This window comes from Actinomadura bangladeshensis, assembly GCF_004348335.1.
Classification (GTDB): Bacteria; Actinomycetota; Actinomycetes; order Streptosporangiales; family Streptosporangiaceae; genus Spirillospora; species Spirillospora bangladeshensis.
Genome location: NZ_SMJW01000018.1, coordinates 1 through 54,376 on the forward strand (window position 1 = coordinate 1; position 54,376 = coordinate 54,376).

General features: G+C 75.0%; 52 protein-coding genes. 29 read left to right on the forward strand and 23 right to left on the reverse strand.

The window, feature by feature from the left end; translation table 11 throughout:
- From E1284_RS05865 to E1284_RS05875, 3 genes are all read right to left on the reverse strand, one after another.
- On the reverse strand, positions 1–442 hold a 442-nt coding region (locus E1284_RS05865; protein WP_165965136.1), incomplete at its 3' end, for an RNA-guided endonuclease InsQ/TnpB family protein.
- A 181-nt stretch (positions 443–623) separates the two neighbouring features.
- Positions 624–1,736 carry a carbohydrate kinase family protein gene (locus E1284_RS05870; RefSeq protein WP_243714278.1) on the reverse strand — a complete coding sequence of 371 codons (1,113 nt, stop codon included), beginning with the start codon at positions 1,734–1,736 and terminating at the stop codon, positions 624–626.
- Positions 1,737–1,799: 63 nt separating this feature from the next.
- The gene (locus E1284_RS05875) at positions 1,800–3,143 is read right to left on the reverse strand and encodes a hypothetical protein (protein ID WP_131937890.1); all 1,344 of its coding nucleotides are present in this window, start codon (positions 3,141–3,143) and stop codon (positions 1,800–1,802) included.
- Positions 3,144–3,270: 127 nt separating this feature from the next.
- Between E1284_RS05875 and E1284_RS05880 the strand changes: the two genes are divergently transcribed.
- The 6 genes from E1284_RS05880 to E1284_RS05905 all read left to right on the forward strand — a co-directional run bounded on the left by E1284_RS05880 (position 3,271) and on the right by E1284_RS05905 (position 7,433).
- Positions 3,271–4,002, forward strand: coding sequence for a GntR family transcriptional regulator (locus E1284_RS05880; protein WP_243714279.1), 732 nt, complete (start codon positions 3,271–3,273; stop codon positions 4,000–4,002).
- Positions 4,003–4,038: 36 nt separating this feature from the next.
- On the forward strand, positions 4,039–5,493 hold the full coding sequence (locus E1284_RS05885; protein ID WP_131937892.1) for a PTS ascorbate transporter subunit IIC: 1,455 nt from the start codon (positions 4,039–4,041) through the stop codon (positions 5,491–5,493).
- A 28-nt stretch (positions 5,494–5,521) separates the two neighbouring features.
- Positions 5,522–5,824: a PTS sugar transporter subunit IIB gene (locus E1284_RS05890; protein ID WP_131937894.1), complete on the forward strand. Its 303-nt coding sequence runs from the start codon at positions 5,522–5,524 to the stop codon at positions 5,822–5,824.
- A 50-nt stretch (positions 5,825–5,874) separates the two neighbouring features.
- Complete coding sequence (locus E1284_RS05895; RefSeq protein ID WP_165965137.1) at positions 5,875–6,306, forward strand: PTS sugar transporter subunit IIA; 432 nt, start codon at positions 5,875–5,877, stop codon at positions 6,304–6,306.
- Complete coding sequence (locus E1284_RS05900) at positions 6,299–7,078, forward strand: sugar isomerase domain-containing protein (protein ID WP_131937896.1); 780 nt, start codon at positions 6,299–6,301, stop codon at positions 7,076–7,078. The genes E1284_RS05895 and E1284_RS05900 overlap by 8 nt, the downstream gene beginning before the upstream one ends.
- 97 nt (positions 7,079–7,175) lie before the next feature.
- Positions 7,176–7,433 (forward strand): EF-hand domain-containing protein, encoded by a 258-nt coding sequence (locus E1284_RS05905; RefSeq protein ID WP_131937897.1) that lies wholly within the window; start codon positions 7,176–7,178, stop codon positions 7,431–7,433.
- 59 nt (positions 7,434–7,492) lie between these two features.
- Here E1284_RS05905 and pgi read toward each other — a convergent pair whose 3' ends face one another.
- Positions 7,493–9,139 (reverse strand): glucose-6-phosphate isomerase, encoded by a 1,647-nt coding sequence (gene pgi / locus E1284_RS05910; RefSeq protein ID WP_131937899.1) that lies wholly within the window; start codon positions 9,137–9,139, stop codon positions 7,493–7,495.
- Positions 9,140–9,346: 207 nt separating this feature from the next.
- Between pgi and E1284_RS05915 the strand changes: the two genes are divergently transcribed.
- The 3 genes from E1284_RS05915 to E1284_RS05925 all read left to right on the forward strand — a co-directional run bounded on the left by E1284_RS05915 (position 9,347) and on the right by E1284_RS05925 (position 13,015).
- Positions 9,347–10,141: an acyl-CoA thioesterase gene (locus E1284_RS05915; RefSeq protein ID WP_165965139.1), complete on the forward strand. Its 795-nt coding sequence runs from the start codon at positions 9,347–9,349 to the stop codon at positions 10,139–10,141.
- Positions 10,142–10,531: 390 nt separating this feature from the next.
- On the forward strand, positions 10,532–11,551 hold the full coding sequence (locus tag E1284_RS05920; protein ID WP_131937903.1) for a lactonase family protein: 1,020 nt from the start codon (positions 10,532–10,534) through the stop codon (positions 11,549–11,551).
- An 84-nt stretch (positions 11,552–11,635) separates the two neighbouring features.
- Positions 11,636–13,015: an NADP-dependent succinic semialdehyde dehydrogenase gene (locus E1284_RS05925; RefSeq protein WP_131937905.1), complete on the forward strand. Its 1,380-nt coding sequence runs from the start codon at positions 11,636–11,638 to the stop codon at positions 13,013–13,015.
- Positions 13,016–13,022: 7 nt separating this feature from the next.
- Here the strand turns inward: E1284_RS05925 and E1284_RS05930 are convergent, their stop codons facing one another.
- Both E1284_RS05930 and paaZ read right to left on the reverse strand, forming a co-directional pair.
- Positions 13,023–14,000 carry an ornithine cyclodeaminase family protein gene (locus tag E1284_RS05930; RefSeq protein ID WP_131937907.1) on the reverse strand — a complete coding sequence of 326 codons (978 nt, stop codon included), beginning with the start codon at positions 13,998–14,000 and terminating at the stop codon, positions 13,023–13,025.
- 218 nt (positions 14,001–14,218) lie between these two features.
- A complete protein-coding gene (gene paaZ / locus E1284_RS05935; RefSeq protein WP_207923586.1) occupies positions 14,219–16,276 on the reverse strand; it encodes a phenylacetic acid degradation bifunctional protein PaaZ in 2,058 nt (685 codons plus the stop codon).
- Positions 16,277–16,429: 153 nt separating this feature from the next.
- Here paaZ and E1284_RS05940 point away from each other — a divergent pair, with 153 nt between their 5' ends.
- The 4 genes from E1284_RS05940 (at position 16,430) to E1284_RS42380 (ending at position 19,996) form a co-directional block, all read left to right on the forward strand.
- The gene (locus E1284_RS05940) at positions 16,430–17,989 is read left to right on the forward strand and encodes an AMP-binding protein (protein WP_131937909.1); all 1,560 of its coding nucleotides are present in this window, start codon (positions 16,430–16,432) and stop codon (positions 17,987–17,989) included.
- A 122-nt stretch (positions 17,990–18,111) separates the two neighbouring features.
- Positions 18,112–19,137 carry an L-glyceraldehyde 3-phosphate reductase gene (gene mgrA, locus E1284_RS05945; protein ID WP_131937911.1) on the forward strand — a complete coding sequence of 342 codons (1,026 nt, stop codon included), beginning with the start codon at positions 18,112–18,114 and terminating at the stop codon, positions 19,135–19,137.
- Between the two features lie 42 nt (positions 19,138–19,179).
- Positions 19,180–19,632: a YbhB/YbcL family Raf kinase inhibitor-like protein gene (locus tag E1284_RS05950; protein ID WP_131937913.1), complete on the forward strand. Its 453-nt coding sequence runs from the start codon at positions 19,180–19,182 to the stop codon at positions 19,630–19,632.
- Positions 19,633–19,636: 4 nt separating this feature from the next.
- Positions 19,637–19,996: a DUF6343 family protein gene (locus E1284_RS42380; protein WP_207923587.1), complete on the forward strand. Its 360-nt coding sequence runs from the start codon at positions 19,637–19,639 to the stop codon at positions 19,994–19,996.
- A gap of 38 nt (positions 19,997–20,034) precedes the next feature.
- On the opposite strand, the gene E1284_RS05960 is transcribed toward E1284_RS42380, so the two are convergent.
- The gene (locus E1284_RS05960; protein ID WP_131937915.1) at positions 20,035–20,949 is read right to left on the reverse strand and encodes a helix-turn-helix transcriptional regulator; all 915 of its coding nucleotides are present in this window, start codon (positions 20,947–20,949) and stop codon (positions 20,035–20,037) included.
- A 109-nt stretch (positions 20,950–21,058) separates the two neighbouring features.
- Between E1284_RS05960 and E1284_RS05965 the strand changes: the two genes are divergently transcribed.
- Positions 21,059–22,504, forward strand: coding sequence for an MFS transporter (locus E1284_RS05965; protein ID WP_131937917.1), 1,446 nt, complete (start codon positions 21,059–21,061; stop codon positions 22,502–22,504).
- Here the strand turns inward: E1284_RS05965 and E1284_RS05970 are convergent.
- Together E1284_RS05970 and E1284_RS05975 are read right to left on the reverse strand one after the other, a co-directional pair.
- Entirely contained in the window at positions 22,498–23,373 is an 876-nt protein-coding gene (locus E1284_RS05970; protein WP_131937919.1) for a glycosyltransferase family 2 protein, read from the reverse strand. The two genes, E1284_RS05965 and E1284_RS05970, sit on opposite strands and share 7 nt — an antisense overlap.
- Before the next feature lie 8 nt (positions 23,374–23,381).
- Entirely contained in the window at positions 23,382–24,269 is an 888-nt protein-coding gene (locus E1284_RS05975) for a glycosyltransferase family 2 protein (RefSeq protein WP_131937977.1), read from the reverse strand.
- Positions 24,270–24,493: 224 nt separating this feature from the next.
- Between E1284_RS05975 and E1284_RS05980 the strand changes: the two genes are divergently transcribed.
- From E1284_RS05980 to E1284_RS06025, 10 genes are read left to right on the forward strand one after another with little or no spacing between them, the layout of a single operon-like run.
- Complete coding sequence (locus tag E1284_RS05980; RefSeq protein WP_131937921.1) at positions 24,494–26,131, forward strand: carbamoyltransferase family protein; 1,638 nt, start codon at positions 24,494–24,496, stop codon at positions 26,129–26,131.
- Positions 26,131–27,630, forward strand: a complete 1,500-nt coding sequence (locus E1284_RS05985) for an HAD-IIIA family hydrolase (RefSeq protein WP_207923588.1) — start codon at positions 26,131–26,133, stop codon at positions 27,628–27,630. Before E1284_RS05980 ends, E1284_RS05985 begins: the two co-directional genes overlap by 1 nt.
- 8 nt (positions 27,631–27,638) lie before the next feature.
- On the forward strand, positions 27,639–28,637 hold the full coding sequence (locus E1284_RS05990) for a glycosyltransferase family 9 protein (RefSeq protein WP_131937925.1): 999 nt from the start codon (positions 27,639–27,641) through the stop codon (positions 28,635–28,637).
- Positions 28,634–29,629: a glycosyltransferase family 4 protein gene (locus E1284_RS05995; RefSeq protein WP_131937927.1), complete on the forward strand. Its 996-nt coding sequence runs from the start codon at positions 28,634–28,636 to the stop codon at positions 29,627–29,629. Before E1284_RS05990 ends, E1284_RS05995 begins: the two co-directional genes overlap by 4 nt.
- A complete protein-coding gene (locus tag E1284_RS06000; protein WP_131937929.1) occupies positions 29,626–30,840 on the forward strand; it encodes a glycosyltransferase in 1,215 nt (404 codons plus the stop codon). The genes E1284_RS05995 and E1284_RS06000 overlap by 4 nt, the downstream gene beginning before the upstream one ends.
- Positions 30,837–31,436: a D-sedoheptulose-7-phosphate isomerase gene (locus tag E1284_RS06005; RefSeq protein WP_131937931.1), complete on the forward strand. Its 600-nt coding sequence runs from the start codon at positions 30,837–30,839 to the stop codon at positions 31,434–31,436. Before E1284_RS06000 ends, E1284_RS06005 begins: the two co-directional genes overlap by 4 nt.
- Entirely contained in the window at positions 31,433–32,830 is a 1,398-nt protein-coding gene (locus E1284_RS06010) for a PfkB family carbohydrate kinase (protein WP_131937933.1), read from the forward strand. Before E1284_RS06005 ends, E1284_RS06010 begins: the two co-directional genes overlap by 4 nt.
- Entirely contained in the window at positions 32,827–33,504 is a 678-nt protein-coding gene (locus E1284_RS06015) for an SDR family oxidoreductase (RefSeq protein WP_131937935.1), read from the forward strand. Before E1284_RS06010 ends, E1284_RS06015 begins: the two co-directional genes overlap by 4 nt.
- Positions 33,495–34,451 (forward strand): glycosyltransferase family 9 protein, encoded by a 957-nt coding sequence (locus tag E1284_RS06020; protein ID WP_243714280.1) that lies wholly within the window; start codon positions 33,495–33,497, stop codon positions 34,449–34,451. Before E1284_RS06015 ends, E1284_RS06020 begins: the two co-directional genes overlap by 10 nt.
- A 9-nt stretch (positions 34,452–34,460) precedes the next feature.
- On the forward strand, positions 34,461–35,417 hold the full coding sequence (locus tag E1284_RS06025; RefSeq protein WP_207923590.1) for a UDP-glucuronic acid decarboxylase family protein: 957 nt from the start codon (positions 34,461–34,463) through the stop codon (positions 35,415–35,417).
- A gap of 100 nt (positions 35,418–35,517) precedes the next feature.
- On the opposite strand, the gene E1284_RS06030 is transcribed toward E1284_RS06025, so the two are convergent.
- From E1284_RS06030 to E1284_RS06050, 5 genes are all read right to left on the reverse strand, one after another.
- On the reverse strand, positions 35,518–35,919 hold the full coding sequence (locus E1284_RS06030) for a DUF2267 domain-containing protein (RefSeq protein WP_131937938.1): 402 nt from the start codon (positions 35,917–35,919) through the stop codon (positions 35,518–35,520).
- A gap of 55 nt (positions 35,920–35,974) precedes the next feature.
- A complete protein-coding gene (locus E1284_RS06035; protein ID WP_131937939.1) occupies positions 35,975–36,892 on the reverse strand; it encodes a polysaccharide pyruvyl transferase family protein in 918 nt (305 codons plus the stop codon).
- Positions 36,893–37,169: 277 nt separating this feature from the next.
- Entirely contained in the window at positions 37,170–37,535 is a 366-nt protein-coding gene (locus tag E1284_RS06040; RefSeq protein WP_131937941.1) for a fluoride efflux transporter FluC, read from the reverse strand.
- A complete protein-coding gene (locus E1284_RS06045) occupies positions 37,532–38,008 on the reverse strand; it encodes a fluoride efflux transporter FluC (RefSeq protein WP_131937943.1) in 477 nt (158 codons plus the stop codon). Before E1284_RS06045 ends, E1284_RS06040 begins: the two co-directional genes overlap by 4 nt.
- Before the next feature lie 154 nt (positions 38,009–38,162).
- Positions 38,163–38,636, reverse strand: coding sequence for an SRPBCC family protein (locus tag E1284_RS06050; RefSeq protein WP_131937945.1), 474 nt, complete (start codon positions 38,634–38,636; stop codon positions 38,163–38,165).
- Positions 38,637–38,796: 160 nt separating this feature from the next.
- Here E1284_RS06050 and E1284_RS06055 point away from each other — a divergent pair, with 160 nt between their 5' ends.
- Positions 38,797–39,582, forward strand: coding sequence for a SigB/SigF/SigG family RNA polymerase sigma factor (locus E1284_RS06055; RefSeq protein WP_131937947.1), 786 nt, complete (start codon positions 38,797–38,799; stop codon positions 39,580–39,582).
- Positions 39,579–40,253, forward strand: coding sequence for a haloacid dehalogenase type II (locus E1284_RS06060; protein ID WP_131937949.1), 675 nt, complete (start codon positions 39,579–39,581; stop codon positions 40,251–40,253). The genes E1284_RS06055 and E1284_RS06060 overlap by 4 nt, the downstream gene beginning before the upstream one ends.
- 41 nt (positions 40,254–40,294) lie before the next feature.
- On the opposite strand, the gene E1284_RS06065 is transcribed toward E1284_RS06060, so the two are convergent.
- The 6 genes from E1284_RS06065 to E1284_RS06090 all read right to left on the reverse strand — a co-directional run bounded on the left by E1284_RS06065 (position 40,295) and on the right by E1284_RS06090 (position 46,838).
- On the reverse strand, positions 40,295–41,143 hold the full coding sequence (locus tag E1284_RS06065) for a S1 family peptidase (protein WP_131937951.1): 849 nt from the start codon (positions 41,141–41,143) through the stop codon (positions 40,295–40,297).
- Positions 41,144–41,257: 114 nt separating this feature from the next.
- Positions 41,258–42,775: a glycerol kinase GlpK gene (gene glpK, locus E1284_RS06070; RefSeq protein WP_131937953.1), complete on the reverse strand. Its 1,518-nt coding sequence runs from the start codon at positions 42,773–42,775 to the stop codon at positions 41,258–41,260.
- A 36-nt stretch (positions 42,776–42,811) separates the two neighbouring features.
- Complete coding sequence (locus E1284_RS06075; protein ID WP_131937955.1) at positions 42,812–43,657, reverse strand: MIP/aquaporin family protein; 846 nt, start codon at positions 43,655–43,657, stop codon at positions 42,812–42,814.
- 163 nt (positions 43,658–43,820) lie between these two features.
- Complete coding sequence (locus tag E1284_RS06080) at positions 43,821–45,518, reverse strand: thiamine pyrophosphate-binding protein (protein WP_131937957.1); 1,698 nt, start codon at positions 45,516–45,518, stop codon at positions 43,821–43,823.
- Entirely contained in the window at positions 45,515–46,288 is a 774-nt protein-coding gene (locus tag E1284_RS06085; RefSeq protein ID WP_131937959.1) for a cyclase family protein, read from the reverse strand. The genes E1284_RS06080 and E1284_RS06085 overlap by 4 nt, the downstream gene beginning before the upstream one ends.
- A gap of 106 nt (positions 46,289–46,394) precedes the next feature.
- Positions 46,395–46,838 carry a nuclear transport factor 2 family protein gene (locus E1284_RS06090; protein WP_243714281.1) on the reverse strand — a complete coding sequence of 148 codons (444 nt, stop codon included), beginning with the start codon at positions 46,836–46,838 and terminating at the stop codon, positions 46,395–46,397.
- A gap of 160 nt (positions 46,839–46,998) precedes the next feature.
- Between E1284_RS06090 and E1284_RS06095 the strand changes: the two genes are divergently transcribed.
- Positions 46,999–47,847: a siderophore-interacting protein gene (locus tag E1284_RS06095; protein ID WP_131937963.1), complete on the forward strand. Its 849-nt coding sequence runs from the start codon at positions 46,999–47,001 to the stop codon at positions 47,845–47,847.
- Positions 47,848–47,871: 24 nt separating this feature from the next.
- Here the strand turns inward: E1284_RS06095 and E1284_RS06100 are convergent, their stop codons facing one another.
- On the reverse strand, positions 47,872–49,236 hold the full coding sequence (locus tag E1284_RS06100; RefSeq protein WP_165965140.1) for an ABC1 kinase family protein: 1,365 nt from the start codon (positions 49,234–49,236) through the stop codon (positions 47,872–47,874).
- Positions 49,237–49,327: 91 nt separating this feature from the next.
- Positions 49,328–49,966 (reverse strand): QsdR family transcriptional regulator, encoded by a 639-nt coding sequence (locus E1284_RS06105; protein WP_165965141.1) that lies wholly within the window; start codon positions 49,964–49,966, stop codon positions 49,328–49,330.
- A gap of 91 nt (positions 49,967–50,057) precedes the next feature.
- On the opposite strand from E1284_RS06105, the gene E1284_RS06110 reads away from it, so the two are divergent.
- Positions 50,058–50,894 carry a cyanophycinase gene (locus E1284_RS06110; protein ID WP_131937965.1) on the forward strand — a complete coding sequence of 279 codons (837 nt, stop codon included), beginning with the start codon at positions 50,058–50,060 and terminating at the stop codon, positions 50,892–50,894.
- A gap of 2 nt (positions 50,895–50,896) precedes the next feature.
- A complete protein-coding gene (gene cphA / locus E1284_RS06115) occupies positions 50,897–53,536 on the forward strand; it encodes a cyanophycin synthetase (RefSeq protein ID WP_131937967.1) in 2,640 nt (879 codons plus the stop codon).
- Here the strand turns inward: cphA and E1284_RS06120 are convergent.
- Positions 53,533–54,376, reverse strand: an 844-nt coding sequence (locus E1284_RS06120; RefSeq protein ID WP_341770374.1) for a phosphatase PAP2 family protein, incomplete at its 5' end; no start/stop codon positions are given. The two genes, cphA and E1284_RS06120, sit on opposite strands and share 4 nt — an antisense overlap.

Consider the following 54,376-nt stretch of genomic DNA (forward strand, 5'->3'; position numbering starts at 1 on the left):
TCACGTCCGGCGGGACGGGACGGGACCAGCGGAACCGCACCCACCCCACCTTGGGGAGGCGCACCGCACCCGTGCGGCGCGACAACCGCCGCACCTCCCACGCCCGGCCCCGCACCCCCACGATCCGGAAGCCCTCATGCACCCCCGCCTTACGCCACGTAGGGCGCCGATGCGTACCCGCGAAGAAGTTCGCCATCGCCTGCGCGTAATCCCTGAGCGCCTGCTGCTGCACCGTCTGCGAACCCGCCGCCAGCCACCCGAACTCCGCGCGAGCCTCGGTCAACTGCCGCGCCTGCACGACATACCCCGGCGCCGGGCCCCGCCGCGGCGTCCACCAGGAGTGCTGCTCCACCGCCAGATTCCACACGAACCGCGCATGCCCGCAATGCTCCAGCAGCCCCGCCTCCTGGGCAGGGGTCGGACACAACCGGTACCGGGACACGCCCGCACCCTACCGACCGCCACCGACAAAACCCAGAGAGTCATCATGCTCCGGCACTCCGCATTTCCTCCCCGCCCTCAAGGCGGCGACCATGCCCTCCACGAGCGCCCGGTAACGATGCGTGCTCTCATCCGGCCGATGGCAATGTGAAGGACTTTGCATTAGCAAGAGGGCCGTCTAATCATTCGGTGCGCAGGGTGGGCTCGGCCCGGACGGGCGAGTCGTCGGCGGCGTCCGGGATGAACGGGATCACGAACGCGTACTCGGCCAGCACCGCCTCGGGCACCTCTCCCGACTCGCCGAACGCGGCGATCTCGCCCCAGCACGGCGAGCCGAGCGAGCCGCTGCGGTGCCGCACCGACAGCCCGGCGCACAGGTTGGCGAACCGGAGCCGCTCGGCGAGCGGGAGGCCGGCGAGCGTGCCGAACACGAACCCGGCGGCGAACACGTCGCCCGCGCCGGTCGGGTCGAGCGCCTCCACCGGCAGGGCGCCGACCTCGGCCCGTTCCCCCGTCCGCGCGTCGATGGCGATCGCGCCGTCCCCGCCGCGCTTCACCACGACCACCGGCACGCGCTCGGCGAGCGCCTCGGCCGCGGCGGCCGGGGTGCCCGTCCGGGTGTAGGCCATCGCCTCGGCGGCGTTCGGCAGGAACACGTCCACGTGCGCGAGCCGGTCCAGGACCTCGGCCGGCCAGGCGCCGGTGTGGTCCCAGCCGAGGTCGCCGAACACCAGCGCGCCGTGCCGGCGCATCTCGGGCGCCCACGGCGGCACCGGGCGGTCGACGTCCACGAAGCACGCCCGCGCGTCCGGCGGCGGGCCGCCGAGGTCGTCGGGCGGGGACGGGACGGGTTTGACGAAGGTCACCATGCTGCGGTCGGAGTCGTAGGCCAGCGACACGGTGACGGGCGTGGACCAGCCGGGCACCCGCCGCGACGGCCCGAGGTCGACGCCCTCCTGCTCGGCGAGGGTGCGCCACAGGTAGGCGCCGAACATGTCGTCGCCGAACGGCGCCGCCAGCCCGACCCGCAGGCCGAGCCGGCTCATCGCGACCGCGATGTTGGCGACGCCGCCCGGCGCCGAGCCGAGCCCGTCGGTGACGATCTCGGTGCCGGGCGGCGGCAGTCCCGGCAGCCCGGTGAAGATCATGTCCATGAAGACCTGGCCGGACAGGAACACGTCCAGCCGCCGGCCGTCCCCGCCGGTGCGCAGCCGGTCCCCCGCCGGCTCCCGCTCCGCGCAGGGGTCGGCGAGGGACGGCTCGGGCGGCCGGCCCGTCGCGGTCTCCTGAGTCACGAGGCCCCCCGTGGCGAGGCGTGGGCGAGATCTGCCGGACCCTAGCCCCCGCCTCGGACGTTCTTACCTTGGAACGTACAACCGGATGTCGTCCACCTGCGCCTTCCCCTCGTAGAAGTTCATGTGCGGGTCACCGATCATGAACCGGTCCGGGTAGGCGGATCCGGCGGGCCAGGTGTCGCGGTCCACGAGGGTGCCGCCCGGCCCCTGCCACGTCCAGTCGGCGTTGAAGCGGCCGTCGTACTCGTCCGGGCGCTGGTTGTAGTGCCAGATCGGCTCGCCGTCCTGCACGAACGCGCGCGTGTAGCGGAAGGTGGCGCGGCCCACGTGCGCGAAGACGCCCGACATCTCCATCGTGTAGGCGCCGCCGCGGCGCTCGATCGCGAACGTGTAGGGCTCGCGCGGCAGCAGCTCGGGCCGCAGGTCGACGGTCGAGACGATCGCGCCGCCCTTGCGGAGCCCGCACTCGCTCTCCATCAGGTACTCGGTGCCGGGCATCGCCGCGTACCGGCGGTCGTCGGTCATGAAGATCGCGTTGACGCCGTTGCCGGTCCCGGCCTGGTACGGCTCGTACTCGCCGGTCGCCGGGTTGCAGTAGAGCAGGCCCTTTCCGGTGTACTTGTAGCGGTTGTAGCCGTCCATGGCGACCTTGCGGTGGCCGTGGACGAAGACGTTGTTGTGCGGCGCGACCTGCCGGTAGTCCATGATCGACATGTAGTAGAAGCCGTTGGAGTCGGTGCGGACGTCGGCCCACGCGCACTCCGGCCGGGAGAAGTCGCCGCCCGACGCCCACGGGAAGTTGGTCTTGCAGCCCTCCGGCGAGTAGCCGTTGACGCGCCCGTCCGGGTAGTCCCACAGTCCGTTGCGCTGCCCGCCGAAGTCGAGGCCGCGCAGCGTCATCTCGACGCGGTACTCGGCGGGCAGGTCGCGGGTGGAGCGGATCACGACGCCCGCCTGGTGCGCGGGCTCGTCGATGCGCGCGACGCCCTTGCCGGACGTGAGCGTCGGCGGCGCGTCCGGGCGCCCGTCGCCGTCGGCGTCCCGCGCGGCCAGCTCGGCGGTGAGCCAGCCGCGCGTCCCGAACGTGAACGACTGCCGGTAGGTCTTCATCTTCGCGAGCTGCGCGCGGAACGCCGGCCCGCCCACGGTGTCGAAGTAGGCGCCGTCGTTGTCGTACATGTCGACGTTGTAGGGACTGGACGGGCCGTCACCGTCCGGCCGCCACGGCACCTTCCCGCTGTCCAGGTGCCGGTTGAACGGCTCGGCCGCGACGAGCCGCCACCCCGGGCGGGCGCCGGGCGGGCCGGTGCCGGGACCGTCGGCGCCGTGGGCCGGGACCGTGCAGAGGGTCGCGGGCAGGACCAGGGGAAGCGCCAGAGCCAGGGCGCCGCGTGCGAGATTCCTCATGGCGCGACCGTAGGCGGGGCCACCGCACGCCGACCACGGCAAACATCGCCAAAGTGGTATTGACCAGTCAGCGTAATCGGACATACGGTGTGCAGCCACAGGAACAACGCCCTGGGAGGTGAACGGCGTGCCATCCGCCGGTGAAGCGCGGTCCGGGAGCACGAAACGGCAAGCGGTGCGCCGCGAGCTCGTCGCCATGCTGGACGGCCTGGACGCGGGGGACGTCCTGCCGTCCGAGCGCCGGCTCGCCGCCGAGCTCGGCGTCTCCCGGCCCACCCTGCGGCAGGCCATCGACGGGCTCGTCGCCGACGGGCTGCTCGAGCGGCGGCACGGCAGCGGCACCTACGTGGCCGAACCCCGGATCGCGGTGTCGCTGACCATGACGTCGTTCACCGAGGACATGATCAGGCGGGGCATGAAACCGGGCGGCCGCGTCCTGTCCTTCCGCACCGAGACCGCGGGGGCGCGGATCGGCAGGCGGCTCGCGCTCCCGCCCGAGGAAGAGGTATTTACCATTCGGCGGCTCCGGCTCGCCGACGGGGCGAGCATGGCCATCGAGACCCTCTACCTGCCGCGGGCGCTGCTGCCGGGCCTGCGGCGGCACGACCTGGAAGGGCAGTCGTTCTACGACCTGCTGCGCAGCGGCGGCATCGTGATCGCCTCGGGCACCGAGACGATCGAGCCGACCGTCACCACCGCCGAGGAGGCCGCCGAGCTCGGGGTGCCCGTGCACACGCCGGCCTTCCTCTTCGAGCGCGTCACCAGGGACGCGGGCGGGCGGCCCCTCGAATACGTCAGATCCGTCTACCGCGGCGACCGCTACCGGCTGGAACTCGACCTCCGGCCGCCGGCGCACTGACCGTCCACCACCCCCCGGGAAGTGAGGCGACTTCACATGGACGTCATCAAGGACATCCTCACCTTCCTGGCCGACAACGTGTTCGGCCAGGTCCCCATCCTCATCGGGCTCATCACGCTGATCGGCCTGATCCTGCAGCGCAAGCGCTTCGAGGACGTCTTCGCGGGCGCCCTGCGCGCCACCATCGGCGTCGTCATCCTGTTCATCGGCGTGGAGGTGTTCACCGGCGGGCTGACCAGCTTCCAGACCGTCCTCGCCAGCGCGATGGACACGACCCCGCCGAAGGCCGACAACACCCTCGCCGACTTCCTCACCCAGCAGGGCGGCACCGTCGCGCTCGTCATCACGGTCGCGTTCCTGGTGCACGTGCTGGTCGTCCGGCTCTTTCCGGCGGCCCGCTACCTGTACCTGACCGGGCACCTGATGTTCTGGATCAGCACGGTGACGGTCGCGTCGCTGGTGACGATCGCGCCGGACGCCGACCAGCTCACGCTGGTGCTGTGCGGGGCCGGGTTCGTCGCCGCGTACTGGACGCTCCAGCCGCTGTGGATGCGCCCGCTGATGCGCCGCGTCATGCCGGACGACCGGTTCGGGTTCGCGCACACCAGCTCGCTCGCCTGCCTGATCACCGGCTACGCCGCGCGCCCGCTCGGCAGCAGGGAGAAGCACGACACCGAGAAGCTGAAGCTGCCCCGCCAGCTGTCGTTCTTCAAGGACGTCAACGTCAGCACCGCGCTGATCATCACGGTGATCATGCTGGTCGGGGTCGCGCTCGCCGACGACGGCGTGGTGACCAAGGCCGCCGCGGAGATGGACGACAAGCTGTCCCCGTGGGTGTGGGCGATCCTGGTCGGCCTCAGGTTCGCGGGCGGCATCGCGATCCTGCTGTTCGGCGTGCGGATGTTCCTCGGCGAGATCGTCCCCGCGTTCAAGGGGTTCAGCGACCGGGTCATCCCCGGCACCCGCCCCGCGCTGGACGCGCCGACCGTGTTCCCCGTCGCGCCGACCGCCGTCATGGTCGGGTTCGTCGCGTCCACGGCGGTGTTCCTGGTCTGCCTCGGGGTGTTCGCCGGGATCGGGTGGTTCACCCTCGCCCCGCCCATGATCATGCTGTTCTTCGTGGGCGGCGCCGCGGCGCTGTTCGGCAACGTGGTGGCGGGCTGGCGCGGCGCCGTCCTCGGCGGCGTGATCACCGGCCTGATCCTCGCGGTCGGGCAGGCCGTCACCTGGGACCTGTACGAGAAGACCGCGCCCGAGCTCGCCACCCTCGCCGACCCCGACTGGTACGCGATCGCGTGGCTGCTGAAGGCCGCGGAGCCGGTCGCCGGCGGCAGCGCCGTCTGGCTGGTGCCCGCCGTCGCGCTCGCCGCCATGGTGGCGACGCTGCTGCTCCTCGGCCGCGCCGACAAGCGCCGGGCGGCCGTGGCGGACGCGGACGGGGACGCGGACGGGGACGCCGCGCCCGAGGGCACGGCCCCCGCGAAGGCCTGACCGAACCGACCGAGAGAGAAGAACCGAGATGGCACTGGACCGGCAACTGGAGATCCTCGCGGTCTGCGGCGTCGGCATGGGCTCCAGCCTGATGCTGAAGATGACCGCCGAGGACGCCCTGCGCTCGCTCGGCGTGGAGGCGCGGGTGGAGAACACCGACGTGTCCACGGCGCGCGGGATGTCCCCCGACGTGGTGATCGGCCAGGGCATGCACACCGGCGAGATCGCCGACCTCGCACCGGTGGTGATCACGATCAGCGACTTCCTCGACAAGGAGGGTCTCGAAGCGCAGCTCAGGGAGCGCCTCACCGAGCAGGGATGGCTGCCGTGACGCCTCATTCTGAGGGGGCGTCCCCCCAGACCCCCCGGCAACCGCCCTTGGTGATCGCGGCGACCGACGGCGTCCGCGCGGCGGACTGGCGGGAGGCCGTCCGGGAGGCGGCCTCCGCGCTGGTCGGCGCTGGTACGGCGGGCGAGGGCTACCCGGACGCGTGCGTCCGGGTGGTCGAGGAGAACGGCCCGTACATCGTGCTGACCAAGGGGCTGGCGCTGGTGCACGCGCGGCCGGAGGAGGGCGGGCTGGCGGTCGGCGTCGGCGCGACCCGGCTGGCGGCGCCGGTCGAGTTCGGCCATCCCGACAACGACCCCGTCGACCTGCTCCTCGCGTTCTGCACGCCCGAACCGGACGCGCACGTCGGCGTCCTGTCCGCGCTGGCGCGGGCGCTGTCGGGCGGCCTGGCCGACCGGCTCCGCGCCGCGTCCGGCGGGGAGGACCTGGCCCGCGCCCTGAAGGAGGCCGTGCCCGATGCCTGATGCGGCGTCCTCCGTCGGGCGGCCCTCCGGCCCCCGCGGTGCGGGGCCGGCCTTCCCCGACCGGGTGCGGGCCCTGCTGGACGACCTCGACGCGGCCTCGGGCGCGGCGATCGACGCCGCCGCCGCGCTGGTCCTGGACTCGGTCGAGGCCGGCGGGATCGTGCACGTCGCCGGTGCGGGGCACTCCCTCGCGATGGTGTGCGAGACGTTCTACCGGGCCGGCGGGCTCGCCGCCGTCCGCCCGATCTGGGACCCGCGCGTCGTCCCGCTCGACGGCGCGGTGCGCAGCACCCGCGCCGAGCGGGAGGCGGGGGCGGGCCGCGCCGTGGTCGAGGCGGCGGCGCCGGCCCCGCCGGACGCGGCGGTGGTGTTCTCCACCAGCGGCCGCAACCCCTACCCCGTCGAGGTGGCGGCGGAGTGCCGGTCGCGGGGCGTGCCGGTCGTCGCGGTGACCTCGGCGCGGGCGGCGGGGGGCGCGGCGGCGCGGACGGCGACGGCGCTGGCCGACCATGCCGACATCGTGCTGGACACCTGCGTCCCGCCCGGCGACGTGCTGCATCCGGCGGCGGCGCCGCGCACCGCCGCGGCCTCCACGATCCTCGCCGCGTACGCGTGGTCGCGGGTGCTGGCCGCGCTGGACGACCTCGCGGCGGAGCGCGGCGCGGAGCCGCCCCGGTGGACGAGCGCGAACGTCCCCGGCGGCGACGAGGTGAACGCCGCGCTGCTCGCCCGGTACCGGCACCGCGTCCCCGAGCTGACCGGGGACGAATAGCCGCGAACCTGGGCTCTTCCTGCGGCGTTTCGCATATGGCCCGGCTCGCTCCCTATGACATGATGCGTGGCTACCATCGGACAGAACGAGGAGCGAGATGACGACACGACCGACCGAGGACGACCTTCATGCGCTGTTCACCCGCGCGGACCTCGGCGGCGACCAGAGGCTCGACCTGATGGAGTTCACGCTCGTCCTGGACGAGCTCGGACTCGCCTGGACGCGGGCCGAGACGCAGGACAGGTTCGAGCGGGCGGACGGCAACCTCGACGGGTTCATCTCCTACGAGGAGTTCCGCGCGATCATGGAGTCCCAGGGCTGGGCCGAGGGCCCGCTGCCCGGCGCCCGCGCCTGACGGGCGGCTGACGCACGGGCCCGCCGGCACGTCCGGCGGGCCCGTTTCCGTCGCGCGGGTCAGACCCGGCGGCCGCGCAGCTCCCGGTACCGGCGCACGAGCGCGGCGGTCGACGGGTCGGGCGCCCGGGCCGGCGGCTCGTCCGAGGTGAGCGCGGGCGCGAGGTCCATCGCCATGACCTTGCCGAGCTCGACGCCCCACTGGTCGAAGGAGTCGATGCCCCAGATCGTCCCCTCGACGAACACGATGTGCTCGTAGAGGGCGACGAGCGACCCGAGGGTCTTCGGGGTGAGCCTCGGCACGAGGATCGTGCTGGTCGGCCGGTTGCCGGGCATGACCTTGTGCGGGACGACCGCGGCGGGCGTCCCCTCGGCGGCGATCTCCTCGGCGGTCTTGCCGAACGCGAGCGCCGACGTCTGCGCGAGCATGTTCGCGGTCAGCAGGTCGTGCATGCCCGCCGGCCCGTCGACGGCGGGGTCGGCGAACGGCTCGGCGAAGCCGATGAAGTCGGCGGGCACGAGCCGGGTGCCCTGGTGCAGCAGCTGGTAGAAGGCGTGCTGGCCGTTGGTGCCGGGCTCGCCCCAGAAGATCTCGCCGGTCTGCGCGACGACCGGCGCCCCGTCGGCCCGCACCGACTTGCCGTTGGACTCCATCGTGAGCTGCTGGAGGTAGGCGGGGAAGCGGGCGAGCCGCTGGCTGTAGGGCAGCACGGCGCGGGTCTGCGCGCCGAAGAAGTCGGTGTACCAGACGCCGAGCAGCCCCATGATCACCGGCATGTTCGCCTCGAACGGCGCGGCGCGGAAGTGCTCGTCGATCTCCCGGAACCCGGCGAGCATCTCGCGGAACGCCTCGCCGCCGATCGCGATCATCAGGGACAGGCCGATGGCGCCGTCGAAGGAGTACCGGCCGCCGACCCAGTCCCAGAAGCCGAACATGTTGGCGGTGTCGATGCCGAAGTCGGCGACCCGCTCGGCGTTGGTGGAGACCGCGACGAAGTGCCGCGAGACGGCCTTCTCGTCGCCGAGCCGCTCGGTCAGCCACTGCCGCGCGACCTTGGCGTTGGTGAGCGTCTCCAGCGTCCCGAACGTCTTGGAGCTGATGACGAAGAGGGTCTGCTCGGGGTCGAGCCCGGCGAGCTTCCCGACGATGTCGGCGGGGTCGATGTTGGAGACGAACCGGCAGGAGATGCCCGCGTCGGCGAAGTCGTGGAGGGCCTCGTAGGCCATCGCGGGGCCGAGGTCGGACCCGCCGATGCCGATGTTGACGACGGTCGTGATGCGCTTGCCGGTGAAGCCCGTCCACTCGCCCGAGCGGACCCGCCCGGAGAAGTCGGCCATCTTGTCGAGGACGGCGTGCACGTCCCCGGCGACGTCCTGCCCGTCCACGGTGAGGGGCTCGCCGGGCGGGAGCCGCAGCGCCGTGTGCAGGACGGCGCGGTCCTCGCTGACGTTGATGCGCTCCCCCGTGAACATCGCCTCGATCCTGGCGCGCAGCCCGGCCCGCTCGGCGAGCGCCGTGAGCAGCCTCAGCGTGTCCCCCGTGGCGCGGTGCTTGGAGTAGTCCAGGTGGAGGTCCCCCGCGGTCACCGTCATGCGGTCGACGCGCCCCGGATCGTCCGCGAACAGGTCGCGCAGGTGCCGGCCGGCGAGCGCGGCGTGGTGCTCGGCCAGCGCGGACCACTCCGGCGACTCGGTGATATCTGCCATTGCCTCTCTCATCTCCTCGCGGGGCGGGCGCGCACTCCCCCGGCACCGTCCCCACGGCGATCATAGGTCGACCGCGCGTGACCGTATCAGGGTCGTCCGCCGCCGCGCAGGCGACCGCCCCGGATGGCGGCGGCCGCCCCGCCGCCGAGTAGGGTCGCCGCCACGGCGCCGGCCCCCTCCGGGGCCGGCCGCGGGACGAGGAGCACGATGAGCGACGGCATCACCCGGATGTTCGACCTGACCCCGCTCGGCGAGGACTCCTTCCTCGCGACCTCACCGTCGGTGGGGCGGCCGAGGCTGTTCGGCGGGCAGGTCGCCGGGCAGAGCCTGCGGGCCGCGTGCCTGACCGCGGGCGGGCGCCCGCCGCACTCGCTGCACGCCTACTTCATCCGCCCGGGCACGCCGGACGAGCCGCTGGTGTTCGACGTGGCCCGCACCCGCGACGGCCGCTCGTTCTCGACCCGGCACGTCACCGCGAGCCAGGGCGGCAAGCCGATCCTGGAGCTGATCGCCTCCTTCCACGGCCCGGAGGACCGCTTCGACTGGCAGGTGGACCCGCCCGCGGACGTGCCGGGCCCGGAGGGGCTGGCGGAGCCGGTGCTCCCGTCGTTCTTCCGGCATCCCGTCGGCTTCGACATCCGGGTGGTGAACCCGCCCGGCGGCGACGAGTTCCCGATGACCCACCCGTTCTGGATCCGGGCGTCCGAGCCGGTCGGCGACGACCCGGCCCTGCACGCGTGCCTGGTCGCCTACCTGTCCGACATGGCGGTGGTCAGCAGCGCCCGCGCGCCCGGCTCGCCGAGGCGCCTCGCCACCGCCGTGACGCTGGACCACGCCATGTGGTTCCACCGCCCGCCGCGCGTCGACCAGTGGCTGCTGTACTCGGTGGACCCGGTCACCAACCACGGCGCCCGCGGCCTGGCCCGCGGAACGCTCCACACGGCGGACGGCACCCTGCTGGCGTCGGTGGCCCAGGAGGCCCTCCTGCGCCCCGAGTCCTGACCCGGGGTCGGGCGCCGGCGAGGACCAGCGCGCCGCGGGGCCCGATGGCGTCGCAAAACGCGCCGAGGGCGGGGCCGCCGAACGCGCCGGACGCGGCGCCGGACGGCAGCGGGCCGGGGCCGTGGCCCACAGCCGGTGGTGGTGGTGATGGCGCAGCGAACGCAGCATCACCGGAATCGCCGAGGTCCTTCTCCCTCAAGGTCACACCAAAGGGTGGTGAACGCCGGGTCGATCAGGAGCGTTCCGGACCAAGAAGGGATGCGAGATTCATCACGTTTGCCCAGGTAGGCAGCAGGATGGGCGGCGAGGCGCGGGAACCCCGTCGGCGCCGGGGCTAGGCTCGCCCTCGGCCGCCGCGGGGCGGACGGATCACGATCGGGGTGGGACCGGGTGAGCGAGCGGGCGTTCTGGGTGGGCACGTACACCGGCGGGGCCGGGGACGGCGCCGGGATCTACCGCATGACGCGGCGCGCCGGCGGGGCCCTGGACGCGCTGGAGCTCGCGGCCGAGGCGGTGAACCCGTCCTACGTGGCGGTGCACCCCGGCAAGGACGTCCTCTACGCGGTGCGCGAGGAGGACGAGGGCGGAGTCGCCGTCTACCAGGCGACCGGTGCCGGGCTGCGGGAGATCGGGCGGCGCGGGGCCGGAGCGCTCCCCTGCCATCTGTCGGTGGCACCGGACGGTGCGCACCTGGTCGTCGCCGACTACGGGTCCGGGACGGTCCGGGCGTATCCCCTCGACGGCGACGGCGGGTTCGCCGGCGACGCCGACGCGGCCGAGGGCCACGGCGGCGGCCCGCGCACCGACCGGCAGGAGGGCCCGCACGCCCACATGACCGCGCACGCGCCGGACGGGACCGTGCTGACCACCGATCTCGGCGCCGACCTCGTCCGCTCGTTCCGGATCGAGGACGGCGCCCTGCGGCTCGCCGGGGAGACGCGGCTGCCGGCCGGGTACGGCCCGCGCCACCTGGTGGTCCACCCGGGCGGGTACGTGCACGTGCTGACCGAGCTGGCCGCGGCGGTGCTCGTCCTGCGCCCGATCGACGGGTACGCGGCCCTCGAGGTGGTCGCGGAGTCGCCCGCGACGGCCGGCCCGGCCGGCGACCCGGCGCAGGGCGCGGCGATCAAGCTGGGGGACGGCGGCCGGTTCGCCTACACCTCGATGCGCGGCACCGACGTGGTGACGGCCCACCGGGTGCGGGACGGCGGCGCGGCGCTCGAACCCGTCGCCGACGTCCCGTCCGGCGGGCACTGGCCGCGCGACCTGCACGTGGACGGCGAGTGGATGCACGTCGCGAACGAGCGGAGCGGCACGATCACGACGTTCCGCATCGGCGGGAACGGCGTTCCGGAGCCGGTGGGCGCGGCCCTGAGCGTCCCGTCGCCGGTGTGCGTCGTCCCCGCTTGACCGACGCGGCCTGACCGGCGTTTCCCGCGGAGGCTCACGGGCACGTCCCGGTCAATAGGCCGGACACTCAGGGAGCATCCCGACATGACGACGATCGCCACGACCAACCCCGCGACGGGCGAGGTCGAGAAGACCTTCGACGCGCTGACCGACGAGGAGGTCGACCGGCGCATCGCGCGGGCGGCGGAGACCTTCGCCTCCTATCGCCGTACCCCGCTGGAGCAGCGCGCGGAGTGGATGAACGAGGCGGCCGGCATCCTCGACCGGGAGTCCGAGCAGATCGGCGCGATGCTCACCACGGAGATGGGCAAGACGCTGAAGGCCGCCGGGGCGGAGGCGCGCAAGTGCGCGGCCGCGTGCCGGTTCTACGCCGCGCACGCGGCGGAGTTCCTCGCCGACCGGCGCCCCGCCGAGCCGGGCGACGTGGGGGCGTCCGACGCCTACGTCCGCTACGAGCCGCTCGGGCCGGTGCTGGCGGTCATGCCGTGGAACTTCCCGCTCTGGCAGGTGGTCCGCTTCGCGGCGCCGGGCCTGATGGCGGGCAACGTCGGGCTGCTGAAGCACTCCTCGAACGTGCCGCAGACGGCGCTGTTCCTGGAGGACCTGTTCCGCCGCGCCGGGTTCCCCGAGGGCGCGTTCCAGACGCTGCTGATCGGCTCGGCCGAGGTGGAGCGGGTGCTGCGCGACCCGCGGGTGAAGGCCGCGACGCTGACCGGCAGCGAGCCCGCCGGGCGGTCGGTCGCCTCGATCGCCGCGGACGAGATCAAGCCGACGGTGCTGGAGCTCGGCGGCAGCGACCCGTTCGTCGTGATGCCGTCCGCCGACATCGAGGCGGCGGCGCGGACGGCGGCGGAGTCGCGGTGCCTCAACAACGGGCAGAGCTGCATCTCGGCGAAGCGGTTCATCGTGGACATCGGCTGCGCCGACGAGTTCGAGCGGCTGTTCGTGGCGAACATGCGCGCGCAGAAGGTCGGGGACCCGATGGACGACGCGACCGACGTCGGCCCCCTCGTCAGCGAGCAGGGCCGCGCCGAGGTCGAGGAGCTGGTCGCGGACGCGGTGGAGAAGGGCGCGACGGTGCTGTGCGGCGGGCGGCGCCCGGACGGGCCGGGCTGGTTCTACCCGCCGACCGTGGTCTCGGGGGTGACGCCCGAGATGCGCATGTACCACGAGGAGGTCTTCGGGCCGGTCGCCTCGCTGTTCCGGGTGCGCGGGGTGTCGGAGGCGGTGGAGGTCGCGAACGCGACGGGCTTCGGGCTCGGCTCCAACGCCTGGACGCGGGACGGCACCGAGCGGGACCGGTTCGTCCGGGAGCTGGACGCCGGGCAGGTCTTCATCAACGGCAAGACGACCTCGTACCCGGAACTGCCGTTCGGCGGGGTGAAGCGCTCCGGCTACGGCCGCGAGCTGTCGGCGGACGGCGTGCGCGCGTTCTGCAACGCCAAGACCGTGTGGGTCGGCTGACCCCGCCTCACAGCTCCACGTGCCGGCCGACGCCGGCCTCGCGGGCGCGCTCGACGATGACGGAGGCGGCGGCCGTGTCCTGCACGCCGATGCCGACGCTGTTGTAGAAGACGATGTCGCCGAGGTCCTCCCGGCCGGGGGCCAGGCCCGCGACGATGGGCCCGAGCGGCCGCACCTCCGCCGGGCTCAGGTACCCGGCGCGGACGGCGGCCACGACGGGGCCTGCGTGCTCCAGCGCGGTCGGCACGTCGTCCACGACGACGGCGGCGGCGCGCGTCAGGACCTCGTCGTCGACCTCCGTCCGGTCCGGGGCGAACGATCCGACGCTCAGCACCGTGCAGCCGGGGTCGAGCCACGCGCCGAGGACGACCGGCTCCACGCTGGTGGTGGCGGTGACGACGATCTCCGCTCCCTCGACCGCCGCCCGGACGGACGCCGCCCGCTCGACCGGTAGGCCCACCTCGTCGGCGAGCCCGGCGGCGACGGTGCAGGTGTCCGGGTGGCGGCAGGCCACCGCCACCCGGCCGAGCGGCCGGACCGCCGCCAGCGCCCGGACGTGCGCGCGCCCCTGGACGCCGCAGCCGATCACCGCGAGGCGGGACGCGCCCGGCGCGGCGAGGTGGTCGGCGGCCACCGCGCTCGCCGCCGACGTGCGCAGCGTCGTGACCGCCTCCCCCTCGATGATCGCGACGGGGCGGCCGTCGATCGCGTCCTGGACGGTGACGAGCGCGGCGACGGTCGGCAGCCCGCGCGCCGCGTTTCCGGGGTTGACGCTGCCGAACTTGGCGACGGCGCCGGTACCGGGCAGGCGCGAGACGTAGCTGAACGCGACGTCGCCGTCCGGGCCGTCCAGCAGCACCCGCGGCGCGAGCCGCGCCTCCTTGCGGCCGAGCGCGCCGAACGCCGCCCGCTGCGAGGCGATCGCCGCCGGCAGGTCGAACACCGCGCGCACCTCGGCGCCGGACAGCAGCAGGACATCGGCCATCCTGCGATCTTCGCGAGCGGGCGGCGGCGCTGTCGAGAGGAAAAGGGCAAGCGGTTCTTACCGATCACTACATGAGATCGCATGCTCGACCGCCTCGACGGCCGGCCGGCGCGATGGCCGGGGGCGGCCTCCCGGTGGTGGCGCTGCGGCGCCAGCCCCCTGCCGACCGACGGGAACACGGCGCGTTCGCCTCCCCCGCAGACGCCCTCAATACATGCTCAGTCGTGTCTCGGCCGTTTGGACACCAGCGTCAGGACGTCGTACTTGGCGACCGAGGCGCCCTCCTGGTTGGTGACGTCGGTGTCCCAGCGGACCTCGCCGTAGTCCGCGCCCTCGCGCGGGCTGATCTGCTTTGCGGTGAGGGTGACGGTCAGCTCGTCGCCCGGCTTGACCGGAGTGAGGAACCGCAGCCTCTCCAGCCCGTAGTTGGCCAGGACGGGCCCGGGGGACGGCTCGACGAACAGCCCGGCCGCGAACGACACGACGAGGTAGCCGTGCGCGACGCGCCCGCCGAAGAACGGGTTCGCCTTCGCGGCCTCCTCGTCGGTGTGGGCGTAGAAGGTGTCGCCGGTGAACTCGGCGAAGTGCTCGACGTCGTCGAGGGTGACCGTGCGTGGGCCGCCGACGGCGGTGTCGCCGACGCACAGGTCCTCCAGGTACTTGCGGAACGGGTGCTCGTCGGTGACGGTCCGGTCGGTGCCGGGCACCCAGCGCCCGGTGATCGAGGTGAGCATCGCGGGCCCGGACTGGACGGCGGTGCGCCGCATGTGGTGCACGACCGCGCGGATGCCGCCCATCTCCTCGCCGCCGCCGGCGCGGCCGGGGCCGCCGTGGACGAGCGGCGGCAGCGGCGACCCGTGCCCGGTCGACTCGCCCGCGTCCTCGGTGTTCAGCACGAGCAGGCGCCCGTGCCAGGGCGCGGTGCCGAGGACGACGTCGCGGGCGAAGCCGGCGTCGCCGGTCACCACCGAGCCGGCGAGGCTGCCGCGTCCGCGCGCGGCCAGCTCGACGGCCTCGTCCGCCCCCTCGTACGGGATCAGCGTGCTGACCGGGCCGAACGCCTCCACTTCGTGCGGCTCGGCGCGGGCGGCGTCGTCGGCGCGCAGCAGCACCGGCGAGATGAACGCGCCGCGCTCGGCGTCCGCGCCGACGACGTCGACGTGCTCCGGGTCGCCGAAGACCGGGCGGCCGGCGTCCATGAGGGCCTTGAGGGAGCGCCGCACCTCCTCGCGCTGGCCGAGGGTGGCGAGGGCGCCCATCCGGACGTCCGGGTCCGCCGGGTTCCCGACGGTGACCTTCGCGAGCCGGTCGCGGACGGCCTCGGCCACGTCGTCCATCAGCGCGGCGGGCACGAGCGCGCGGCGGATCGCGGTGCACTTCTGGCCCGCCTTCACCGTCATCTCCGTGACGAGCTGCTCGACGTAGAGGTCGAACTCCTTCGTGCCGGGCGCGGCGTCCGGGCCGAGGATCGAGCAGTTCAGCGAGTCGGCCTCGGCGTTGAACCGGACCGCGTTCCCGGCGACCGCCGGGTGGGTGCGCAGCAGCCGGGCCGTGGACGCCGACCCGGTGAACCCGACGATGTCCTGCTCGGTGAGGTGGTCCAGGAGGTCGCGCGGCTCGCCGCAGACCATCTGCACGGTGCCCTCGGGCAGGAGGCCCGACTCGACGATCAGCTCGACCAGCCGGGCCGTCAGGTAGGCGGTCTGGCTCGCCGGCTTGATGAGACTCGGCACCCCGGCGAGGAAGGCGGGCGCGAGCTTCTCCAGCGGCCCCCAGACCGGGAAGTTGAACGCGTTGATCTGCACCGCGACGCCCCGCGACGGGGTGCACAGGTGCTGGCCGACGAACGTCCCGCCCTTGCCGAGCGGCTCCACGTCCCCTTCGATCAGCAACCGGTCGTTCGGCAGCTCCCGCTTCCCCCTGCTCGCATAGCCGAACAGGACGCCGATGCCGCCGTCCACGTCGAACCTCGCGTCGTGCAACGTCGCGCCCGTCCGCGCCGACAGCGCGTACAGCTCGGCGCGGTGCTCCCTCAGGTGCGAGGCGAGCGCCTTCAGCAGCGCCGCCCGCTGGTGGAACGTCAGCTCGCGCAGCACCGGGCCGCCGACCGCCCGCCCGTACTCCAGTGCGGCCCCCATGTCGACGCCCGACGACGAGATCCGGGCGATCTCCTCCCCCGTGACGGCGTCGTGCAACGGCACGCCCTCCTCGTCGGGAGCACGCCATGAACCCGAGACATAACTGCGCAGCACGACCACCGGGACCTCCTCCTCCATATCTCCTGAGTCTTCCTGCCACCTCCGAGCTTCGTTCACGCCTCGCAGAGATGACAGCCGCGACGGGTTCTGTTTGTGTACTCATGAGCGATCTGGGGTGAATCGGAAGAACATTTCTTGTGGATCTGTTCCCCGATTCACTACGCTGCGCGCATGCTGCTCCGCACCCGGGCCCGCGCCGAGCTGACCGCGCTGCGCGCCGCCGCCCGCGCCGGGATGATCGGCCCGATGCCGCCGCGGGCCCTCGCCGGGGCGGCGCGGGCGATGCGCGCCTACGGCCCGCTCGGCGCCGCCACGGCCCTGCCCGCGCACCGCTTCCCCGACCGGACGGGCCTGGTCGACGATCGCGGCGCCCTCACGTTCGCCGAGCTCGACCGGCGCTGCAACGCCCTCGCCGGCGCGCTCCTCGAGCGCGGCATCGGGGTCGGGAGCACCGTGGGCATCCTGTGCCGCAACCACCGGGGCCTGCTGGAGGGCATGTCGGCGGCGGCGAAGACGGGCGCGTCCGTCCTGTTCCTCAACACCGACTTCGCCGCGCCGCAGCTCCGCGACGCCGTCGGGCGCGAGGGCGTCACCGCGCTCCTGCACGACGACGAGTTCGCCCCCGTCGTGGGCGGCCTGGACCTGCCGCGCTTCACCGAGTCGGACATGGACGGCCTCATCGGCGGCCGCGACGGCGCACCGCCGCCGGCCCCGTCCCGGCACGGCTCGATGGTGATCCTCACCAGCGGCACGTCGGGACGGCCGAAGGGCGCGCCGCGCGCGCAGCCGAAGTCGCTCGCGCTGCCGGGCGGGATCCTGTCGAAGGTGCCCCTCCGCGGCGGCGAGGCGATGTTCGTCGGCCCGCCCCTGTTCCACGGCCTCGGCCTCACCATGGCCCTGCTGGCGCTCGGCCTCGGGTCGACGCTCGTGCTGCGCCGCCGCTTCGACGCCGCGGGCGTGCTGGACGACCTGGAGAAGCACCGCTGCACGTCGTTCATCGCCGTCCCGGTGATGCTGAGCCGCATCCTCGCCGTCCCCGGGATGGAGACCCGCGACCTGTCCAGGCTCAACGTGGTCATGACCGGCGGGGCGCGGCTGGACGCCGGGCTCGGCGGCCGCGCCCTCGCCGCGTTCGGGCCGGTGCTCTACAACTTCTACGGCTCGACCGAGGCGTCCTGCATCACGATCGCCACCCCCGACGAGCTGGCCGCCGCGCCCGGCTGCGTCGGCCGCCCGCCCGCCGGCACGCGCGTCGCGGTCCTCGGCGACGACGACCGACCGGTCCCGCCGGGCGCCACCGGGCGGGTCTTCGCCGACACCCCGGCCCGGTTCGGCGGCTACACCGGCGGCGGAGGCAGGGACGAGGCCGGCGGCATGATGGCCGTCGGCGACCTCGGCCACCTCGACGGCGGAGGCCGCCTCCACATCGACGGCCGCGCCGACGACATGATCGTGTCCGGCGGCGAGAACGTCCACCCGGGCGAGGTCGAGGACCTCCTCGCCGCCCATCCCGGCATCGACGAGGCCGCCGTCACCGGCGTCCCCGACGAGGAGTTCGGGCAGCGCCTGCGCGCCTACGTCGTGGCGCGCGGCCTCACCGAGGACGACGTACGGGCGCACGTCGCGGCGAACCTCGCCCGGCACAAGGTCCCCCGCGACGTGGTCTTCCTGGACGCCCTCCCCCGCAACCCCGCGGGCAAGGTCCTCAAGCGCGCCCTGCCCACCGGGTGACCGGCAGGCGGATGTCCCAGGCGCTCTGGCGGACCTCCAGACGGGCGGACCGCCGCAGGCGCCCGGACGGCGTCCACCCGGAACAGCACCGGGAGGGTAAGCCGGCTGAAATACTCGTGACCATGACTTATGCGGCGGACAGCGAACGGTACGAGCGGATCCCCTACCGGCGGTGCGGGCGCAGCGGCCTGCGGCTCCCGGCGATCTCGCTGGGGCTGTGGCACAACTTCGGCGACGACCGGCCCGTCGACGTCCAGCGGGCGATCCTGCGGCGCGCGTTCGACCTCGGCGTCACGCACTTCGACCTGGCCAACAACTACGGGCCGCCGTACGGGTCCGCGGAGACCAACTTCGGCCGGATCATGCGCGAGGACCTCGCGCCGTACCGCGACGAGCTGATCATCTCGACGAAGGCCGGCTACGACATGTGGCCGGGACCGTACGGTGAGTGGGGGTCGCGCAAGTACCTGCTCGCCAGCCTCGACCAGTCGCTCCGCCGGATGGGCCTCGACTACGTCGACATCTTCTACAGCCACCGGTTCGACCCGGAGACGCCGCTGGAGGAGACGATGGGGGCGCTGGACCGGGCCGTCCGGTCCGGGAAGGCCCTGTACGCGGGGATCTCGTCGTACTCCCCCGAGCGGACGGCCGAGGCCGCGGCGATCCTGCGGGAGATGGGCACCCCGCTGCTGATCCACCAGCCGTCCTACTCGATGCTCAACCGCTGGATCGAGGGCGGGCTGCTCGACACGCTCGGCCGCGAGGGCGTCGGCTGCATCGCGTTCTCGCCGCTCGCGCAGGGGATGCTGACCGACAAGTACCTCGACGGGATCCCGGAGGGGTCGCGGGCCAGCAAGGGCACCTCGTTCTCCTCCGGCCTGCTGACCGAGGAGAACCTGCGGCACGTCCGGACGCTGAACGAGCTCGCCCGGGGGCGCGGGCAGTCCCTCGCGCAGATGGCGCTGGCCTGGGCGCTGCGGGACGGGCGGGTCACCTCCGCGCTGATCGGCGCGAGCAGCGTCCGGCAGCTGGAGGAGAACCTCGCGGCCCTGGACCGGCTCGACTTCACCGCCGACGAGCTGGCCGCGATCGACCGCAACGCCGTCGAGGCGGGCATCAACATCTGGGCGTCCTCCAGCGCGCACTGATCACGTCTGCATCGACGGGCCGCGACCGGGCACGAGCAGCCCATGGAAGAGATGATGCTGCGGAGCGCCGCGTTCAACGACCACACGCTGATCCCCTCGGAGTACTCGCACGACAGCGGGGACGTCTCACCCCCGCTGGAGTGGTCGCCGGCCCCCGAGGAGGTGGTCGAGCTCGCGCTCGCCTGCGAGGACCCGGACGCGCCGACGGGCACGTTCGCGCACTGGCTGCTCGCCGGGATCGACCCGGCGACCACCGGCCTGGACGCCGGGGAGCGGCCCACCGGCGCGGTCGCCGGCCGCAACGACTTCGGCAGCGAGGGGTACGGCGGGCCGAAGCCGCCGGCCGGCGACGACCCGCACCGGTACTTCTTCCGGCTCTACGGGCTGTCGGAACCGTCCGGGCTGCGGGACGGCTTCACCGCGGAGGACCTGCGGGACGCCCTCCAGGAGCGGATCGCGGCGTCCGGGACCCTCGTCGGCACGTTCGTGAGGTGATCGCGTGGGCTCCCCGGAGCGGCGCGACCCCGACCCGCGCGATTCCGACCCGCGGGACGGCGACCGGCGCGACCCCGAAGGCCGGAGCCCCGAGCCGTACGGCCCGGAGTTCCACGGCCCGGGCTCGCGCGGGCCCTACCCGCACGAGCAGCCGCGCGGCAGCGAGCCGCTGAACGCCCGCAGCCCGCTCGGCCTGCGGGCGGTGCTGTCGGGGATCGCGCTGGTCATCGCCGTCGCCGCCGCGATCGTGTTCGCCCTCGGCGCGCAGGGGGACGGGTCGTGGGCGGCGGCCGGCATCTGCGCGGCCGTCGCCGTCATCGCCGCGGTCGACCTCGTCGTGATCGCGCGGCGCGCCCGCTCCTGACCCGCGCTCCCGGAGCGCCCGGCGGTCAGTACCGGCGGTCAGTGCCGGTGATCGAGGGCGGCCTGCTCCGGATGCGCCAGCAGCCAGGCGATCCGCTCGCGGCTCTCCTCGTCGGTGGGCGTGTAGGTGACCAGCCGGGCGCCCGGCGTGCCGGTGACGTCCAGGTGCATGGTCCGGGTGCGGATCTCCCCGGCGCCGGGATGCCGGAAGACCTTGATGCTCGATCCCGCCACCGCGACGTCGTGCGAGGCCCACAGCCGCGCGAACTCCGGGCTCACCTCCTGCAGCCGCCGGACGAGGTCCTTCCAGCCCGGCTCGTCCAGATGCCGGCTGTAGCGGTGCCGGAACGCCGCGACGAGGTTCGGCGCGGCGTCGGCGAGGTTCGCGACCGGGTTGCAGCACGGCGGCAGCGTGAACGCCATCCACATCGAGTTCCGCTCGCACGGCCGCGCGGTCTCGACCACCGGGAAGATCGCCGCGTAGGCGGCGTTCCAGGCGAGGACGTCGCACCGGCCGTTGCCGACGGACGCGGGCAGGGGCACGAGCGCGTCGAGGACCGTCTGGACGTCCTCGGGCAGGCTGCCGACCTCCTCCTCCACCGCGCCGTCGGGGACGTCGGCGAGCCGGTACAGGTGCTCGCGCTCGGCGCCGTCCAGCCGCAGGGTGCGCGCCACCGCGTCCAGCACCTGGCTGCTGGCGTTGATCGGGCGGCCCTGCTCCAGCCACGTGTACCAGGTCACGCCGACCCCGGCGAGCTGGGCGACCTCCTCGCGGCGCAGCCCCGGCGTCCGGCGCCGCAGGCCCGGCGCCATCCCCACGTCGTCGGGCGTGATGCGTTCGCGCCGGCTGCGCAGGAACGCCGCCAGCTCGGTGCGGCGGCGCGGCCCCGCGCCGCCGCGGGCTCCGCCGGCCCCGGACGGGGCCCGGCCGCCGATGGTCCGCGTACTGCTCATCGTCACGTCCCCCAGACTGCCTCCGGCCGGCGGCGGCTTCCAGGTGCTGTCAGTACCCGTATCGGCAGGCTCTCGTTACGGGTACCGGCACCGCCGCACGCTTGGACACATGACACAGACAACCGATCTGCGCGGGATTGTTCCCGAACGGGGGTCGCCGGACCGGTCCGGCGGGCTGCTGCTCACCGTGCTGCTGCTCGGCCAGTTCATGGGCATCCTCGACGCGAGCATCGTCAACGTCGCGCTGCCGACGATGCGGGCGGACCTGCACGCCTCCGGCGCCGGGCTGCAGCTCGTCGTGGCCGGGTACATCATCTCCTACGCCGTCCTGCTGATCACCGGGGCGCGGCTCGGCGCCCTCGCGGGCCACCGCCGCGTGTTCCACCTCGGCCTCGCCGTGTTCACGGTGATGTCGCTGGCGTGCGGGCTGGCGCCGACCACCGGCGCACTGATCGCCTTCCGCTTCCTGCAGGGCGCCGGTGCCGCGCTGCTCGGCCCGCAGGTCATCTCCCTGATCCAGCGGAACTTCACCGGCGCGGCGCGGGCGCGGGCACTGAGCCTGTCCTCGGCCGCGATCGCGGGCGGCATCGTGGTCGGGCAGGCCGCCGGGGGCGTGCTGGTCAGCGCCGGCCTGTTCGGCACCGGCTGGCGGACGGTCTTCCTGGTCAACGTCCCGATCGGGATCGCGCTGCTGCTCGCCGGGCCGCGCGTCCTGCCCCGCGAGGAGAACGTGCCCGGCCTCCGGAACCTCCGCGCGCAACTGGACCTGCCGGGGCTGCTGACCCTGTCCGCCGCGGTGCTGCTCTTCGTCGTCCCGCTGGTCATGGGGCACGAGCTGGGCTGGCCGGCGTGGGGCTGGGTCTCGCTCGCCGCGAGCGCCGCGTTCCTGGCCGCGTTCGTCGCGGTGGAGCGCCGCGAAGGCGCCGCGGGCGGCCGGCCGCTGATCTCCCCGCGGGTGCTGCGCGCCCCGCGGCTCGTACCGGCCTGCGTCGCGCTCATGTTCGGGCCGGGCAGCTGGGCGGCGTTCCTGTTCACCACCACCCTGCACCTGCAGGGCGACCTGCGGATGTCGCCGCTGGAGTCGGGCATCGCGTTCGTGCCGTGCGTGGCGGCGTTCGCGGCCGTCGGGCTGACCTGGCAGCGGCTGCCCGCCCGCCTGCACCGGCCGGCGATCCCGGCCGGGTTCGCGATCGCGGCCGCCGGCTACCTGTGCGTCGGCCCACTGGCCGGCGGCGGCGCCGCCTACGAGGCGCTGACCGCGGTCATCGGGTTCGGGCTCGGCGTGATGCCGATCATCATGACGACCGCGCTACAGCACGTCCCCGCCGAGGACGCCGCCGACGCGAGCGGGCTGATGCTGACGCTGATGCAGCTGGCGCAGGTGATCGGCATCGCGACCGCCGGCACCCTGTTCCTCGGCCTGGCCGAGTCGAGCGGCTCCACCCGGCACGCCGAGTACGGCACCGGCTGGGCGCTCGCCGCCTCGACCCTCGTCGGGGCCCTGTGCGCGCTGCACGTCGCCCGCGACCGGGCGCGGGGGCTGACCGCTCAGTAGCCGGCGAGGCGCGCCCGGGCCGCCTCGACCGCCGGCGGCACGGGGCGGCGGGCGCGGGCGACCGAGGGCAGCGCACGGCACGCCGCGGCGAGGCCCGCGCGGCCGTCCCGGCTGGCCAGCGCGGACGCGGCGGCGCGGGCGACCTCCGGCAGCGGGCGCCGCAGCCACGCGGTCAGCAGCCGGTTGCGGACCTCCCGGCGGCGCCGCCGGGCCGGGTCGCGGCCCGCCGCGGACGGGTGGTGGTGGACGACGAGCTCCGGCACGTAGGCCAGGCCCCACCCGGCGGAGGCGAGGTCGAGGGCGAGCAGCTCCTCCTCGCCCGCGAAGTGCAGGACGTCGGAGAAGCCGCCGGCGGCGAGGAAGGCGTCCCGGCGCACGATGGCCGAGCAGGCGAGGAAGCCGAGGACGGCCGGTCCGGGGAGTCCCTCGGGCCGGCCCAGCGGCGACTCGGCCATCTGCGCGGACACCGGTTCCAGCCGCTCCTCCTCCCCCACGAGGACGCGGGCGGCCAGCAGGGCCGCGCGCGGGTGCGCGTCGAGGATCCGCACGGCCCGCTCCAGCGAGCCGGGCGCCCACCAGGAGTCGTCGTCGGCGAACGCGACGTAGCGGGTGCCGGCCCGCTGGGCGCCGGCGTTGCGGGCTGCGGCGCCCCGGTTGCGGGGCAGCCGCAGGACGGTGGCGCCGGCCGCCTCGGCGACGGCGGCGGTGCCGTCGGAGGAGGCGTTGTCGGCCACGATGACCGGGGCCGTATGGCGGCGGAGGCTGCGGGCCAGCTCGTCCGCGCGGTCGCGGGTCGCCACCACGATCGTGACGCCGGGCGTCCCCTCGGGCGTCGCGTCCGGCGTCGCATCGGGCGGCACGTCGGTCATGGTCCCCTTCAGCTCACGTAGCGGCGGGCCCTGGACTCCCGCTGGGCCGTCTCCAGGGTGCGCAGCCGGTACTCGACGTCCGGCGGCAGCGTGCGGCGCTCGCGCGCCACCCAGCCGAGCCCGGCAGCGGCCTCGGCGAGCGCACCGGCGGTGACGCGGTCGCGCGGCAGGGTGCGCAGCAGCCGGGCGGTACGGCGGACCGCGACCGGCAGCGGGCGGCGCAGCCAGGTGAACCAGAGCGTGTTGCGGATGCCGTGGCGGCGCCGCAGGTGCGGCTCGCGCAGCCGGGACGGCTCGTGGTGGACGACGACGTCCTCGGCGTAGCAGAGCTGCCAGCCGAGCGCCATGAGGTCGGCGCCGAGCAGCTCCTCCTCGCCGCCGAGCCACAGCCGCGAGGAGAAGCCGCCCGCCTCGCGGAACGCCTCCGTCCGCAGCATGGACGCGCCGGCCAGGAACGAGCCGAGCGCGGGGCCCGGCAGCCACGGCGGCCCGGGGACGGGCGAGTCCCGCAGCTCGGGCGTGATCGGGTCCTCGCGCCCGCCGGGCTCGACCAGGATCCGCCCGGTGACGACCGCGAGCCGCGGGTGCGCGTCGAGGAGGTCGGCGGCGCGCGACGGCGCGTCCGGGTCCCACCAGGTGTCGTCGTCGCAGAACGCGACGTAGGGGGTGCGGACGTGGTCGACGGCGAGGTTGCGGCCGACGGCGCCGAGGTTGCCCGGCGACCGGATCAGCGCGACCTCCGGGTGCTCCGCCGCGACGGCGTCGGCGGTGCCGTCGCGGGAGGCGTTGTCCACCACGATGACCGGGGCGTCCTCGGTCAGTTCCCGCATGCGCGCGAGGGCGGCGAGCAGCGACTGCCGCCGGTCCCGGGTGATGACGACGACGGTGAAGCGCATGAAACCGCCAGTACCCGGCTTCCCGCCCTCTATGTGCACGGAGAACCCACCGCCTGCCACGTCGCTCACCAGCGACTTTCCGGACTTGAGCGTTTAGGTCCCCCGTTACCGGCAATGCCAAATCACCTATAGGGAATTCGCTCCCGGCGGGGACCGCCAAGAGCCGATGTCTAAGACGACGTCATCGGCACGCCACAGAAAGCTGCGCCGAAACGGGGCTTTGTATGCGCGTGCTCGGAATCAACGCCATCTTTCACGACCCGGCCGCCGCGCTCGTCGCGGACGGCAGGGTCGTCGCCGCGGCGGAGGAGGAGCGCTTCAGCCGCCGCAAGCACGGCAAGCGGCCGGTGGCCTTCGCCGGCTGGGAGCTGCCCGAGCTGGCGGCCCGCTGGTGCCTGGAGGAGGCCGGGCTGGAGCCCGGCGACCTCGACGCCGTCGCCTACTCCTACGACCCCTCCCTCGTCGAGCCGGGCCTCGACGGGCACGACCGCCAGTGGGAGCGGCTCCGCACCCTCTACGCCGAGCGCGCCCCGAACTTCCTCGCGACGGCGCTGCCCGGCCTGGACCCGGGGATCGTCCGGTACGTCCCGCACCATGTGGCGCACGCCGCGTCGGCCGCGCTGGCCGCGCCCGGCCCCGGCGACGGCGACGTGCTCGTCCTGGACGGCCGCGGCGAGTCCCACTCCCACCTGGCCGGGACGTACGCGGACGGCGTGCTGACGCCGCTGCACTCCCAGCGCCTCCCCCACTCGCTCGGGCTGATGTACGAGGACCTCACCGAGCACCTCGGCTTCCTGCGCTCCAGCGACGAGTACAAGGTGATGGCGCTGGCGTCCTACGGGGAGCCGCGCTTCCTGGACGAGCTGCGCGAGCACGTCCGCGCGACGGGCGACGGCGGGTTCGCGGTCGCCGCGATCGACTGGGGCTCGCTCGCCAAGGCCCGCAGGGCGGACGGCGAGTGGACCCGCGACCACGCCGACCTCGCCGCCAGCGTCCAGGCCCGGCTCGAGGAGGTGCTGCTCGACCTCGCGGCCTGGCTGCACGGCGAGACGGGGTCCCGCCGGCTGATGCTCGCCGGCGGCGTCGCCCTGAACTGCGTCGCCAACGCGCGGCTCGCCGAGGCCGGCCCCTACGACGACCTCTGGGTGCAGCCCGCGGCGGGCGACGCCGGCACCGCGCTCGGCGCCGCGCTGCACGTGGCGCAGGGCGCCGGCGACCCGCTCACCGGCATGCCCGGCGCGGACCTCGGCCGGCGGTGGGACGACCGCGAGATCGCGCGGCGGCTCGACACCGCCAAGATCCCCTACGAGCGTCCGGACGACCTGGCCGCCACCGTCGCCGAGGCACTGGCCCGCAACGAGATCGTGGCGTGGTTCCAGGGGCGCTCGGAGTTCGGCCCGCGCGCGCTCGGGCACCGCTCCCTGCTCGCGCATCCCGGCCATGCCGGCAACGTGGAGCGGCTCAACGACGTCAAGGGCCGCGAGCAGTTCCGGCCGATCGCGCCGATGGTGGCGCTGGAGCACGCCCCCGAGATCTTCGAGGGACCGCTCCCGAGCCCGTACATGCTGTTCGTCCACCGCGTCCGGCCGGAGTGGCGCGAGCGGATCCCCGCCGTCGTGCACGTGGACGGCACCGCCCGCATCCAGACCGTGTCGGACGACGCGGAGCCGCTCGTCGCGCGCCTGCTGGCGGAGTTCCGCCGCCGGACCGGCCTGCCCGTCCTCGTCAACACCAGCCTGAACACCGCCGGGCGCCCGATGGCCGACGACCCCCGCGACGCGCTGGAGTGCTTCGGCTCCGCGCCGGTCGACCTGCTCGCCATCGGGCCGTTCGTGGTGCGCCGCCGGGAGGTGCGCGCTTGATGAGCTGCACCGTCGTCGTCCCCACGATCGGGCGGGAGAGCCTGCGCGTCACCCTGCACGCGCTGCTCGCCGCGCTGGAGGGCGGCCCCGGCCCGGAACCGCACGAGATCATCGTCGTGGACGACCGGCCGGCGCCGGGCGCGCCGCTGCCGCTGCCGGCGTCGGCCGGGCCGCGGATCCGGGTGATCCGGTCCGGGGGCCGCGGGCCCGCCGCCGCCCGCAACGCGGGCTGGCGGGCCGCCGCGACCGAGTGGGTGGCGTTCCTCGACGACGACGTCGTGCCCGAGCCCGGCTGGCCCGCCCGGCTCGCCGCCGACCTCGCCGGGCTGCCGCCCTCGGTCGGCGGGTCGCAGGGCCGCGTCGCCGTCCCGCTGCCGGACGACCGGCGGCCGACGGACTGGGAGCGGGGCACGGCCGCGCTCGCCGGCGCCGACTGGATCACCGCCGACATGGCCTACCGGCGCGGCGTCCTCGCCGAGCTCGGCGGCTTCGACGAGCGGTTCCGCCGCGCCTACCGCGAGGACGCCGACCTGGCGCTGCGCGCCCTGGCCTCGGGGCACGGCCTCGTCCTCGGCACCCGGCGCATCACCCACCCCGTCCGGCCCGCCGGGTTCTGGGCGTCGGTGCGGGCGCAGGCGGGGAACGCCGACGACGTCCTCATGTGGCGGGTGCACGGCCCGTCCTGGCGGGCCCGGGCCGGGGAGGGCCGCGGCCTGCTCGCCCGGCACGCGCTCACGACCGCGGCCGGGCTGCTGGCGCTCGCGGCCGCTCCGAAGAGCCGGACCGCCGCCGCGGTCGCCGGAGGAGCATGGGCGGCGCTCACGGCGCGGTTCGCCTACGAGCGGATCCGGCCGGGCCCGAAGACGCCGGGCGAGATGGCGAGGATGCTGGTCACCAGCGCGGCCATCCCGCCGGCCGCGATCTGGCACCGGGTCCGGGGCCTCGCCGTCCACCGGCGGGCGCGGAGCTGGGGCGGGCCGCGCGTCGTGCTGTTCGACCGCGACGACACCCTCATCAGGGACGTCCCGTACAACGGGGACCCGACGCGGGTCGAGCCGATGCCGGGCGCGCGCCGCGCGCTGGACCGGCTCCGCCGCCACGGCGTCCGGATCGGCGTCGTGTCCAACCAGTCCGGCGTCGCCAAGGGGCTCATCGGCGCCGGGGACGTGCGGCGCGTCAACGCCCGCGTCGAGGAGCTGCTCGGCCCCGTCGACGTGTGGGAGTTCTGCCCGCACGACGACGGCGACGGCTGCACGTGCCGCAAGCCCGAGCCCGGCATGATCGAGCGCGCCGCCGAGCGGCTCGGGGTGCTGCCGTCCGACTGCGCCCTCATCGGCGACATCGGCGGCGACATCGAGGCCGCCGCGGCGGCGGGCGCGCGCGGCATCCTCGTCCCGACCGGGCGGACCCGGCCGGCGGAGATCTCGCGGGCGCCGGAGACGGCGCCCACGCTGGACGCCGCCGTCGATCTGGTCCTCGGCGGGAGGCGGCGCCGGTGAGAGTCCTCATGGCACGCCAGGACAACCTCGGCGACGTGCTGCTCGCCGGGCCCGCCGTGCGGGCGGTCGCCGCCCGCGCCGACGAGGTCGTGCTGCTGTGCGGGCCGCGCGGCCGCGCCGCCGCCGACCTGCTGCCGGGCGTCGACCGCGTCATCGAGTGGCGCGCGCCCTGGATCGACCCCGACCACGTGCCCGTCGAGCAGGCCGCGGTGGACCGGCTCGTCCGCGAGCTGCGCGGCTTCGACCGGGCGCTCGTCCTGACCTCCTTCCACCAGTCGCCGCTGCCGCTCGCGCTGCTGCTGCGGCTCGCCGGGACCCCGTGGATCGGCGGCATCAGCGAGGACTACCCGGGGTCGCTGCTCGACCTGCGGCACCGGCCCGACAGCGACGTCCCCGAGCCGCTGCGGATGCTCGCGCTCGCGGCGGACGCCGGCTTCCCGTCCCCGGCCGACACCCGGCTGCGGGTCCGCGAGCCGCTGCCCGACACCGACCACCTCACCGGCCGGCCCGGCTACGTGGTCGTGCACCCCGGGACGTCCGTGCCCGCCCGCGCGTGGCCGCCGGCGCGCTGCGCCGAGGCGGTCCGGCTGCTGCGGGCGGCCGGGTACCGGGTGGTCGTCACCGGCCACGGGGACGAGAAGGAGCTGACCGCGCTCGTCGCCGGCGAGGACGGCCTCGACCTCGGCGGGCGCACCTCCCTGCCCGAGCTCGCGTCGGTGCTGGCGGGCGCGTCCGCCGTCGTCGCCGGCAACACCGGCCCCGCGCACCTCGCGGCGGCCGTCGGCACGCCGGTCGTGTCGCTGTTCGCGCCGACGGTGCCCGCCGCCCGGTGGGCCCCGTTCGGCGTCCCGCTGGCGCTGCTCGGCGACCAGCAGGCCCCCTGCAAGGACAGCCGCGCCCGCGAATGCCCGGTCGACGGCCACCCCTGCCTGTCGTCCGTCAGCGCCGACGAGGTCGCCGCGGCCGTGGAGATTCTGGCGTCGGTGGAGGAGGTTCCCACCCGATGAGAGTCCTGATGTGGCACGTGCACGGCTCGTGGGCGACGTCGTTCGTCCACGGCGAGCAGACCACGCTCGTCCCCGTCACCCCCGACCGCGGGCCCGACGGCAAGGGCCGGCCCGACACCTTCACCTGGCCCGACCGCGCGGTCGAGGTGCCGCCCGAGCGGCTCCGCGGCGAGGACGTGGACGTGGTCGTCCTGCAGCGCCCGCACGAGCTGCGGCTGGCCGAGGAATGGCTCGGCCGGCGCCCCGGGCGCGACGTCCCCGCCGTCTACGTCGAGCACGACACACCGCGCCGGACCCCGTCCGACGTGGGGCTCCCCGAGGAGGTCGTCCCCGACAGCCGGCACCTCCTGCACGACCGCTCCGACATCCCCGTCGTGCACGTCACCCACTTCAACCAGTTGTTCTGGAACTGCGGCCGCGCCCCGACCGCGGTCATCGAGCACGGCGTCGTCGACCCCGGCTACCGGTGCACCGCCGACATGCCGCGCGCCGGCGTCGTCATCAACGACCCGCTGCGGCGCGGCCGCGTCGCCGGCACCGACCTGCTCCCCGAACTCGCGGCGGCCGTCCCCCTCGACCTGTTCGGCATGAACGTGACCGGGGCGCCCGAGCGGCTCGGCATCCCCCCCGAGTCGCTGTGGACCTTCGAGGACCTGCCGCAGGCGAGGATGCACGAGGAACTCGCCCGCCGCCGCGTCTACGTCCACCCCTACCGGTGGACCTCGCTCGGCCTCGCGCTGATCGAGGCCATGATGCTCGGCCTGCCGGTCGTGGCGCTCGCCACCACCGAGGCGGTCGAAGCGGTGCCGCCGGAGGCCGGGGTGCTGTCCACGCGCGTCGCCACGCTGGCCGACGCCGCGCGGACCCTGGCCGCCGACCCGCCGCGTGCACGCCAGATGGGCAAGGAGGCGCGGGCCCATGCCGTCGAGCGGTACGGCCTGGCGCGCTTCCTGCGCGACTGGCGGCGAACTCTCCAGGAGGTAGCGCGATGAGAATAGCCATGATCTCCGAGCACGCCAGCCCGCTCGCCGCCGACGGCGGGCTGGGCGGGGCGGACGGCGGCGGGCAGAACGTGTTCGTCGCGGAACTGGCCACCGAGCTCGGCCGCCAGGGCCACTACGTCACCGTCTACACCCGGCGGGACGCGCCCGCGCTGCCGGACCGGGTGCGGCTCGCGCCCGGCGTGGCCGTCGAGCACGTCCCGGCGGGGCCGCCCGAGCGCATCGCCAAGGACGACCTGCTGCCGTGGATGCACGACTTCGGGACCTACCTGGAGCGGCGCTGGGCCGCCGACCCGCCCGACGTCGCGCACGCCCACTTCTGGATGAGCGGCCTCGCCGCGATCCAGGCCGCGCAGGCGGCCGGGGCGCGGCGCGTGCCGGTCGTGCAGACCTACCACGCGCTCGGCACCGTCAAGCGCCGCCACCAGGGCGGCAGGGACACCAGCCCCGCCTCGCGCATCCGGCTGGAGCGCGCGATCGGGCGCGGCGCCGACACCGTCATCGCGACCTGCTCCGACGAGGTCGCCGAACTGGCGGCGATGGGCGTCCCGCGCGACCGCGTCCGGGTGGTGCCGTGCGGGGTCGACCTGGGCCTGTTCGCCCCCGGCGCCGCCGCCGCGGGCGGCGGGCCGCACCGCATCGCGGTGCTGTCCCGGCTCGTGGAGCGCAAGGGCGTGGACACCGCGATCCGCGCGCTCGCGCACCTGCCGGACGCCGAACTGGCGGTCGCCGGCGGCCCGCCGCACGGCGACCTGGACGCCGACCCCGAGGTGCGCCGGCTGCGCCGGGCGGCGCGGGACGCCGGCGTCGCCGGGCGGGTGGAGTTCCTCGGCCGGCTCGGCCGCGGCGAGGTGCCCCCGCTGCTGCGCTCGGCGAGCCTCGTCGTCACCCTCCCGTGGTACGAGCCGTTCGGCATGGTGCCGCTCGAGGCCATGGCCTGCGGCGCGCCCGTGGTCGCGAGCGCCGTCGGCGGGCACCTGGACACCGTCGTGGACGGCGTCACCGGCACGCTCGTCCCGCCGCGCGACCCGGAGGCGGCGGCCGGCGCGATCCGGGCGCTGCTCGACGACCCGGCGAAGCGGGACGCGATGGGGGCCGCTGCGGCCGCGCGGGCCCGCGACCGCTACTCGTGGGCGCGGGTCGCCGCCGACACCGCCGAGGTCTACCAGCACGCCGCCGCCGTGAGCGAGGTGGCCGCATGACCGCGCCGGCGAGCACCGGGACCCGCACGTCCACCGTCTACGACCGGCGGCTGGAGGCCCTCGCCGAGGCGGCCCTGCGGTTCCGCGACCAGGTGCCGACGATCGAGGCGTGGGGCGGCCGCCTCGCCCGCGTGCTGCGCGCCGGCGGGCGCCTGCTGGCCTGCGGCAACGGCGGCAGCGCCGCCGAGGCGCAGCACCTGACCGCCGAGCTCGTCGGCCGGTTCGAGAGCGAGCGGTGCCCGCTGTCGGCGATCCCGCTGCACGGTGACACCTCCTCGGTCACCGCGATCGGCAACGACTACGGCCCGGTCACCGTGTTCGAGCGGCAGGTGCAGGCGCACGGCCGCCCCGGCGACGTGCTGGTGTGCCTGTCGACCAGCGGCCGCAGTGCCAACGTGGTCGCGGCGGCGCGGCGCGCCCGGCGGCTCGGGCTGACCGCCTGGGCGGTCACCGGGCCGGGCCCGAACCCGCTCGCCGAGGCGTGCGACGACGCGATCACGGTGCCGGCCGGCATCACCTCGACCGTCCAGGAGATCCACCTCGCGGCGATCCACCTGCTGTGCGGGGCGGTCGACGAGGCCCTGGGGGTGACATGACCGCACCACTCGTGGTGGTCGGCGACGTCCTGCTCGACATCGACATCGTCGGCACCAGCAGCCGGCTGTGCCCGGACGCGCCCGTCCCCGTCGTGGAGCAGGCCGAGGAGCGGCCCCGCCCCGGCGGCGCGGGCCTCGCGGCGCTGCTGGCGGCGGCCGCCGGGCGGGAGGTGGTGCTGGTCACCGCCCTCGCCGACGACGAGCCGGGCCGGCGGCTGCGCGCGATGCTGGACAAGCACCTGGAGGTCGCCGCGTTCCACCTGCACGGCGGCACCCCCTGCAAGCTGCGCATCCGGTCCGGAGGACAGTCGGTGGCGCGCCTGGACGCCGGGGAAGGGCAGGCCCTCGACGGGCCCGTCGGTCCGCGCGTCACCGACGCGATCGCGGGGGCCGGCGCGGTGCTGGTCTCCGACTACGGGCGGGGCGTGGCCCGGCACCGCGCCGTCCGCTCGCTGCTCGGCGGGCTGCCCGCGAGCGTGCCCGTCGTATGGGACCCGCATCCGCGCGGCGAGCCGCCCGTGCCGGGCGTCCGGCTGCTCACCCCGAACGAGGAGGAGGCCGCCCGCCTCGCCGCCGCGGACGGCGCCGACATCAGCGGGTTCGGGCTGTCGGCCGCCGGCCGGCGCGGCCGGCACCTCGGCCGCGCCTGGGGCATCGAGGGCGTCGCGATCACGCTCGGCTCGGAGGGCGCGCTGCTGTGCGACGGCTCCGACGCGCCGTTCCTCGCGCCCGCCCGGCCGGCGCGGGGCGACTCGTGCGGCGCGGGCGACAGCTTCGCCGCCGGGGCGGTCGGCGCGCTCGCCGACGGCGCGGAGCTGACCGCGGCCGTCACCGAGGGCGTCCGGCACGCCTCGGAGTTCGTCCGGGCGGGGGCCGCCGCGGCGCTGTCGGCGCAGCTCGCCGAGACCGGCACCGCCCGGCTCGTGCCCGAGCGCGGCGAGGACGCCTGGGACATCGTGGAGCGGACCCGGCGCGCGGGCGGGACGGTGGTGGCGACCGGCGGCTGCTTCGACCTGCTGCACGCCGGGCACGTCAGCCTGCTGCAGCAGGCCCGGCGGCTCGGCGACTGCCTGATCGTCTGCGTCAACTCCGACGCCTCGGTGCGGCGCCGCAAGGGGCCGACCCGGCCGCTGACGCCGGCCGCCGACCGCGTCCGGGTGCTGGAGGCGCTCAGCGACGTCGACGCCGCCGTCGTGTTCGACGACGACACCCCGGCGCCGCTGCTGGAGCGGCTGCGCCCCGACGTGTGGGTGAAGGGCGCCGACTACGCCGGCACCACGCTGCCCGAGGCCGAGACGGTCCGCGCCCACAACGGCGAGATCGTCCTGCTGCCCCTGCTGGAAGGGCGCTCCACCACGCGCCTGCTGTCCACCACGAAGGGAAACGCGTCATGAACGTCCTCATCACCGGCGGCGCCTCCGGACTCGGCGCGGCCGTCGCGCGCAGGATCGCCGACGACGGCGGACGGCCCCTCGTCCTCGACCGGCACCCACCGAAGGACGACTTCGAGCACATGCAGGCCGACCTCGCCGACCGGCGGTGCGCCGAACGCGCCGTGCACGGCCTGGCGCGGGCCGCCGGCGGCCTGAACGCGGTCGTCACCGCGGCCGGCATCGACGCGTGCGGGGCGCTCTGCGACGTGCCCGCCGAGGACTGGGAGCGGGTCGTGCAGGTGAACCTGCTCGGCACCGCCGCCGTCGTCCGGGCCGCGCTCCCCTACCTGGAGAACGAGCCGCACGGGCGGATCGTGACCGTCGCGTCCACGCTCGGGTTCCGCGCGCTGAGCGACGCCACCGCGTACTGCGCGTCCAAGTTCGGGGTCGTCGGCTTCACCCGGGCGCTCGCCGCCGAGCTGGCCGGCAGGGTCGGCGTCACCATGGTCGTGCCGGGCGGGATGGACACCGCGTTCTTCGACGACCGCCCGGACCGGTACAAGCCCGGCGCGGACGCCGTGCTGAACCGGCCCGAGGACGTGGCGGCGACCGTCGCGTTCGCGCTCGCGCAGCCGGCCGGCTGCGAGGTGCGCGAGGTCGTCGTCTGCCCGTCGCGGGAACCGTCGTGGCCGTGACGGCCGGCCGCGTCCTGGTGCTGCGGGCGCTGGGGCTCGGCGACCTGCTGACCGCCGTCCCGGCGTTACGGGCGCTGCGGCGCGGGCTGCCGGGCGCGCGGATCACGCTGGCCGCCCCCGCCGTGCTCGCCCCGCCGGCCCGCGCGTCCGGCGCGGTCGACGAGGTCCTCCCGGCGGACGGCCTGGACGCCCCGCTGCGCGCCGCCGGCCCGGTGGACGTGGCCGTCAACCTGCACGGCTCGGGTCCGCAGAGCCACCGGCTCCTCGCGGCCCTGTCGCCCGGCCGGCTGCTGGCGTTCGACCACCCCGCCGCGCCGCACACCGGCGGGCCCGGCTGGGACCCCGGCGAGCACGAGGTGGCGCGCTGGTGCCGGCTCGTCGCCTCCTACGGGTTCGACGCCGACCCCGGCGACCTGGACCTGCCGGTTCCGGCCGCCGCCTCGCCCGCGCCGGGCGCCGTCGTCGTCCACCCCGGCGCCGCGTTCCCGGCGCGCCGCTGGCCCGCCGAGCGGTTCGCGGCGGTCGCGGCGGCGCTGCGGGACCGCGGCGAGCGCGTCGTCGTCACCGGCGGGCCCGGTGAGAGGCCCCTGGCGCGCCGCGTCGCGGATCTCGCCGGGCTCGGCCCGGCCGCCGACCTCTCCGGCCGCACGCCCCTGCCCGAGCTGGCCGCGCTCGTCGCGGCGGCCCGGCTGGTGGTGTGCGGCGACACCGGCGTCGCGCACCTCGCGACCGCCTTCCGCACGCCGTCGGTGCTGCTGTTCGGCCCGACGCCGCCCGGACGCTGGGGGCCGCCCCGCCGCCCCGAGCACCGCGTCCTGTGGGCGGGCCGGCACGGCGACCCGCACGGCCGCGCGCCCTGTCCCGGGCTGCTGGAGATCTCCGCGGACCAGGCCGTCGAGGCCGCCGGGACCGTGCTCACCCTGGTGAGCTCCCACGAGAACCGATGAGGGGGAATGATGAGACATCCACGCGCCGTCGTCACCGGGGGCTCCGGCTTCCTCGGCTCGCACCTGTGCGAGGCGCTCCTCGCGCGGGGGATCTCGGTGGTGTGCCTGGACAACCTGCTCACCGGGACGTCCCGCAACATCGCCCACCTGACCGGGCGGCGGGACTTCCGCTTCCTGAAGCGCGACCTCACCGAGCCGGTGAGCGTGCCCGGCGAGGTCGGCTACGTGTTCCACCTCGCCTCCGCCGCCTCGCCGGCCGACTACCTGCGGTTCCCGATCCAGACCCTGGAGGTCGGCAGCCAGGGCACCCGCAACGCGCTGGAGCTGGCCGAGGCGAAGGGCGCCCGGTTCGTCCTCGCCTCCACCTCCGAGGTGTACGGGGACCCGCTGGTGCACCCGCAGCCCGAGTCGTACTGGGGGAACGTCAACCCGGTCGGGCCGCGCAGCGTGTACGACGAGGCCAAGCGGTTCGGTGAGGCGCTGACGTCGGCGTTCCGGCACTCCCGCGGCCTCGACGCCGCGATCGTGCGGATCTTCAACACCTACGGGCCGCGGATGCGCCCCGACGACGGGCGGGCCATCCCGACGTTCCTGCGGCAGGCGCTCACCGGCGAGGACCTCACGGTCACCGGGGACGGCGCGCAGACCCGCTCGATCTGCCACGTGGACGACACGGTCCGCGGCATCCTCGCCCTCGCCGAGTCCGACCACCCGGGGCCGGTCAACATCGGCAGCCCGTACGAGATCTCCATGGCCGACCTCGCGGAGCTGATCATCGAGCTGACCGGCTCGCCGTCCGGGATCCGGTTCATCGGCCGGCCCGAGGACGACCCGCGCGTCCGGCGCCCGGACACCGGCCTCGCCGAAAAGGTGCTCGGCTGGAAGCCGCGGATCACGGTCGAGGAGGGCCTGCGCGGCACCATCGAGTGGTTCGGCAGGGAGCTGCTCATCGCCCGTCCCGCCTGACCGCGCCCGTCCCGCCTGACCGCGCCCGTACCGCCTGACCGCGCCCGTACCGCGACGGCCGCGATGAACCGCTCATCGCGGCCGTCCGCGCGGTCAGCCGTCAGCCGCTGTGGCCGGCCGACACCAGGTCGCGGAGGTCGGAGGGGAGGCTGTCGCGCACCTTCTGCGCGATCGCGCCCTGGGTGGCCTCGTCGGTCACCTCCAGCACGACGCGCGCCAGGTACGCCGAGCGCGGCTCGTCGGCGCCGGACCGGACCGCGATCCGCTCGATGAAGTCGTGCCGGTCGAACCGCTCGCCGGTCCCCGCGCCGCCGTAGACCTCGGTCCGGCGCAGATGCTCGCCGATCTCGTGCGGCAGTTGCGCCGCGAGGTTGTCGGCCAGGCCCTCGGGGATCCGCTCGCCCAGGGTCTCCAGGACCGCCCGGGTCGCCCGTTCCGCCTCCCCGTGGCCGGAGAGGTGGGCGCGGTTCTGGACCTGTCCGATGAACTCTTCGTGCCGCATGACGGACGCTCCTTCCTGCGTCTGAAATGCGTAGACTGCCCGTTTTGTCCGATCCTTAACGCGCGCCGAGGACGTCCAGAAGCTCGCCGATCACCGCGCCGTCCGGCGCGAGCGAGGAGGTCCGCCCGGCCCCCTCGGGCGACAGCGCCCAGTCCCACCACCGGTCGAGTTCCGCCGTGTCCAGCAGCGGCGCGTCCGGCGGCGGCGCGGCGGCGCGGCCCGGGGCCGGGTCCGGCACGGTGACGACCGCGGGCCAGGACCAGGCCCGCGCCTGCGCGGTGACCTTCGCGCCGCCGCCGACCGGGTCCACGGCGATCGCCGGGACGCCGTTCTTCAGCGCCAGCACGAGGCCGTGCAGCCGGGTCGTCACCACCAGGTCGAGCCTGCGCAGCGCCGACTCCAGCTCGGCGGCCGTGCGGAACAGCCGCCAGTCGCGCGGATCGAGCCGCGTGTCCAGCGGCAGCCGCGCGCACTCGCGGGCGCCCAGCCACTCCGCCAGCTCCCGCTCGACCCGCTCGTGCAGCCCCCGCCCGCCGTACTCCCGCTGGCCGGGCGCGAGCACGACCCCGACCACCGGCACGGACGGGGTCGCCGGCAGCGCCGCCAGGTCGTGCCGCGGCGCCGCCGCGGGCGTGTCGCGCGCGAGCACGGCGTCGAACCCGGTGACCGCCGGATCGTCCGGGTCGATGACCGAGACGCCCACCGCGATGCGCACGCAGCCCGCGTACCGGCGGTGCAGCTCCTCGATCTGCGGCCCGTGCAGCGGCCCGCAGGCGAACACCAGATGCGTGTAGGAGGCGGGGTCGGCCCGGTCGAGGTGCAGGCCGCCCGGCCGGAAGACGGGGCTCCAGGCCAGCCGGCACTCGACCCCCGCCTCGGCCAGCCCGCGCCGCACGGCCTCCATCGCCAGCACGTCGCCCGCCGTCGCCTCACCGTGCACGAAGCTTGGCCATCCGGTCACCAGGACCCGCATCCGCTCACCTCCCCGCGCCGCCCCGACTCGCCTGCTACCCGCGACCGCCCGTCCCATGTCCCGTCCCGCACGCGGCCGGCCGGTGCCGCCGCCATGCCCCGCGCAGCAGGTGGCCCTGCCCCTCACGAGACACTTCAGACACCTTCCGGTTTACGGACACGGCCTTATGGGCACAGTCACCTCGCGGCCCACTCGTCAGCTCGGAGCCAAGTGCCTCGAACTGCGAGCCTGGGCCGCGCCACGTTCCACCCCCGTTCACCCTAGGACGCGGTCACACTCAGAACGCGGGCAGCGCCTCAGCGACGACCATCCCGCAGTAGGCGGCGCCGAGCCCCGCGGCGATGGCGGCCGCCGCGTTGAGCAGCGCGTAGGAGCGGGCCCCCGTCTCGGCCAGCCGCAGCGTCTCGTACCCGAACGTGGAGTAGGTGCTGAGGGCGCCGCAGAAGCCCGTCCCGGCGAAGGCCATCACGCCGCCGTCCGCCGGCAGCGCCGCGAGCAGGCCCAGCAGGAACGAGCCCGCGACGTTGACGGTGAACGTCCCCCAGGGGAACACCGAGTCGTGGCGGGCCTGGACCGCGCGGTCGGTCAGGTAGCGCAGCGGAGCGCCGAGCGCGGCGCCCAGCGCGATCAGCAGGATCGTCACTCGCCGTCCTCCGCGGCCCGGCGGCCCGCCAGGGACCTGGTCAGCTGCACCCCGGCGAGGACCGCGGCCAGCGCGGCGGCCAGCGTCAGCGCGAGGTAGGCGAGGCCGACCCGCGGCGCGCCGTGCTCCACCGCCCGCTGGACGTCGACGGTGTAGGTCGAGAACGTGGTGAACCCGCCGAGGACCCCCACCCCGAGGAACGGCCGGACCAGCCGGTGCGCCGGCCGCACCTCGGTGATCAGCACCATCAGCACGCCGATCAGCAGGCAGCCCGCGACGTTCGTCCAGAACACCGGCCAGGGGAAGTCGCCAGGCCCGTAGGGGAACGCGGTGCTCAGCCCGTACCGCGCGAGCGCCCCGAGCATGCCGCCCGCCGAGATCGCCCCGAGCGTCTGCCACGGCGCGCGGCTCAGTTCGGCGCGCTGCCGCGGGACGTGCAGATCGACATCGGGATCGACGGGGGGCACGGGCATGGCGACTCCTACCAGTAGCGACTGCGTTCACCGGTAGGGACCGTCGGCGGACTGCGTCCGCGGTTCACCCCGTATCGGGCACGGCGGGCCCCACCGCCGCGTCCCCGTCCGCCGGGGCCTCCCCGAGTCTACCGAAGGCCGTCCGCCCGGGGCGTCAGGGTTCGGGGCGGTCGACCTGGCCGCGCCGGCCGCCGGTCTGGACGCCGGTCTGGACGCCGCGCGCCTCGATGAAGGTCTTGAACCGCCGCAGGTCGCCGCGCACCCGGTGCGTCAGGGCGCCGATGCGGTCCCCGGCCTTCTCGGCGAAGCCCGCCGGGTCGATCTCCAGCTGCGCGGTGACGCGGGTGGTGGTCTCGTCCAGGCGGTGGAACGTCACCACGCCGGCATGGGTCGGGCCGTCCAGGGACTTCCAGGCGACGCGCGCGTCGGGCAGCTGCTCGGTGATCCGCGCGTCGAACTCGCGGGTGACGCCGGCGATCCGGGTCCTCCAGTGCAGGGTCGTGGCGTCGATCTGCCGGATCTCCTCGACGCCGTCCATGAACCTCGGGAACGTCTCGAACCGCGTCCACTGGTCGTAGGCGGTCCGGATCGGGACGGTGACGTTGACCGATTCGGTGATCGTGCTCACGGGCCCACCTCCTGCCTCACCGCCCGGTTACCCGCCTGACGTGCGTCTATCCGCGCGATCTCGGCGGCGCCGTGTGATCGCCCCGCGTGCGGGTAGAGGGAGCGCACCGAGCGATAGCCCCCTGCCCTCGCCGGCCTCGTCCGCAAAGGAGAGCATCCGTATGACGTCGGCGCAGACCACCCGGTTCAACGACGGACAGACCGAGCTCCTGCTGGCGGAGATGAACCGGCTGCCGGAGGGCGATCCCCGCAGGGAGCGGCTGCGGGCGCGCATCGTCGACATGCACGCCCCGCTGGTCCGCGGTGTGGCACGCCGGTACGCCAACCGCGGCGAACCCCTGGACGACCTGCAGCAGGTCGCCTATCTCGGGCTGGTCAAGGCCATCAACCGGTTCGACCCGGGCATCGGCGACCGCTTCGTGACCTACGCCTACCCCGTGGTGACCGGGGAGGTGAAGCGGCACTTCCGCGACAAGACGTGGGGCATCCGGGTGTCGCGCCGCATCCAGGAGCTGCGGCCGATCCTGCAGCGCACGGTGCAGGAGTACACCCGCGAGCACGGCCGCTCCCCCACCACCGCGGAGATCTCCTCCCTCATGGACATCACCCAGGAGGAGACCGTCGAGGTCATCATCGCCTGCGACGCCTACCGGCCGCTGTCGCTGGAGGCGCCGGCGGACGGGTCGCCCAGCGGCGAGAACGGCACGGTGGGCGAGTACCTCGGCTCCGACGACCCCGCGCTCGACGCCTTCATCGACGGCCACGCCCTCGGCCCGCTGATCGACGACCTGCCCGAGCGCGAGCGGACGATCCTGCTGCTGCGCTTCTTCGGCAACAAGACCCAGACGCAGATCGCCGAGCAGATCGGCCTGTCCCAGATGCACGTGTCCCGCCTGCTCCGCGCCACCCTGGACCGCCTCCGCATGGGCCTGCTGGCGGAGGGATGACCGGGCGCCCGCGCCTCGTCGCGTTCGATGTGATCGAGACGCTGATGCCGCTGGAGCCGCTGCGCCCGCGCTTCACCGACATCGGCCTGCCCGGCGGGGCGCTGGAGACCTGGTTCGCCCGGACGCTGCGCGACGGCATGGCGCTGACGGCGGCGGGCGACTACCGGCCGTTCCGCCCCGTCGCCGAGGGCGCGCTGCGGGCCGTCGCCGGCCGGCGCGCCGACGACGCGGCGGTCGCGCACGTCATGGACGGCTTCGCGACGCTGCCCGCGAGCCCCGACGCGGAGCCCGCGCTGCGGCGCCTCGCGGACGCGGGCGTCCCGGCGGTGTGCCTGACCAACGGCGCCGCAGGCACCACGGCGGCGTTCCTGGAGCGCGCCGGGCTCACCGGCCTCGTCGACCGGGTCATCAGCGTCGAGGAGGTCGGCCGGTGGAAGCCGCCGCCGATCGTCTACCGGCACGCCGCCGCCGTGACCGGCGTCCCCGGCGACCGGATCGCGCTGGTGGCGGCGCACGCCTGGGACTGCCACGGCGCCAAGCGCGCCGGCCTCGCCACCGGGTGGGTCAGCAGGCTCGAAGGCCGCTACGGCGAGGTGTTCGAGCCCCCGGACGTCACCGGCGACGACCTCGTCGAGGTGGTGGACCGGCTGCTCGCCCTGGACGACGGCTGACCGTCACGGCGGGCGGCCGTCACGGCGGGCGGCGGCGGCCGTCACGGCCGGGGCAGGGCGCAGTTCCCGTCCAGCACGACGTCGTTGCCGGCGCCCAGGCAGCGGGCCAGCGGGTACGTCTGCTGGCCGTAGTGGCCGCCGCGGCGGACGGTGATCCGGCCGTCGCGGCCGACCTCGCAGGGGTTGTTCAGCGTGCAGCGCTCGCCGTCGTCGTTGCCGGTGTTGTTGACGCCGACGACGCGGTGCGTCCGGGCGTCGATGACCGGGGAGCCGGACGTGCCGTGGATCGTCTCGCACTCCGGCGTGTACCGGATAGAGTCCTGCCACGTCCAGCCGGCCTCGCGCAGCCGGTACACGGCCGCGTCGATCTTGCAGCCGTAGATCTTCCGCCAGTAGCCGGAGACGACCCGGATCTCCGTGCCGTCGTGCGGCCTGGCCGTGGACAGCGGCAGGGCGGTGACGCCGTACCGCCGCCGGATCGCGGCGTAGCTGGTGTCCAGCCGGTACACGGTCACATCGGTGTCGCTCATCGTGGCGTACTCGACGCGGGTCGCCCGGAGCGTGCCGAGGTCGCCGCGGCCGGTCCGGTCGAGGAGCTTGACCGTCCTGGACGACGCCTGGTCCACGACGACCTCGCCCGCCTTCGGCATCCCCGACTCCAGGCAGTGCCCGTTCGTCAGGACCAGCGCCGCGTCGGCGTCGCGCGAGCGCGGCCCCCGCACGAGCGACCCCGAGCAGTTGCTGAGCGCGACGATCCCGGTGAAGTCGACCGCCGCCCTCCCCTGCTGCGGCGCCTTCGGCGGGACGGGGACGGCCTGCGCGGTGCTCGCGGTGAGCGTCCCCGCACCGGCGACGGCGGCGACGACGGCTGCGGCGAGGCGTGGGGGCATGCGGGCGTTCCTCTCGGCTGGGCCGGGGCCCACCCCGGCCGGTGACGCACTGTCACCGGCCGGATGCTAGATCATCCCGGCCGCGATGAGAAGGACCGCCGGTGCGGCGAGCCGTCAGCCGACGTCCACCCAGCCGTAGGTGCGCTCCACGGCCTTCTTCCAGCCGGCGTAGCCGGCCTGGCGCCGCTCCTCGTCCCAGGTGGGCTGCCAGCGCCTGTCCTCGTTCCAGTTCTGGCGGAGCTCGTCGGTGGTGTTCCAGAACCCGACGGCGAGGCCGGCGGCGTAGGCGGCGCCGAGCGCGGTGGTCTCGGCGACGACCGGGCGCGACACCGGGACGCCGAGGATGTCGGCCTGCAGCTGCATGCACAGCTCGTTCGCGGTGACGCCGCCGTCGACCTTCAGCACGTCCAGGGAGACGCCGGAGTCCTCGCGCATCGCCTCGACCACGTCGCGCGACTGGTAGCAGATCGACTCCAGGGTGGCGCGGGCCAGATGGGCGTTGGTGTTGAACCGGGACAGGCCGACGATCGCGCCGCGCGCGTCCGACCGCCAGTACGGGGCGAACAGGCCGGAGAACGCCGGGACGAAGTACACCCCGCCGTTGTCGTCGACCTGCCGGGCCAGCGACTCGCTCTGCGCGGCGCCGGAGATGATGCCGAGCTGGTCGCGCAGCCACTGCACCGCCGACCCGGTCACCGCGATCGAGCCCTCCAGCGCGAACACGGTCGGCTGGTCGCCGAACTTGTAGCAGACGGTGGTGAGCATCCCCGCCTTGGACCGGACGAGCTCCTCGCCCGTGTTGAGCAGGAGGAAGTTGCCGGTGCCGTAGGTGTTCTTGGCCTCGCCGGGCGCGAAGCACACCTGCCCGACCGTCGCCGCCTGCTGGTCGCCGAGGATGCCGGTCAGCGGCACCTCGCCGCCGAGCGGGCCGTCCGCGGTGGTCGTCCCGTAGGGGTCGGGGGCGGACGACGGCCGGATCTCGGGCAGCATCGACCGCGGGATGCCGAAGAACGACAGGAGCTGGTCGTCCCAGTCGAGGGTCTCCAGGTCCATCAGCATGGTGCGGCTGGCGTTGGTCGCGTCGGTGACGTGCACGCCGCCGTTCCTGCCGCCCGTCAGATTCCACAGCACCCAGGTGTCCATGTTCCCGAAGACGGCGTCGCCGTTCTCGGCGGCCTCCCTGACCCCGTCGACGTTCTCCAGGATCCACTGGACCTTGCCCGCGGAGAAGTAGGTCGCCGGCGGCAGCCCGGCGCGGTGCCGGATCGTCTCGCCGCGCCCGTCGCGCTCGAGCGCGGACGCGATCCGGTCGGTGCGGGTGTCCTGCCAGACGATCGCGTTGTAGTAGGGGCGGCCGGTGCGCCGGTTCCACACCACGGCCGTCTCCCGCTGGTTCGTGATGCCGAACGCCGCGAGGTCGCCGTGGTGCAGGTTCGCCTTGTTCAGCGCGGACTGGACGACCGAGCGGGTCCGCTCCCAGATCTCGGTCGGGTCGTGCTCGACCCAGCCGGCCCGGGGCAGGATCTGCTCGTGCTCCAGCTGGTGGCGGGCGACCTCGTTCCCGCCGTGGTCGAAGATCATGAAGCGGGTGCTGGTCGTGCCCTGGTCCAGCGCTCCGACGAAGTCGGCCATTACTCTGCCCTTTCTGCCGGCGGGGCCGGGGCCCCGTCAGGTCTCATCGTTGTTCAGCGGCGGTTCGAGGGTCTCGGCCACCTCCTGCTCCCGGGGGATGTTGCGGCCGATGAGCAGGACGTAGAGACCGGCGCCGAGGATCCCGCCGATCAAGGGCGCGACGATGGGCACCCAGAAATAGAACTCCCCGTACTGGTCCCGCCACGCGGTCCCGTATCCGGTGATGTACTGGGCGAGCCGGGGCCCCAGGTCGCGGGCCGGGTTGATCGCGTAGCCGGCGGCGGAGCCGAACGCCATCCCGATCGCCACCACGACGAGCCCGATGATGAACGGGGCCAGGTTGGCCAGCGGCGGCGCGTTGCGCAGGTCGATGAGCGCGAGGACGAGGAAGAGCAGGATCGCCGTGCCGATGATCTGGTCGCGGAACGCGCCCCAGGTGTGGATCGGCAGCGACCCGTTGCCGGGCATCGTGGAGAACACGAACTGCGTCTTGGTCGTCAGGCCGGGGTCGAACTTGTTCAAAATCTCGGTGTAGTCCCACCGGACGATCAGCGCGGCCACGAAGGCGCCGAGCGTCTGCGCGAAGCAGTACGGCAGCACCTTGCGCCACGGGAAGCCCCAGAAGACGGCGAAGGCGACGGTCACGGCCGGGTTGATGTGGCCGCCGCTGATCCGGGCGGAGACGTAGACGCCGAGCGTGACGCCGAGGCCCCACGCCCAGGCGATGCTGTCGTGGCCGCCCAGGCTCTGCGCGGGGCCGAGCCCGCTGCCCGCGACGGCCTGGGCGACGACGCCGATGCCGAACAGGATCAGGATCATCGTTCCGGCGAACTCCGCGGTCATCTCGCGGGCGAGTTCGGGCACCCTCGGCCATCGCGCCATCTCTCCTCCAGGACGTGTGACGTAAGGCACGACCGCCGCGGACGCGAGGACGTCCGGCGGGACGGGCCGGCGGAGGCGCGGCGGCGGTGCCGGCGCGCCGCCCGGCGGGCCCGTGCGTGATCGTGACGGCGTCATGCTTCCCAGCGAGAGCCGCCCTACACGGTCAGTGACCGCGGAATGCCTCCGCCAGCCACCAGGCGGGCCGGTCCCGCGCGACCTTGGCGTCCACGACCATCGGCCGGTCCCGCGGCCCCGCCAGCCAGTCGGCCACCGCGGCCAGGTCCTCCCGGCGCCGGACGGTCGCCGCCGCGCAGCCGAAGCCGCGGCCGATGGCGGCCAGATCCGCCGGCGGGAACGTCACCGTGTCCAGCGGGTGCCCGCCGGGGCCGAAGTGGTGCACCTCCGCGCCGTACGCCTCGTCGTCGTAGACGACCACGAGCAGCCCGAGCCCGAGCCGGACGGCGGTCTCCAGCTCCGCGATCGACATGAGCGCGCCGCCGTCGCCGAGCGCGGCGACCGTGAGCCGGTCGGGCCGGGCCACGGCGGCGCCGATCGCGGTGGCGAGGCCGAGGCCGACCGACTGGAAGGCCTGGGTGAACACGAGCCCGTCGCCGTCGGGGACGTCCAGGAACATCGCCGGGTAGCCCATGAAGTTGCCGGAGTCGACGGCGACGGTGCGCTCGCGGGGCAGCAGGTCGTCGAGGGCGATCGTCAGCGTCCGGGGGTCGATGCGGGGACCGCCGTCGTCCTTGGCGTCCGGGTACTCCTGGTAGGGGACGTCCCGCCAGCGGCCCTCGCGGGCGAGCCGCTCCGCCGTCTCGGGCGTCCGGTGGCCGGTGGAGCGGTGGCCGCGCGACTCCAGCTCGGCGAGCACGGCCCGCGCGGTCTCGGCGGCGTCGCCGATCAGGCCGAGGTCGACCGGGCGGTGCGCGCCGAGGGCGCGGGCGTCGACGTCGACCTGCACGACCTTCGCGTCCGGGCCGATGAGGGCGCCGTGCCGGGTCGTCCACATGGTCAGCGAGCAGCCCCAGGCCACGATCAGGTCGGCGCCGCGGATGAGCTCCGCGGCGGCGGGCGTCGCGAAACCTCCGCTGACGTCCAGCGCGAACGGGTCGCCGGCGAACAGGCCGCGCGCGACCGCGGACGTCGCGGGCAGCGCGCCGCAGCGCTCGGCCAGGCCGGCGAGCGGCTCGCGGGCGCCCGACAGCCGGGCGCCGCGGCCGGCGACGAACACCGGGCGCCGCGCGGCCTGCAGCGCGTCGGCGAGCCGGGCCACCGCGACCGGCGGCGGCACCGGCAGCGGCGGCACCCGGGCGGGCCGCGGCTGGTGGCCGGCGGGCCGCGCGGCGGACCGGCGCGACTCCTCGTCCGGGAACGCGGCGCCCTGCACGTCCAGCGGCAGGCCGAGCAGCACGGTGCGGCGCTCGGCGACCGCGGTCCGGCAGGCGCGCGCGACGTCGTCGAGCGCGGTCTGCGGCGAGTGGACCCGCTCGGGGACGGCGCCGACGGCCGCGGCGATCGCCGCCTGGTCGATCCGGAAGTTGGAGCGGACCGCGGCGGCGGCCGTCTCGCCGGCCACGACCAGCAGCGGCGTGCCGCTCTTGGCGGCCTCGGCCATGCCGGTCACGGCGTTGGTCAGGCCGGGGCCCTGGTGGACGGTGACGACGCCGAGGCCGCCGCTCACCCGCGCGTAGGCGTCCGCCATCGTCGCGGCGCCGCCCTCGTGCCGGGCGGCGACGAACCGGGCGCCGTGCGCGATCAGCGCGTTCGTGACGTGGAAGTTGCCGCTGCCGACGACCCCGAAGACGGTGTCGGCGCCGAGCCGCGCGAGCGCCCGCCCCACGGCCTCCGCGACGTTCATCGCTCGATCAGCGCGAGCACGCGGGCGGGGCTGCCGGACCCGCCGACGATCGGCAGCGGCGCCGCCACCAGCACGGCGCCGCGGGCGGGCAGCCGCTCCAGGTTCTGCAGCTGGGTGAGGCCGTACTTGCCCGCGCCGAGGAAGTAGGAGTGGCAGGGGAACGGCGGGTCGAACGCGTGCGCGCCGCCCGCGTCGGTGCCGACGGTCTCGGTGCCGAGGCCGAGGACGGGGGTCTCCTCGGCGAGCCACCGGGCGCACTCGGCGGAGATGCCCGGCGTGTGGGAGCCGTTCTCGTCGGCGTTGAGGAAGGCGGCCTGGTCGCCGGACCGGGCGTCCCAGCCCGTCCGGTAGAGCAGCCAGCCGCCGTCCGGGAGCGGGCCGTTCGCCTTCTCCCAGTCGCGGACGTGCTCGATCTCCAGCAGGAAGTCGGGGTCGCCGGCGGCGTGCTCGGAGGCGTCCAGCACCACGGCGGGGGCGACCAGGCGGCCGGGCGGGACCTGCGCGACGTCCTCGCCGCCGCGGCCGGTGGCCCAGTGCACGGGCGCGTCGAAGTGGGTGCCGACGTGCTCGCCGGTCTCGATGTCGTTCCAGTACCAGGCCGGGCCGCGGTCGTCGTACCGGCTGATCTCCGTGAGCCGGAACGGCGCGGTGTTGGCGAACGGCTCGGGCAGCTGGAGGATCGGCGTCCGCTCCGACAGCGGGGCGGTCAGGTCGACGATCTCCACCGAGCCGTCGGCGACGGCGGCGAGCAACGGGGCGAGCACGGACATCGTTCCTCCGGCACGGGGGCGGCTGTGGGGGGTCGCGAGGTCCCCCGAACGTACCGCAGATGCCCCTGCTCGGAGGGCCGTCCGGCCCGGTCCGCGCGGGTACCGCTCACTCGCCGGCGAGCCAGGGGTAGCGGGCGGTGTCGGCGCCGGCGTAGTCGGGGTCCAGGTAGATGAACACGCGCTGGATCCGCCAGTCGCGGATCTCGAACACGTCGCACCACCGGCCGGCGCCCCACTCGGGCACGCCCGCCCGCCACGGCCCGTCCCGGTGCTCCCCGTGGCTGGTGCCCTCGCAGACCACCGTGTCGCCGCCCGAGAAGATCCAGTTGAACGAGGCGTAGTGGTGCCGGATCGCCTTGATCGTCGCGCCGACGTCGGCGAACAGCCGGCCGATCTCCTCGGTGCCGGTGGCGAGCCCCCACTTCGGGAAGTACACCTGCGCGTCGCTCGCGAACAGGTCCAGCAGGGGCGCGCCGTCGGAGGTGACGCCGCCGTTGTCGAATCCCTTGAGGTACTCCAGCGCCACCGACTTTCGCTGCTCGTCCGTCATGGTCCGCGTGCTGAGTGCCAATCTCATCACCGTTCGCGTCGCCGGGCCGCCCCCCAGACGGTAACCCGGCGCCGGGCCGCGATCGAGGTCCTGGAACAAACCGGCCATCCCAGCGGGTTAGGGTTACCTAAGTACCGTGATCCCGATCATCGGAGGACGCATGGCGACGGAACCGGCGCGCAGGGGACGCAGGCTCCACCGGGGGACGGTGCTGCGCACCGAGCGCCTCACCCCGCACATGATCCGCGTGGTCCTCGGCGGCGCCGGGCTCGCGGAGTTCGGCGCGGGCGAGTTCACCGACCACTACGTGAAGCTGCTGTTCCCGCGGCCCGGAGTCGCCTACCCCGAGCCGTTCGACATGGAGCGGGTGCGCGCCGAGCTGCCGCGCGACCAGTGGCCCAGCACCCGCACCTACACCGTCCGCGCGTGGGACGCGGAGGCGCGCGAGCTGACGATCGACTTCGTCCACCACGGCGACAAGGGCCTCGCCGGGCCCTGGGCGGCGAGCGCACGCCCCGGCGACGAGATCCTCTTCAACGGCCCCGGCGGCGCCTACGCGCCGCGCGCCGATGCCGGCTGGCACCTGCTGGCCGGCGACGAGAGCGCGATCCCCGCCATCGCCGCCTCCCTGGAGCGCGTCCCGGACGGCGTCCCCGCCCGCGTCTTCATCGAGGTCGCCGGGCCCGAGGAGGAGCAGAAGCTCCAGGCGCCGGACGGCGCCGAGATCGTCTGGCTGCACCGCGGCGGCGGCCGGGTCGGCGACCTGCTGGTCGAGGCCGTCCAGCGGCTCGACTTCCCCGGCGGCGAGGTGCACGCCTTCGTCCACGGCGAGGCGGCCTTCGTCAAGGCGCTGCGCCGGCACCTGCGCGTCGAGCGCGGCCTGCCGCTGGAGCAGCTGTCGATCTCCGGCTACTGGCGCCTCGGCCGCGACGAGGACGGCTGGCGGTCCGGCAAGCGGGAGTGGAACCTCCAGGTGGAGCAGGAGGAGGCCGCCGCCCTCGGGCGTTAGGCGGCGCGGGTCAGGCGGCGCGGGTCAGGCGGTGGCCTGGGACTGGTCGGGCAGGTCCTCGGGGTCCTCGTCGTCGTCGGCGAAGCCGGGGAGCCAGCGTTCGGCCTCGGCGCGGAAGGCGCCCTCGGCCTCCAGCTGGCAGAGGACGCCGCCGCAGCCGGACAGGGCGCGGCTGACGGCGAGGTACTGCGGCGGCAGCCGGAACGCGCGGGCCAGGGCGCCGGGGCGCATGTCGGAGGCGAGGCCGAGGCCGCGGGCGGTCTGCTCGCGCAGCCACTCGCGGGAGTAGCGGAAGCGCTCCACCGCGAACGGCGCGGCGTGCGGGGCGACAAGGTCGGCGATCTCCTCGGGGTCGACCTCGGCCTCGGGGACGAGGAAGCCCTCGTCGCAGAGGGCGTCGACGATCTCGTCGGGGTCGCCGAGGGTGCCGATGCGCAGCAGGCGCCCGATCGACCACTGCAGCTCCGCCGGGACGCGGGCGGCGCCGCCGAAGTCCAGGACGCCGAGGCGACCGTCGTCCAGCAGCCGGAAGTTGCCGGGGTGCGGGTCGATGTGGATCATCTCGCAGCGGGCCGGGCCGGACAGCAGGAAGCGGAACAGCAGCAGGCCGGCGCGGTCGCGGGTCTCCTGGCCGCCCTCGGCGATGACCCTGGCGAGCGGGGTGCCGTCCAGCCACTCGGTGACCAGCACGTCGCCGGACTGGGCGACGACGGCGGGCACGGCGAAGTCGGGGTCGCCGGCGTAGGCGTCGTGGAAGGCGGTCTGCGCGCGAGCCTCGTCGGCGTAGTCCAGCTCCTTCTCCAGGCGCCGCTTGAGGTCGGCGATGACCGGCTTGACCTCGACGCCGGGGAACAGCGGGGTGAAGAGCCGGCTGAGCCGGGAGATCTGGTTGAAGTCGCTCATCAGCGCCTGCGCGGCGCCGGGGTACTGGACCTTCACCGCGACCGCGCGGCCGTCGTGCCAGACGGCCTTGTGGACCTGCCCGATGGAGGCGGCGGCGGCCGGCCGGTCGTCGAACTCGGCGAAGTGGTCGCGCCAGTCCTCGCCGAGGCCCTCGGCGAGGACCCTGTGCGTCGTGGCGGCGGGCATCGGGGGCGCCGCCTCCTGCAGGCGGGTGAGGCTGGCGCGGAACGGGCCCGCGATCTCCTCGGGCAGCCCGGCCTCGAAGATCGACAGCAGCTGGCCGACCTTCATCGCGCCGCCCTTCAGCTCGCCGAGCACGGCGAACAGCTGCTCGGCGGTGCGGCGCTGGACCTCCAGCGCGACGGCCTCGGCGGGGCGGCCGAGGGTCCGCTTGCCGAGCCCGAGGGCGGTGCGGCCGGCGAACCCCAGCGGGAGGCTCGCCAGCTTCGCGGTGCGCGTCACCGCGCGGCGGGGGATGTCACTCACGGCCCGGCCGTCCCTCTTTCGACGATGCGTCCAATGACTTAGCCTCTCATGGCGGGCGGACGCCACAAAGCGGTCATCCCCCGTCAAAGATTCAGCGTCCGGCGGGGCCCGAAGATTCCCGGCCGCCGTCCGGCGCGCCCGGCGCGCACGGGCGCAGCAGCAGCTCGACGACCTCCAGGGCCTGGTCGATCTCCGGCCGGTTCCCGCCCAGGTAGTGGGCGTACATGAAGGAGTCGGCGACCCGGACGATCGCCTGCGCGAGCGTGCGGGTCGGCAGCGGGACGCGCAGCGCGCCGCGGTCGATCTCCGCCTGCAGCTCGCGGGCCAGCAGCTCGGTCGCGCGGTCCTCGATGGTGCCGGGCATGGTGGCCAGCCGGATGAACAGCCGGGGCTCGCGCTCGGTGAACGCCTTCAGCGGCGCCGCCTCCACGACCGCGCGCATGAAGCGCTCCAGGACGGCGAGGATCCGCGCCGCACCGGCGCCGCCCACGCCGCGCACCGCGACCTGGTAGGTGCGCTCGGTCATCTCCGCGAGCACCGACCCGAGGAGCTGCTCGCGGCTGCCGACCCACCGGTAGAGCGTCGCGCGCCCGACCCCGAGCTCGGCGGCCAGCGCCGACATGTCGATCGGCTCCCCGCGCAGGTAGTGCGCGGACGCGGCGGCGAGCGCGGCCGCCGGCCCGGCCGGGGACCGGGCGGGAACGTCCGGGGGAACGGGGCTGCCGCTCATCCGCACAGCATGGCACAGCGCCGCGGCCGGGCCGGCCGGGGCTCCCCGCGATCGCGCGACTACCCGGCGTGACGAAGGGTAGTCAGCTGGTGTGAAGGACAAACATGGGGGTGCCGGACGCAAGGGCCGGCTGCTGATCATCGGTGGGGCGGAGAACCGGACCTGCGGGTCGGGGCCGCTGGAGACGTTCGTCGAGCTGGCCGGGGCCGAGGACGCGCGGATCGTGGTCGTGACGACGGCGACGGAGGTGCCCGAGGAGGTCGCCGACGAGTACACGGCGGTGTTCGGGCGGCTCGGCGTGCCGTCGGTCCGGGAGCTGCGGCTGCTCGGCCGGGCCGCGGCCGACGACCCGGCGACGCTGCGCGCGCTGGACGCGGCGACGGGCGTGCTGTTCAGCGGCGGCGACCAGTCGCGGATCCGGACCCTGGTGGGCTCGAAGACCAACGAGTTGCTGAAGCGGCGGCTGGACCAGGAGGGCCTCGTCATCGCCGGGACGAGCGCGGGCGCGACCGCGATGGGCCACTGGATGATCCTGGGCGGGCACGGCCACGAGGTCGCCGCGTCCAGCGTGAAGGTCGGCCCCGGGCTCGGCCTGCTCGACAACGTGCTGATCGACATGCATTTCAACGAGCGCGGCCGGCTGCCGCGGCTGATGAGCGGCATAGCGCTGGACACCCGCCTGCTGGGCGTCGGGATAGACGAGGACACGGCGATCGTCGTCGGCGACGGCCAGTTCCAGGTCGTCGGGACGGGCGTGGTCACGGTCGTGGACGCCGGGCAGTCCACCATCGCCTACGCCGCCTCCGACGACGAGCCGATGGCGATGTTCGACGTGTCGCTGCACCTGCTGCCGGCCGGCTGCACGTTCCAGATGAACGACAAGCTGCCCGCGATCGGCGACATGCGCGGCCCGGACGGGGAGGAGTAGCCGTGCGGCTCGACCACGTGCGCCGCCTGAGCGGCCCCAACGTCTACCTGTCCCGTCCCGTCGCGATCGCCCGCCTCGACCTGCAGGCGCTGGCCGGGCACGAGACGACCGACCATCCCGGTTTCGCCGAGCGGCTGGTGGAGGCGCTGCCGGGCCTGGCCGAGCACCACTGCTCGGCGGGCCGCCCCGGCGGGCTGCTGGAGGCGATGGCGCGCGGCACCTATTTCGGCCATGTCACCGAGCACGTCACGCTGCAGTTGTCCGGGCTGATCGGCCGCGAGGTGTTCTTCGGGCGGACCGTCCGGGCGGGCGGGCCCGGCGACTACGACGTGATCCTCGAATGCCCGCGGGACGAGCCGCCGGACAGCCCGGTGGTGGAGCGGCTGATCGCGCTCGCCGTGCGGATCGTGACGGGCGCGCTCACCGGGGCGGTGCCCGACACCTCCGCCGAGCTCGCCGAGGTCGCGGCCGCGCACGAGGGCGAGCGGCTCGGGGTGAGCACGGCGGCGCTGGCGCGCGCGGCGCGGGAGCGGGGGGTGCCGGTCCGCCGCGTCGGCGGCCTCAACCTGCTCCGGCTCGGGTACGGGCGGTACCGGCGGACGGTGTGGGCGGCGATGACCGACGCCACCTCCGCGATCGGGATGGAGGTCGCGGGCGACAAGCGGCTCGCGCACCGGGTGCTCGCCGACGCGGGCGTCCCCGTCCCCGAGGGGCGGGTCGCGGCGTCGCCGGCGGAGGCGCTGGAGGCGCTGCGCGACATCGGCGGGCCGGTCGTCGTCAAGCCGCTCGCCGGGCACCAGGGCGAGAACGTCCACATCGAGCTGACCGAGCCGCCGGAGGTGCTGGCCGCGTTCACGGCGGCGGCCGGGGAGGAGGGCGAGGTCCTCGTCGAGTCCTACATCCCCGGCAAGGACTACCGGGTCCTGGTGGTCGGCGGCCGGGTCGTGGCGGCGGCCGAGCTGACCGCCGCCTGCCTGACCGGCGACGGGGCGGCGACGGTCGCGGCGCTGGTGGAGCGGGTCAACGCCGACCCGGCGCGCGGCGAGGGCCACGACCGGCCGCTGACCCGGCTGGTGCTCGGCCCCACGGAACTGGCGCTGCTGGCGCGGCAGGGGCACGGCCCCGAGACGGTGCCCGGCGACGGTGAGCGGGTGTGGCTGCGCCGCAACGCGAACCTGTCCACCGGCGGCGCCAGCCGGGACGTGACCGGCGACGTGCACCCCGACCTCGCGGCCCTGTGCGTGCGCGCCGCCGCGGCCGTCGGGATGGACGTGTGCGGCATCGACCTGCGGCTGCCCGACATCGGCTCGCCGCCGCCCGCCGAGCGCGGCGCGGCCGGGATCCTGGAGGTCAACGCCGCACCGGGCCTGCGCATGCACCTGGCGCCGCACGAGGGGGCGGGCCGCGACGTCGCCGGCGACGTCCTCGACCTGATGTACCCGGCGGGGACGCCGTCGCGGATCCCGATCGTGTCGGTGACCGGCACCAACGGCAAGACGACGACCGTCCGGATGATCGCGCACATGCTGGAGCTGGACGGCCGGCGGACCGGCATGACCAGCACCGAGGGCGTGCACGTGGGCGGGCGGCTCGTCCACCTGTCGGACGCGTCCGGGCCGCGCTCGGCGGAGATGGTGCTCGGCGACCGGTCGGTGGAGGCCGCCGTGCTGGAGACCGCGCGGGGCGGGATCGTCCGGCGCGGCCTCGGCTACGAGCGCGCCGACGTCGCGGTCGTCACCAACGTCACCCGCGACCACCTCGGCGTGGACGACACCGAGTCGCTGGACGACCTGCTCGACATCAAGGCGCTGGTCGCCGAGGAGATCAGGCGCGGCGGGCACGTGGTGCTGAACGCCGAGGACGAGCCGTCGGCGAGCCTCGCCGAGCGCCCCGCCGTGCGGCGCCGCGACCCGGTGCTGCGCTTGTTCTCGCTGTCGCCGGACGCGCCCGTCCTCGTGGCGCACCTGCGCGGCGGCGGCCTCGGCTACTACCTGGCCGACGGCTGGCTGACCGAGGCGCGCGGCGACCGCCGCACCCGGATCCTGCCGGCCGGGGAGGTGGCGGGCGCGTTCGGCGGGCACGCCGGGCACGTCGTCGCGAACGCGCTGGCCGCGTGCGCCGCCGCCCGCGCCCTCGGCGTCCCGGTGGACGTGCTGGCGCGGGCGCTGCGCTCGTTCGACCCGCACACCCGCAACCCGGGCCGGGGCTGCGTGTACCAGGTCGGCGACAACCCGGTCCTGGTCGACTACGCGCACAACCCGGCCGCGGTCGCGGCGATCGGCGCGTTCGTCGAGCGGCGCTGGGGCGCCGGGGGCGTCGCCGCGGTGACGCTGCCGGGCGACCGGTCCGACGAGCTGGTCGGCGAGACGGCGCGGGCGCTCGCCGCGACGTTCGGCCGGGTCGTCGTCTACGAGGACGAGGACCTGCGCGGCCGCCGGTCGGGCGAGATGACCCGGCTGATCGTCCAGGGGCTGCGGGAGGGCCGCCCGGAGGCGTCCCACCATCCGGCCGGGGACCTGAAGGGGGCGCTGACGTCGGCGCTGGACCTCGCCGCGCCCGGCGAGCCCGTCCTGCTGCTGTACGAGAAGCTGCAGCCGGTGACGGAGCTGCTGGAGACGCTGGGCGCGGAGCCGGCCGGCTAGCCCGGTGCCCGGACCGGCCGCTGCGCAGGGGGCGGGCGCAGCAGCAGGACGCTCACCGCCAGCAGGGCGAGCACGACGATCCCGTCCAGCCAGTAGTGGTTGGCGGTGCTCACCACGACCGCGATCGTCAGGACCGGGTGCAGCAGCCACAGCCAGCGCCAGCGCGTCCGGGAGGTGATGATCAGGCCGAGCGCGATGACCGCCGCCCAGCCGATGTGCAGCGACGGCATGGCCGCGTACTGGTTGGCGACCGTGTCGGCCTGCGGCGGCCCGTACACGGCGGGGCCGAACCGCGCGGCGGTGTCGATCAGCCCGGTGTGCGGCAGCATGCGCGGCGGGGCCAGCGGCACGAGCAGGTGCAGGACGAGCGCGATGCCGGTCAGCGCCACCATGACCCGGCGGACCCACCGGTAGTGGACCGGCCGCCGCAGGTAGATCCACAGCAGGAACGCGATCGCCGCCGGGAAGTGCACGTAGGCGTAGTAGCAGTTGGCCGCCTGCACCAGGAACTGGCTCTGCAGCAGCTCCTGCTGGACGCCGGTCTCGCTCGGCAGGTCCAGGACGCGCTCCAGGTGCCAGACGCGGTGGGCGTTGTCGAACGCCTCCGCGACCCGCCCGCTCGCCAGCAGCCGCCCGAACTTGTAGACCAGGAACAGCGCGGTGACCAGCAGCAGCTCGCGGACCGCCCGGGGCCGCCCGCCGGGCCGGCCGCCGCCGGCCGCCTCCCCCGCGGCGGGCCGGTGCGCGGGGCGGCGCAGCCGCGCCAGCGCGCCGGCGGGCCGGGACGGTCCATGGAGAAGGCTCACAGCGCCGTCCTTCGTCTCCGGGGCGGGGGGCGGG

Excerpts from the sequence above, each read along its gene's own strand:
- E1284_RS05875 (WP_131937890.1), bottom strand. The coding sequence starts at position 3,143 with ATGAGGAATCTCGCACGCGGCGCCCTGGCTCTGGCGCTTCCCCTGGTC.
- E1284_RS05885 (WP_131937892.1), top strand. The coding sequence starts at position 4,039 with ATGGACGTCATCAAGGACATCCTCACCTTCCTGGCCGACAACGTGTTC.
- E1284_RS05890 (WP_131937894.1), top strand. The coding sequence starts at position 5,522 with ATGGCACTGGACCGGCAACTGGAGATCCTCGCGGTCTGCGGCGTCGGC.
- E1284_RS05900 (WP_131937896.1), top strand. The coding sequence starts at position 6,299 with ATGCCTGATGCGGCGTCCTCCGTCGGGCGGCCCTCCGGCCCCCGCGGT.
- E1284_RS05905 (WP_131937897.1), top strand. The coding sequence starts at position 7,176 with ATGACGACACGACCGACCGAGGACGACCTTCATGCGCTGTTCACCCGC.
- pgi (WP_131937899.1), bottom strand. The coding sequence starts at position 9,139 with ATGGCAGATATCACCGAGTCGCCGGAGTGGTCCGCGCTGGCCGAGCAC.
- E1284_RS05915 (WP_165965139.1), top strand. The coding sequence starts at position 9,347 with ATGAGCGACGGCATCACCCGGATGTTCGACCTGACCCCGCTCGGCGAG.
- E1284_RS05925 (WP_131937905.1), top strand. The coding sequence starts at position 11,636 with ATGACGACGATCGCCACGACCAACCCCGCGACGGGCGAGGTCGAGAAG.
- E1284_RS05930 (WP_131937907.1), bottom strand. The coding sequence starts at position 14,000 with ATGGCCGATGTCCTGCTGCTGTCCGGCGCCGAGGTGCGCGCGGTGTTC.
- paaZ (WP_207923586.1), bottom strand. The coding sequence starts at position 16,276 with ATGGAGGAGGAGGTCCCGGTGGTCGTGCTGCGCAGTTATGTCTCGGGT.
- E1284_RS05940 (WP_131937909.1), top strand. The coding sequence starts at position 16,430 with ATGCTGCTCCGCACCCGGGCCCGCGCCGAGCTGACCGCGCTGCGCGCC.
- mgrA (WP_131937911.1), top strand. The coding sequence starts at position 18,112 with ATGACTTATGCGGCGGACAGCGAACGGTACGAGCGGATCCCCTACCGG.
- E1284_RS05950 (WP_131937913.1), top strand. The coding sequence starts at position 19,180 with ATGGAAGAGATGATGCTGCGGAGCGCCGCGTTCAACGACCACACGCTG.
- E1284_RS05960 (WP_131937915.1), bottom strand. The coding sequence starts at position 20,949 with ATGAGCAGTACGCGGACCATCGGCGGCCGGGCCCCGTCCGGGGCCGGC.
- E1284_RS05965 (WP_131937917.1), top strand. The coding sequence starts at position 21,059 with ATGACACAGACAACCGATCTGCGCGGGATTGTTCCCGAACGGGGGTCG.
- E1284_RS05970 (WP_131937919.1), bottom strand. The coding sequence starts at position 23,373 with ATGACCGACGTGCCGCCCGATGCGACGCCGGACGCGACGCCCGAGGGG.
- E1284_RS05975 (WP_131937977.1), bottom strand. The coding sequence starts at position 24,269 with ATGCGCTTCACCGTCGTCGTCATCACCCGGGACCGGCGGCAGTCGCTG.
- E1284_RS05980 (WP_131937921.1), top strand. The coding sequence starts at position 24,494 with ATGCGCGTGCTCGGAATCAACGCCATCTTTCACGACCCGGCCGCCGCG.
- E1284_RS05985 (WP_207923588.1), top strand. The coding sequence starts at position 26,131 with ATGAGCTGCACCGTCGTCGTCCCCACGATCGGGCGGGAGAGCCTGCGC.
- E1284_RS05990 (WP_131937925.1), top strand. The coding sequence starts at position 27,639 with ATGGCACGCCAGGACAACCTCGGCGACGTGCTGCTCGCCGGGCCCGCC.
- E1284_RS05995 (WP_131937927.1), top strand. The coding sequence starts at position 28,634 with ATGAGAGTCCTGATGTGGCACGTGCACGGCTCGTGGGCGACGTCGTTC.
- E1284_RS06000 (WP_131937929.1), top strand. The coding sequence starts at position 29,626 with ATGAGAATAGCCATGATCTCCGAGCACGCCAGCCCGCTCGCCGCCGAC.
- E1284_RS06005 (WP_131937931.1), top strand. The coding sequence starts at position 30,837 with ATGACCGCGCCGGCGAGCACCGGGACCCGCACGTCCACCGTCTACGAC.
- E1284_RS06010 (WP_131937933.1), top strand. The coding sequence starts at position 31,433 with ATGACCGCACCACTCGTGGTGGTCGGCGACGTCCTGCTCGACATCGAC.
- E1284_RS06015 (WP_131937935.1), top strand. The coding sequence starts at position 32,827 with ATGAACGTCCTCATCACCGGCGGCGCCTCCGGACTCGGCGCGGCCGTC.
- E1284_RS06025 (WP_207923590.1), top strand. The coding sequence starts at position 34,461 with ATGAGACATCCACGCGCCGTCGTCACCGGGGGCTCCGGCTTCCTCGGC.
- E1284_RS06030 (WP_131937938.1), bottom strand. The coding sequence starts at position 35,919 with ATGCGGCACGAAGAGTTCATCGGACAGGTCCAGAACCGCGCCCACCTC.
- E1284_RS06035 (WP_131937939.1), bottom strand. The coding sequence starts at position 36,892 with ATGCGGGTCCTGGTGACCGGATGGCCAAGCTTCGTGCACGGTGAGGCG.
- E1284_RS06045 (WP_131937943.1), bottom strand. The coding sequence starts at position 38,008 with ATGCCCGTGCCCCCCGTCGATCCCGATGTCGATCTGCACGTCCCGCGG.
- E1284_RS06055 (WP_131937947.1), top strand. The coding sequence starts at position 38,797 with ATGACGTCGGCGCAGACCACCCGGTTCAACGACGGACAGACCGAGCTC.
- E1284_RS06060 (WP_131937949.1), top strand. The coding sequence starts at position 39,579 with ATGACCGGGCGCCCGCGCCTCGTCGCGTTCGATGTGATCGAGACGCTG.
- E1284_RS06065 (WP_131937951.1), bottom strand. The coding sequence starts at position 41,143 with ATGCCCCCACGCCTCGCCGCAGCCGTCGTCGCCGCCGTCGCCGGTGCG.
- glpK (WP_131937953.1), bottom strand. The coding sequence starts at position 42,775 with ATGGCCGACTTCGTCGGAGCGCTGGACCAGGGCACGACCAGCACCCGC.
- E1284_RS06075 (WP_131937955.1), bottom strand. The coding sequence starts at position 43,657 with ATGGCGCGATGGCCGAGGGTGCCCGAACTCGCCCGCGAGATGACCGCG.
- E1284_RS06080 (WP_131937957.1), bottom strand. The coding sequence starts at position 45,518 with ATGAACGTCGCGGAGGCCGTGGGGCGGGCGCTCGCGCGGCTCGGCGCC.
- E1284_RS06085 (WP_131937959.1), bottom strand. The coding sequence starts at position 46,288 with ATGTCCGTGCTCGCCCCGTTGCTCGCCGCCGTCGCCGACGGCTCGGTG.
- E1284_RS06090 (WP_243714281.1), bottom strand. The coding sequence starts at position 46,838 with ATGACGGACGAGCAGCGAAAGTCGGTGGCGCTGGAGTACCTCAAGGGA.
- E1284_RS06095 (WP_131937963.1), top strand. The coding sequence starts at position 46,999 with ATGGCGACGGAACCGGCGCGCAGGGGACGCAGGCTCCACCGGGGGACG.
- E1284_RS06105 (WP_165965141.1), bottom strand. The coding sequence starts at position 49,966 with ATGAGCGGCAGCCCCGTTCCCCCGGACGTTCCCGCCCGGTCCCCGGCC.